Source organism: Planococcus citreus, from assembly GCF_003664125.1.
GTDB classification, from domain to species: Bacteria; Bacillota; Bacilli; order Bacillales_A; family Planococcaceae; genus Planococcus; species Planococcus citreus.
This window is the reverse complement of sequence record NZ_RCCP01000009.1, coordinates 1-57671: the sequence shown is the minus strand read 5'-3', so window position 1 is coordinate 57671 and position 57671 is coordinate 1. Positions and strand designations below refer to the sequence as shown.

The 57671-nt window shown below is 39.6% G+C and carries 56 protein-coding genes and 1 riboswitch (1 of these 57 running past the window's edge); of the genes, 32 read left to right on the top strand and 24 right to left on the bottom strand.

Features of this window, described 5'->3' with window-relative positions:
• Window positions 1-435 carry the 3' portion of a thiol-disulfide oxidoreductase ResA gene (resA, locus tag DFR62_RS16680; protein ID WP_068487668.1) on the top strand. The gene continues 108 nt to the left of window position 1, outside the view, so the window shows 435 of its 543 coding nt (coding positions 109-543); its start codon lies beyond the left edge, outside the window; the stop codon is at window positions 433-435.
• A 282-nt stretch (window positions 436-717) separates the two neighbouring features.
• On the opposite strand, the gene DFR62_RS16675 is transcribed toward resA, so the two are convergent.
• Window positions 718-1209 (bottom strand): GNAT family N-acetyltransferase, encoded by a 492-nt coding sequence (locus DFR62_RS16675; RefSeq protein WP_068487667.1) that lies wholly within the window; start codon window positions 1207-1209, stop codon window positions 718-720.
• Between the two features lie 571 nt (window positions 1210-1780).
• On the opposite strand from DFR62_RS16675, the gene DFR62_RS16670 reads away from it, so the two are divergent.
• Both DFR62_RS16670 and DFR62_RS16665 read left to right on the top strand, forming a co-directional pair.
• Entirely contained in the window at window positions 1781-2176 is a 396-nt protein-coding gene (locus DFR62_RS16670; RefSeq protein ID WP_068870647.1) for a DUF5348 domain-containing protein, read from the top strand.
• A gap of 189 nt (window positions 2177-2365) precedes the next feature.
• Entirely contained in the window at window positions 2366-2728 is a 363-nt protein-coding gene (locus DFR62_RS16665; RefSeq protein ID WP_121301346.1) for a YolD-like family protein, read from the top strand.
• A 217-nt stretch (window positions 2729-2945) separates the two neighbouring features.
• Here DFR62_RS16665 and DFR62_RS16660 read toward each other — a convergent pair whose 3' ends face one another.
• From DFR62_RS16660 to mobQ, 7 genes are all read right to left on the bottom strand, one after another.
• On the bottom strand, window positions 2946-3404 hold the full coding sequence (locus DFR62_RS16660) for a JAB domain-containing protein (protein WP_121301345.1): 459 nt from the start codon (window positions 3402-3404) through the stop codon (window positions 2946-2948).
• A gap of 542 nt (window positions 3405-3946) precedes the next feature.
• Window positions 3947-4198 carry a hypothetical protein gene (locus DFR62_RS16655; protein WP_135449641.1) on the bottom strand — a complete coding sequence of 84 codons (252 nt, stop codon included), beginning with the start codon at window positions 4196-4198 and terminating at the stop codon, window positions 3947-3949.
• 75 nt (window positions 4199-4273) lie between these two features.
• Window positions 4274-4573: a hypothetical protein gene (locus tag DFR62_RS16650; protein WP_121301343.1), complete on the bottom strand. Its 300-nt coding sequence runs from the start codon at window positions 4571-4573 to the stop codon at window positions 4274-4276.
• 329 nt (window positions 4574-4902) lie between these two features.
• Window positions 4903-6522, bottom strand: a complete 1620-nt coding sequence (locus DFR62_RS16645; protein WP_121301342.1) for an ArdC-like ssDNA-binding domain-containing protein — start codon at window positions 6520-6522, stop codon at window positions 4903-4905.
• The gene (locus DFR62_RS16640; protein ID WP_121301341.1) at window positions 6512-6736 is read right to left on the bottom strand and encodes a hypothetical protein; all 225 of its coding nucleotides are present in this window, start codon (window positions 6734-6736) and stop codon (window positions 6512-6514) included. The genes DFR62_RS16645 and DFR62_RS16640 overlap by 11 nt, the downstream gene beginning before the upstream one ends.
• Window positions 6737-6754: 18 nt before the next feature.
• Window positions 6755-8722 carry a VirD4-like conjugal transfer protein, CD1115 family gene (locus DFR62_RS16635; RefSeq protein WP_241663164.1) on the bottom strand — a complete coding sequence of 656 codons (1968 nt, stop codon included), beginning with the start codon at window positions 8720-8722 and terminating at the stop codon, window positions 6755-6757.
• Window positions 8723-8750: 28 nt separating this feature from the next.
• On the bottom strand, window positions 8751-10817 hold the full coding sequence (gene mobQ, locus DFR62_RS16630) for a MobQ family relaxase (RefSeq protein ID WP_121301340.1): 2067 nt from the start codon (window positions 10815-10817) through the stop codon (window positions 8751-8753).
• A gap of 217 nt (window positions 10818-11034) precedes the next feature.
• Here mobQ and DFR62_RS16625 point away from each other — a divergent pair, with 217 nt between their 5' ends.
• Both DFR62_RS16625 and DFR62_RS16620 read left to right on the top strand, forming a co-directional pair.
• Complete coding sequence (locus DFR62_RS16625; protein WP_121301339.1) at window positions 11035-11271, top strand: hypothetical protein; 237 nt, start codon at window positions 11035-11037, stop codon at window positions 11269-11271.
• The gene (locus DFR62_RS16620; RefSeq protein ID WP_121301338.1) at window positions 11252-11515 is read left to right on the top strand and encodes a hypothetical protein; all 264 of its coding nucleotides are present in this window, start codon (window positions 11252-11254) and stop codon (window positions 11513-11515) included. Before DFR62_RS16625 ends, DFR62_RS16620 begins: the two co-directional genes overlap by 20 nt.
• 401 nt (window positions 11516-11916) lie before the next feature.
• Here DFR62_RS16620 and DFR62_RS17595 read toward each other — a convergent pair whose 3' ends face one another.
• Window positions 11917-12039 carry a hypothetical protein gene (locus tag DFR62_RS17595; protein WP_277751609.1) on the bottom strand — a complete coding sequence of 41 codons (123 nt, stop codon included), beginning with the start codon at window positions 12037-12039 and terminating at the stop codon, window positions 11917-11919.
• A 328-nt stretch (window positions 12040-12367) separates the two neighbouring features.
• On the opposite strand from DFR62_RS17595, the gene DFR62_RS16615 reads away from it, so the two are divergent.
• From DFR62_RS16615 to DFR62_RS16595, 3 genes are all read left to right on the top strand, one after another.
• Window positions 12368-13198, top strand: coding sequence for a ParA family protein (locus DFR62_RS16615; protein WP_121301337.1), 831 nt, complete (start codon window positions 12368-12370; stop codon window positions 13196-13198).
• On the top strand, window positions 13199-13543 hold the full coding sequence (locus DFR62_RS16610; protein ID WP_121301336.1) for a hypothetical protein: 345 nt from the start codon (window positions 13199-13201) through the stop codon (window positions 13541-13543).
• Window positions 13544-14029: 486 nt separating this feature from the next.
• Window positions 14030-15538, top strand: a complete 1509-nt coding sequence (locus DFR62_RS16595) for a primase C-terminal domain-containing protein (protein WP_121301333.1) — start codon at window positions 14030-14032, stop codon at window positions 15536-15538.
• 117 nt (window positions 15539-15655) lie between these two features.
• Here DFR62_RS16595 and DFR62_RS16590 read toward each other — a convergent pair whose 3' ends face one another.
• Window positions 15656-15973 (bottom strand): helix-turn-helix domain-containing protein, encoded by a 318-nt coding sequence (locus DFR62_RS16590; RefSeq protein ID WP_121301332.1) that lies wholly within the window; start codon window positions 15971-15973, stop codon window positions 15656-15658.
• Window positions 15974-16265: 292 nt separating this feature from the next.
• Between DFR62_RS16590 and DFR62_RS16585 the strand changes: the two genes are divergently transcribed.
• The 11 genes from DFR62_RS16585 (at window position 16266) to DFR62_RS16535 (ending at window position 26092) form a co-directional block, all read left to right on the top strand.
• Window positions 16266-17207 carry a replication initiator protein A gene (locus DFR62_RS16585; protein ID WP_158290846.1) on the top strand — a complete coding sequence of 314 codons (942 nt, stop codon included), beginning with the start codon at window positions 16266-16268 and terminating at the stop codon, window positions 17205-17207.
• 211 nt (window positions 17208-17418) lie between these two features.
• Window positions 17419-17643, top strand: coding sequence for a hypothetical protein (locus DFR62_RS16580; protein ID WP_121301330.1), 225 nt, complete (start codon window positions 17419-17421; stop codon window positions 17641-17643).
• 27 nt (window positions 17644-17670) lie between these two features.
• Window positions 17671-18705: a TrsD gene (locus DFR62_RS16575; RefSeq protein WP_121301329.1), complete on the top strand. Its 1035-nt coding sequence runs from the start codon at window positions 17671-17673 to the stop codon at window positions 18703-18705.
• A gap of 11 nt (window positions 18706-18716) precedes the next feature.
• Window positions 18717-20591 (top strand): VirB4 family type IV secretion system protein, encoded by a 1875-nt coding sequence (locus DFR62_RS16570; protein WP_167456544.1) that lies wholly within the window; start codon window positions 18717-18719, stop codon window positions 20589-20591.
• Between the two features lie 14 nt (window positions 20592-20605).
• Window positions 20606-21688, top strand: a complete 1083-nt coding sequence (locus DFR62_RS16565) for a M23 family metallopeptidase (RefSeq protein WP_121301328.1) — start codon at window positions 20606-20608, stop codon at window positions 21686-21688.
• Entirely contained in the window at window positions 21685-22236 is a 552-nt protein-coding gene (locus DFR62_RS16560; RefSeq protein ID WP_121301327.1) for a hypothetical protein, read from the top strand. Before DFR62_RS16565 ends, DFR62_RS16560 begins: the two co-directional genes overlap by 4 nt.
• A 21-nt stretch (window positions 22237-22257) precedes the next feature.
• The gene (locus DFR62_RS16555; RefSeq protein ID WP_167456543.1) at window positions 22258-22509 is read left to right on the top strand and encodes a hypothetical protein; all 252 of its coding nucleotides are present in this window, start codon (window positions 22258-22260) and stop codon (window positions 22507-22509) included.
• 2 nt (window positions 22510-22511) lie between these two features.
• Window positions 22512-23537 (top strand): conjugal transfer protein TrbL family protein, encoded by a 1026-nt coding sequence (locus tag DFR62_RS16550; protein ID WP_101189092.1) that lies wholly within the window; start codon window positions 22512-22514, stop codon window positions 23535-23537.
• A 12-nt stretch (window positions 23538-23549) separates the two neighbouring features.
• Entirely contained in the window at window positions 23550-24293 is a 744-nt protein-coding gene (locus DFR62_RS16545; RefSeq protein WP_121301325.1) for a hypothetical protein, read from the top strand.
• Window positions 24294-24317: 24 nt separating this feature from the next.
• Window positions 24318-25829 carry a hypothetical protein gene (locus DFR62_RS16540; RefSeq protein ID WP_121301324.1) on the top strand — a complete coding sequence of 504 codons (1512 nt, stop codon included), beginning with the start codon at window positions 24318-24320 and terminating at the stop codon, window positions 25827-25829.
• A gap of 11 nt (window positions 25830-25840) precedes the next feature.
• Window positions 25841-26092 carry an AbrB/MazE/SpoVT family DNA-binding domain-containing protein gene (locus tag DFR62_RS16535; protein WP_101189089.1) on the top strand — a complete coding sequence of 84 codons (252 nt, stop codon included), beginning with the start codon at window positions 25841-25843 and terminating at the stop codon, window positions 26090-26092.
• Between the two features lie 51 nt (window positions 26093-26143).
• Here DFR62_RS16535 and DFR62_RS16530 read toward each other — a convergent pair whose 3' ends face one another.
• Window positions 26144-26419 (bottom strand): AbrB/MazE/SpoVT family DNA-binding domain-containing protein, encoded by a 276-nt coding sequence (locus tag DFR62_RS16530; protein WP_101189088.1) that lies wholly within the window; start codon window positions 26417-26419, stop codon window positions 26144-26146.
• A gap of 438 nt (window positions 26420-26857) precedes the next feature.
• Between DFR62_RS16530 and DFR62_RS16525 the strand changes: the two genes are divergently transcribed.
• Window positions 26858-27310: a hypothetical protein gene (locus DFR62_RS16525; protein WP_121301322.1), complete on the top strand. Its 453-nt coding sequence runs from the start codon at window positions 26858-26860 to the stop codon at window positions 27308-27310.
• A gap of 5 nt (window positions 27311-27315) precedes the next feature.
• On the top strand, window positions 27316-27606 hold the full coding sequence (locus DFR62_RS16520; RefSeq protein WP_121301321.1) for a helix-turn-helix domain-containing protein: 291 nt from the start codon (window positions 27316-27318) through the stop codon (window positions 27604-27606).
• 349 nt (window positions 27607-27955) lie between these two features.
• Window positions 27956-28139: riboswitch (cobalamin riboswitch) on the bottom strand.
• Window positions 28140-28175: 36 nt separating this feature from the next.
• Here DFR62_RS16520 and DFR62_RS16515 read toward each other — a convergent pair.
• Complete coding sequence (locus DFR62_RS16515; protein ID WP_121301320.1) at window positions 28176-30032, bottom strand: AAA family ATPase; 1857 nt, start codon at window positions 30030-30032, stop codon at window positions 28176-28178.
• Between the two features lie 366 nt (window positions 30033-30398).
• Between DFR62_RS16515 and DFR62_RS16510 the strand changes: the two genes are divergently transcribed.
• Genes DFR62_RS16510 through DFR62_RS16500 form a run of 3 tightly spaced genes read left to right on the top strand, consistent with a single transcriptional unit; the run spans window position 30399 to window position 36421 of the window.
• Window positions 30399-31991, top strand: a complete 1593-nt coding sequence (locus DFR62_RS16510; protein WP_121301347.1) for a type I restriction-modification system subunit M — start codon at window positions 30399-30401, stop codon at window positions 31989-31991.
• Window positions 31981-33231, top strand: a complete 1251-nt coding sequence (locus DFR62_RS16505) for a restriction endonuclease subunit S (protein ID WP_121301319.1) — start codon at window positions 31981-31983, stop codon at window positions 33229-33231. The genes DFR62_RS16510 and DFR62_RS16505 overlap by 11 nt, the downstream gene beginning before the upstream one ends.
• Before the next feature lie 22 nt (window positions 33232-33253).
• On the top strand, window positions 33254-36421 hold the full coding sequence (locus DFR62_RS16500) for a type I restriction endonuclease subunit R (protein WP_121301318.1): 3168 nt from the start codon (window positions 33254-33256) through the stop codon (window positions 36419-36421).
• Window positions 36422-36552: 131 nt separating this feature from the next.
• On the opposite strand, the gene DFR62_RS16495 is transcribed toward DFR62_RS16500, so the two are convergent.
• The 3 genes from DFR62_RS16495 to DFR62_RS16485 form a co-directional block, all read right to left on the bottom strand.
• Window positions 36553-38241, bottom strand: coding sequence for a coiled-coil domain-containing protein (locus DFR62_RS16495; RefSeq protein ID WP_121301317.1), 1689 nt, complete (start codon window positions 38239-38241; stop codon window positions 36553-36555).
• Complete coding sequence (locus DFR62_RS16490) at window positions 38238-39311, bottom strand: dsDNA nuclease domain-containing protein (RefSeq protein ID WP_121301316.1); 1074 nt, start codon at window positions 39309-39311, stop codon at window positions 38238-38240. The genes DFR62_RS16495 and DFR62_RS16490 overlap by 4 nt, the downstream gene beginning before the upstream one ends.
• Window positions 39312-39472: 161 nt before the next feature.
• Entirely contained in the window at window positions 39473-40087 is a 615-nt protein-coding gene (locus tag DFR62_RS16485; protein ID WP_121301315.1) for a recombinase family protein, read from the bottom strand.
• Window positions 40088-40396: 309 nt separating this feature from the next.
• On the opposite strand from DFR62_RS16485, the gene DFR62_RS16480 reads away from it, so the two are divergent.
• Complete coding sequence (locus tag DFR62_RS16480) at window positions 40397-40846, top strand: hypothetical protein (RefSeq protein ID WP_121301314.1); 450 nt, start codon at window positions 40397-40399, stop codon at window positions 40844-40846.
• A gap of 253 nt (window positions 40847-41099) precedes the next feature.
• Window positions 41100-41450, top strand: a complete 351-nt coding sequence (locus DFR62_RS16475) for a hypothetical protein (RefSeq protein WP_121301313.1) — start codon at window positions 41100-41102, stop codon at window positions 41448-41450.
• A gap of 511 nt (window positions 41451-41961) precedes the next feature.
• On the opposite strand, the gene DFR62_RS16465 is transcribed toward DFR62_RS16475, so the two are convergent.
• The gene (locus tag DFR62_RS16465) at window positions 41962-42390 is read right to left on the bottom strand and encodes a DUF4181 domain-containing protein (RefSeq protein WP_121301311.1); all 429 of its coding nucleotides are present in this window, start codon (window positions 42388-42390) and stop codon (window positions 41962-41964) included.
• 905 nt (window positions 42391-43295) lie between these two features.
• Window positions 43296-43667: a hypothetical protein gene (locus DFR62_RS16460; RefSeq protein ID WP_121301310.1), complete on the bottom strand. Its 372-nt coding sequence runs from the start codon at window positions 43665-43667 to the stop codon at window positions 43296-43298.
• 109 nt (window positions 43668-43776) lie between these two features.
• Here DFR62_RS16460 and DFR62_RS16455 point away from each other — a divergent pair, with 109 nt between their 5' ends.
• Window positions 43777-44211, top strand: a complete 435-nt coding sequence (locus DFR62_RS16455; protein WP_121301309.1) for a hypothetical protein — start codon at window positions 43777-43779, stop codon at window positions 44209-44211.
• A 312-nt stretch (window positions 44212-44523) separates the two neighbouring features.
• On the opposite strand, the gene DFR62_RS16450 is transcribed toward DFR62_RS16455, so the two are convergent.
• Window positions 44524-45324 carry an SMI1/KNR4 family protein gene (locus DFR62_RS16450; protein WP_101805609.1) on the bottom strand — a complete coding sequence of 267 codons (801 nt, stop codon included), beginning with the start codon at window positions 45322-45324 and terminating at the stop codon, window positions 44524-44526.
• Window positions 45325-45605: 281 nt separating this feature from the next.
• Window positions 45606-45791: an Ada metal-binding domain-containing protein gene (locus DFR62_RS17660; RefSeq protein WP_374703400.1), complete on the bottom strand. Its 186-nt coding sequence runs from the start codon at window positions 45789-45791 to the stop codon at window positions 45606-45608.
• Between the two features lie 123 nt (window positions 45792-45914).
• Between DFR62_RS17660 and DFR62_RS16440 the strand changes: the two genes are divergently transcribed.
• A complete protein-coding gene (locus DFR62_RS16440; RefSeq protein WP_101189117.1) occupies window positions 45915-46877 on the top strand; it encodes an arsenic resistance protein in 963 nt (320 codons plus the stop codon).
• Between the two features lie 45 nt (window positions 46878-46922).
• Here DFR62_RS16440 and DFR62_RS16435 read toward each other — a convergent pair whose 3' ends face one another.
• From DFR62_RS16435 to DFR62_RS16420, 3 genes are all read right to left on the bottom strand, one after another.
• On the bottom strand, window positions 46923-47738 hold the full coding sequence (locus DFR62_RS16435; protein WP_121301308.1) for a ZIP family metal transporter: 816 nt from the start codon (window positions 47736-47738) through the stop codon (window positions 46923-46925).
• A 1075-nt stretch (window positions 47739-48813) separates the two neighbouring features.
• Window positions 48814-49242, bottom strand: coding sequence for a VanZ family protein (locus DFR62_RS16425; RefSeq protein WP_101805610.1), 429 nt, complete (start codon window positions 49240-49242; stop codon window positions 48814-48816).
• A gap of 88 nt (window positions 49243-49330) precedes the next feature.
• On the bottom strand, window positions 49331-49948 hold the full coding sequence (locus DFR62_RS16420; RefSeq protein WP_101805611.1) for a class I SAM-dependent methyltransferase: 618 nt from the start codon (window positions 49946-49948) through the stop codon (window positions 49331-49333).
• A gap of 302 nt (window positions 49949-50250) precedes the next feature.
• On the opposite strand from DFR62_RS16420, the gene DFR62_RS16415 reads away from it, so the two are divergent.
• Together DFR62_RS16415 and DFR62_RS16410 are read left to right on the top strand one after the other, a co-directional pair.
• Entirely contained in the window at window positions 50251-51099 is an 849-nt protein-coding gene (locus DFR62_RS16415; protein ID WP_121301307.1) for a cation diffusion facilitator family transporter, read from the top strand.
• A gap of 79 nt (window positions 51100-51178) precedes the next feature.
• The gene (locus DFR62_RS16410) at window positions 51179-52108 is read left to right on the top strand and encodes a cation diffusion facilitator family transporter (protein WP_068870655.1); all 930 of its coding nucleotides are present in this window, start codon (window positions 51179-51181) and stop codon (window positions 52106-52108) included.
• A 109-nt stretch (window positions 52109-52217) separates the two neighbouring features.
• On the opposite strand, the gene DFR62_RS16405 is transcribed toward DFR62_RS16410, so the two are convergent.
• Window positions 52218-52448, bottom strand: coding sequence for a hypothetical protein (locus DFR62_RS16405; protein ID WP_101189073.1), 231 nt, complete (start codon window positions 52446-52448; stop codon window positions 52218-52220).
• Between the two features lie 305 nt (window positions 52449-52753).
• On the opposite strand from DFR62_RS16405, the gene DFR62_RS16400 reads away from it, so the two are divergent.
• Together DFR62_RS16400 and DFR62_RS16395 are read left to right on the top strand one after the other, a co-directional pair.
• A complete protein-coding gene (locus DFR62_RS16400) occupies window positions 52754-54199 on the top strand; it encodes an alpha-amylase family glycosyl hydrolase (protein WP_101189072.1) in 1446 nt (481 codons plus the stop codon).
• A gap of 411 nt (window positions 54200-54610) precedes the next feature.
• Complete coding sequence (locus tag DFR62_RS16395) at window positions 54611-56029, top strand: murein hydrolase activator EnvC family protein (protein WP_121301306.1); 1419 nt, start codon at window positions 54611-54613, stop codon at window positions 56027-56029.
• A 120-nt stretch (window positions 56030-56149) separates the two neighbouring features.
• On the opposite strand, the gene DFR62_RS16390 is transcribed toward DFR62_RS16395, so the two are convergent.
• On the bottom strand, window positions 56150-57671 hold a 1522-nt coding region (locus tag DFR62_RS16390; protein WP_121301305.1), incomplete at its 5' end, for a heavy metal translocating P-type ATPase.

Below are 57671 nucleotides of genomic sequence, written 5' to 3'. Positions count from 1 at the left end.
GAGGTATTACAGGTAGGAGACAAGGCACCTGATTTCACCTTAACTGACTTAAATGGGCAGCGCCAGCAACTATCTGAGTATAGAGGACAAGGAGTTTTTGTAAACTTTTGGGGAACTTGGTGCAAACCATGTGAGAAAGAGTTTCCATTGATGGAAAAGCAATACCAGAATTACAAGGATCAAGGCGTGCAAATATTGGCTGTAAATATTGCTCAGTCTGACTATGAAGTGAAACAATATGCAGAACAAAAAAACTTAACCTTCCCAATTGTTATTGATAAAAATAAAAGTGTAATGGAGGCATACAACATTCGCCCACTTCCTACTACCATGTTGATCAATCCAGATGGAGATATCGTAAAAATCATTACCGGTGAAATGTCGGAGGAAGACATAAGAAGGTACATGGAAGAGATTAAACCAAAAGCTTCCTGAAGGGGTTAATAAGAGAACAGCTCTCTGTTTAAATTCCTTTGTTTTAAAGCAAAGGCCTATGGAATTTTTTCCTTGGCCTTTTTTTATTGAAGCGTATTTAAAACAAGCCCGACGTTTTAGTTTAAGAGCTTTAAGAGATCGAGTGACACAATTAAATTTTAGAAGTTGAGGAAGAATTATCTTTTAAAAAACTGAACTGACCCCCGATTGGTAGACACTTTAAGAAAGTGACTACCAGTCGGGGGTTTTTTCTGGTTATATTATTTGAAGCGTGTTTATAAGCTAAACTGTGAAGAATCTTTGAATCGGTCCAGGCCATTGGTCTAGATAAAATTCCGAGTAATTATTGTTAGTATACTCAGAAATTACCTCTCTCCAAAACTTTTGAGCTGGAAGGTTGGTTTCAAGTTCCGCCACTTCCCAAGTATCTTGAAAGAGATTGAAAATATGAAAGGCTGCTCGTTTTCCAACACCTTCTTTTCGATATTTTCTCATTACAAAAAACTCACACATTTTCATATAAGAAGGATTACTTGCATCTTCAACAGTTATCTTACGTACCAAAGCAAATCCTGCATACTTACCGTCCACTTGAAATAAAAATGGATAGTGGTTTGGTTCGTTCCAATAACAATCCAGATATTTATAGCCAAACAATCCATTTTCATCTACATCTTCAGATTCAAACTCTGAAAAATCATATTGGTACAATTCCAATAAATTCTTTAAAATCTCTTTCCGTTCCACGATTGGTTGAATGATTTCAATTTTCATTATTATCCCCCATATAAGTAGTTTATTTATTAGATAATAAACTTTAAATGTGAAAAAAGTGTCGAGTATAGCTAGTAATTTAAATGTTCTGATTGAAATTACGATGGAGAATTAGCAGTTATATAAATAGAAAGGGCTAAGTAAGTCTGGTTAAAGCCTACTTTGTTGCCCTTTTATCTATGACTCTTAAAAGAGAATCCATAAAGATAGAGGAGTAAAGTGAACTTTGGTGTACTCCATATCTAAATATATAGAATAATTACTTAAAAAAGTACAGAGAGGTGCCGGAATAGTGATTCGATTTGATCGATATGAAGAAAATCGGCTATATTGAGGATTTACAGAGAGAGAGCTAGAGGTTATTTTAACGATACTGGAAAAAATTCTGAACAATGAAATCACAAGGCGAATGGATGTATTGACAACGACTTTTCGAAAAAGAAAAATAGAAGAACGCGAATCAAAAGGTAAAGAATGAAAAAGATAGCTTAAAGTTCAGTGTATAAATGCGATATAATAGAAAGAACTTGTTCATCCGAGAAACTGCAACAAACATTGAGGGGGCATTTACTTGAGATTAGAAGAGGCCAATAAAAAGTTGGCGGCTACGTTGCCTGCTTTAAAAGGGATATCAAAAGAAGAAGAGTTTGAGCACGACCATGAAGATCCGGAACAACGCTTTGAAGAGCGAGAAATGCGGAAAGTGGCAGACCATCTGTATAGCTTAATTTATTCGGTTGAGTACCTTCAGAAACCGATTCAAGCCAGTGGAAGAGTTATTAAACGGTCAGACGGACGTTATGAAATCGAAGGCGCTGAAGATTACTTTACGTCGGGCAGTCCCCTTGAAATCTGGGATGAATCACAAGAAATATACGCACGAACACGAATTGAGCATGACGGTGAGGATTACTTTGCGGTAGGCATCAAACAACCTTTGGAGGGTCTACAAGCAAGGTGTCGATAATATAAGAGACTCTTTCTGCACCAACAGCAATAAACTTAATGATTTGATCCGAAAAATAGCGAGAACCCATTTTCTTGGTCTTCAAGAGAATGGGTTTTTGTATGCTTATTTATAAAGGGAGGATTCAGAGCGTTTCTAAAGTGGTATGATAAGAACGTATGTTCTTTTTAATTGAAAGGAGGCGATAGCATGAAAACAACGAAACACACAAAACAAGTAGGGGCTGTCAGCGATCGAGGGTTAATTAAATGGCAAGGGATGCTGCTGACGGAACATGTCCGGTTGATCAAAGCATTCTACGAGGAACAGGACCAGGTGCCGAAACCCGAATTGACCGATTTTGATTTGCAAGCCATCCAGGAAGAAGTGGAAATCGCCATGAGCCGAAGATGTGAGGTCCAACTGAAGACATGGAAAAACGGCGCGTTTTTTACGCATACTGGGGTGATTCAAGAAATCGATTTGAGGAATGGGCAACTGGTTTATGAAGACGAATCCGGACGGCAGCGATTGCCGATTGAGAGCTTGGTAGGCATTCAGTTAGTGGATTGATTCAAATGATCAAAAGAAAATGACCGATGCAACCTATTTTGCATCGGTCATTTTCTTTTTTCCCTGCCATTCTTTTAGCGCAGCTATGAGGTTTGAGGAATTCCCCTTACAAAAGACGAATCCCATGTCTGAGATTCGCCTTCTGAGGGATTTATCTTTTCTGAGACGATGGAAGATGCGATTCATTTCGTCTGAGAATCCCGTAGGGACGGGGTTTTTAAATAACCCCGATTTCCCTCAAGGAAACGCCGTCTTTTTGGCTGACAATCAGTGAATCCAACACTTCAATGCCAATCAGCTCGCCGGCATCCATCAATCGCTTGCTGACAGCTACGTCTTCAGTGGAATATTGGCAGTCGCCGGAAGGATGGTTATGTGCTACTAAAATGCTTCCAGAGTTATTCAAAATGGCAGCTTTGAACACGTCGCGTGGATGAACGACGCTAGCATTCAAGCTTCCGATGTGGCAACGATGAACCACCGAGATTTCATTTTTGATGTTCAAGCAGATGACCAAGAAGACCTCCCGGTCCTCATCTCCTATGAGAGCTTTCGCAAAATTGATGGCATCTGTGGAACTCTGAATGCGTTCAGGAAGGACACTTTTATAGGTTTCTTCGACTTCTTTCACTTCTTGTTTAATGCGTGTGATTTCAATGATTTTTTCGAGTTTCATGGGGTATCGCTCCTTTTTGATTTTGTCCGCCGGGCGGGAATGGTCCCAAAAGGGATTATTTTTTGCCTTTTGGTAAGGAGGACGGCCACACCCCATAGCCGACCAGTCAAGGGTCCCAGCGCCAAAGTTTTTTAGCGAAGCCGATCTAAAAAAGTTTGGCGCCCCTTGACTGAACACGGGCTTTGTCGGCTCCTGTCTTGGCTTGAAATAGGGATAGGGCGAAGCCAAGGAATCTGTCCGTATTTCGAGCTTAGAGAGGCTGGGGCTGTGTACGCTCCGGTGGCCAAAAGCAAAAAATAACGACAAAAGGCAGCCGTTTCGGCTGCCTTCTCATTTGCTCGGTCTTCTGTTGTTCGACTCGTTCACCCATTAAGAAAAGGACAGGAATCTAGGGGCTGTTTCCGACAGGTTACAGCCCCTGATTATCGGCTTTTTTAGGGAGAAGCGACACATAGAGCGCCTTGAAACGACGGTTGCTAGGCGCTCTTGTGCAGTCGCCCGTGAAAATGCTCTGTACTTGAGTTTATCCTATCAATTAAACATCAATCGGTATTTGCTAAAAAGATCAAGGCGAAAAAGATGAGGCCAGAGACCATATTCCAGTACATCGATTTCTTATTTCCTTTTTTAAAATCATCTATACTTCGCAGAAAAAAGATCAGGGACGGAATGATAAAAAAGAAGTGGAAGAGCAACCGCCAATAAAAACTACCGATTAGCAGGGCAAATCCTACAAACATTAGCGGAATTTCTCTTTTTGGTATTTCGGATTCTTTTTCTTCGGGATTTTTCAATAGATTCCTCGTTTCTTTCGCTCCACACAGCGAAGCCTTAATGGATTCAACAGATCATTAAGCGTACGTTCATGTTCAGTACTGTAAATGTCTAATTTTTTGTCTATAGCGAGTGCGAACCATCCGGTGTAATGCATCTGCTGGCTTAGATTGAATGACTTCTTTAGCATAGGCAAGTTCAATGGGGGCTAATCCTTCTTTTGCTCGTTTTTCGTTCAAATGAGCAACGGTTTTGGAAATACTACCGATATAGGCATAATGTTTAATGATTTGTTTTTCAAGAGTTTGTTCACCATAACTCTCGGCGAGAAACACGTATTTTTCTAACCGGGCAATTTCAGACTTAGCTTTGTACACAGTGGGCAAAATTCTCATTTACTAATCTCCGTTCTACAATAGTTTCCATTTGAGTGGTGTCTTTAACATAATATTTTTTCTTTTTATTGTAAATAATACAAAAATTAGAAAGTGGATAAAAATAACTAGTAAAAGGTTTGTTTTTTATAGATATATCACTTTTAATTACTTAAATTCTAAATTTATTAATGAAAAATAACACCAGTTTTAATCTTTTTCCGATTTAAAATGTAATAAAGGGGGATCATTTTACAAAATTAAGCTTAATAGCGTGCGTAACCCAGTAAATTCATGTTCTGACATAGAAAAAGCATTGGAGAAGGAATTCTTCTCCAATGCTTTTTAACTCAACGCTCTAATTCATTTTCTTTTTCTTTCGTTTTTTCACCTTTGTTCAATTGAGCGAAGGCTTCTTTTAATTCAGACGTTTTTCCATGATTCGGATTCAATTCATTCAGGTGTTTTTGTAAATCATCCTTGGACTGGATCTGCGGATTTTTCACCAATTGCCATCCGATGGTGACGCCGTGCTTCGCTTCTGCTTGTAAATTCGGTTGCTTCAGCACTCGGCTCAGTCGTTCATTTAGATGCTTTTCATTGAGTTGCTGAAGACGAGGGGCTTCTTTGTGTTGAGAACGGTTTAAGTACCGATCGGTATTTAACGATTGCGCAAGGGCAGCTTTTCCGATGAATCGCTCCCCTTCAGCTTTTTTATGAAAGGTACGTTGCGAACTTTCGCCGCCTTCTACGGTGACGGCGTATTTCCCTTCGTCCAGTTTTGTCACTTCCAGGACATCTTCAACTTTTTGATACTCCTGGACCAACCGTCCTTTGTTTTCCAACACATTCAACACGGCATATCGATCGTCCAATTCACTTAACGGAAGAATCCGATTTGTATTGGTACGAAGGGTGAAGTGCTGATCCCGTTCGTTCTGTTCCACGGTCGCGAAAACGACGAGTCCATTTTTGGCATCCAACAGCTGCAAGGTCGGTTTATCTTCAAGCGATAGTTTCAACTTGGTTTCGACCGATTCCTTCACCTGTTCAGGATTGATGGATTGATAAAAATCTTGAATCTTTTCGTTCTGCAGCGAGTTCACGTGTTCAATCGTCGCACGGGATACATCTTGTACTTCTTTGATGGCTTGTTTAGCCAAGTTCAAATCTTGTGCCCATGTGGCGATGTAGCCGGTGGAAGAAAGATCCGTATCGAAACCATAGTATTGGGAAACGATATAGGCTGCGCATTCGGCCTGCGCTTCTTTATGTCCTCTCGGCAGGTCTTTGATGTCGCTTTCCTTATGATGGAGCTGACTGTGCGCATGTTCGTGAATCAAGACACGGAATTTTTGCTCAGGGCTCTTGGAAACAGCCGTGTTGATGACAATTTCCTCTTTTTGAGGACTGAAATAACCGCCGTAGGTTTGTCCTTCATGTGCTTCTTCCCGAATGGTTAACTGCTGGGAGTTCTCATTCGTTTGATGGATGAACCGATCATACAGTTCCTTCAAGGAATCTGGTGATGTTAAGTCTTTTTGAATAAAGTCCCGGATGTTCGGAATCTCTTTTCCGTCCGTTTGAGAGACATCGAAGACCTTGCCGATCCGAAAGCCGGTGATACTTTGTCGAACTTCAGATTGAGGATCACCATTCTTATCGCGCAGCACTTCACCTGTCTGTTCGTTCACTTTTTGCACTTCGACTTTCTTAAATGAAGGGACCAAGATATCAATGCTCTTTTCCCCTTTGTTAACGTGACGCCCTAAGGCTTGCCATTGTCTGAATCCACGAACCATCGTCGCTTCAGGGTTTTGTCCGGCAATCATCAGCACGTTATTAAACGAGTATTGGTGGCCACTAGCCATCACATTGAGCATGTCTTGAAATCGGTTGTTTTTGAACATTTCTTCGAGGTTTCGTTCCAGCCGGTCATTGATTTCGGTCAAATCCACCTTAGTCGACATTGTGCATCACGTCCTTTCTGACATACCAAGCTTCATAAAGGGGTTCGACTCGTCCGGGAATTCGAACGGGGCTGTAACAGGTAATCGCATACTCTTGCACGTCTTCTTCAAGGTCAATCAGACCTTCATATGTAAGTGCCTCAAACGGCACAGGATCGTAAAAGCTCAAGATCCGTTTATCACTTGCGAGGATTTCGCTAATCGTGACAAGCATCGGTTTCTCCCCTTTCGCTTATAAGAGCGTACGTAAATCCGTCGCTTCCTTTTCCTTTAACCGGTCCTCGATGGACCGTTCTTCTGTTTCTTCTTCTTGCATGGCTGCCCATTCTTCTTCGAGTCCGTCGTCCGTTAAATCAAACACATCCGATTGATCAATCTCTTCTTCAATCACATGTGTCGTCGCGCCTCCTGAGGCGAAAGTGGATTCCTTCTTGGGTTCAGGAGGTGTCGGAACCGTGAAAGCTGACTCTTGCTTCACAGCCTTTTCTGAAGCGATGGACGTGTGTTGCTGAACGTAGGAGCCGAACACTTCGGATTGCCACACTTTCTGTAGTTTCATCGGATGCAAGCCACTGACAAACAAATAACAATCGTTCTTCGCAATGCTCGCCAAGTCCCCTTCCGGTATCAAGGAACGCTTCACGTACTGTTCAGACTGACTTTGGCTGGCACTCGATTTTCCACTCATGAAGCCCCCACTTTGACTGGACGAACCGGTCTGGATCTTCGCCGTCGTTTCACCGGCGAGTTGTGAAAAGTACTTAATCGTCTCCATATCCTTGCTTCGGAGGAACAATAGCGTGTCGTGGTTGGACAAGATGGAGCGAGCCATTTCTTTGCCGTAGAGTGATTCAATTTGGCCGTTGTCTTGGACGATGGTGTTCATCGATAAGCCCAGTCCCCGGCACGTTGCCAAGACCCGTGCGTATTTCTCAATTTTCCCGATGTTCGCAAATTCATCCAATAAGAAGATGGTCGGGATCTTCAGTTGTCCTCGGTTTTCATCGGCCAGCTTATAAAACTGCGAAATCAATTGATCGAAGAACACGGACGTTAACGCCGTGAACGGGTTTTCATCCATCGGAAGCTTCACATACAGAATGCTTTTCTGTTCCTGAAACTCACGGAAGTTGAAATCGCTCGTGCGGGTCATTTCGCTAATTTTCTTCAGCGTGAAAATGCTGACTTGCGAAGCAAACGACGATGTCACACTCGTTCGGGTGTTCCCACCGAGTGTTGTTAAGCCCTTCAACAGTTGATAAGCCGGATGATGAGGACCGAGTTCTTCATCCACCCACTGGCGGAACGATTCCTCGTCCGGGGAGACTCGTTCATTAAAGACATTCAGCACGTCTTGCATGCTGGCGTTCGGAATTTCGGTTTTGCAGTAGACTATCAAGCCCGCCAGCATTTTCTGCGCACGTTCCATAAAGAAGTCTTCTTTGCCGTCCTTTGTCGAGTTTTTGGCGATCGTGACGGAAACGCTTTGCGCATCCTGATCGTCAAAGACGTAATCGAGCAAGTTGTAATTGTCTTGATTGAAGTTAATGAAATCGATTTGATACACCTTGTAGCCTTGTTTTCGCTTGATGTCAGCTGTTTGCTCAAAGAGCTCACCCTTAGGATCCGTGACAATTAAGGTTTCCTCATGGTTATTGACGAGGTTTGGGATGACGTAAGACTGTCCTTTACCACTCCCACTGGATCCGACGATGTAAACGTTCCGGTTATCAATCTCCGTTGACCGGGGAATGATGAGCACTTGTTTCTTATTCGGTACTCGACCGACAATCAATCCGTTCTCCAATCGTTCCACAGTTTTTTCAGGCTGTTTGGAGTTGTAGGTATTGTGTTTGGAAAAGTACTTGCCGTTCAGGACTTCGGATGGCTTTGTGAATCTGGCCGATCCGTGGACCCCGAAGTCATGGGCGTCTTCATACGTATGTTCCAATAAGCGCATTTTGGACAGGAACCAGCCGAAGAAGACGACTGTGAGAATCGCCACTAAGAGTTGTGATTGCTGATCGGTTTCGGTGAGAAAGGTCAGCGTTCCTTGTACGTCCAGAAGAAGGGCATTCAGCCCTCCCCCTTCTTTCAAGAAGCGTAAGAGTCCTGTTAGGGCATATCCAATCAACAAGGATAGAAGAAACGTAACGGCGATTTTCTTACCGGCGCCTTTTTGTAAGGTTTTTTTCATCATGAAGTTCACGCCTTTCAACATTTCGCTTTTACAGTTCAAACTCCAAGCCGAGTTCACGGCGAAGTTGTTTGTCTTTGGCTTTTCGACGAAGCTTCGTCGGCGAAGGCATCTCGTGTTGTGCCGCCTGGTGCTGGTCGCGTTCAGCTTGGTCAATCAACTGTTCGATCAGTTCGGTACTCGCTCGTCCCGTTGGGAAGTGAGAAAGGGATTTCTGTGAGCAGCCTAAGCGTTCAGCAAATCGTGCATCGGGTTTTGCTTGATAAGCATGATACGCCATTGCCTGTTTGCTTTGGTCTTTCTTTGCCACTTGCAAGCACGCTTTCAAGCTCGGTGCTTTTGTCAGCTTGTTCTGTTGCGTGTAGTGCTTCAGTATAGCCGTTTTCATCTCTAACGGAAGTTGCTCGACGTCTTTTAGCAGCTTCTCTTTCGCTTGTGGGAACGTCTCCCGAATCAAGGCATTGAGTTCCTGATCGATGTGTTTCGCTTTCGCCTCGTAGCGTTCAATCAATTGCTGCGTCGTGTTCAGTTTGACGGACGTTTCATAAATCGCTTTGAGGTCTGTGCCATCTTTTACGAGCTGTTCTTTTTCACTGCCGAGCTTATTGCGAATCAACGCTTGAATCCGGATTTGTTCACTGGCTTTCTCCCCTTGCTCACATGCCTTTTTCAGTTCCTGCAGCTGCAAGCGATGATTCACTTCGTGATGGGATGGAATGACTGTCCGGTCGTTTGTTTGGATTGCTGTCAGGACATTCGCTTTGTACGCCACGGTCCGGTCATTATGCGCAAATCGTTCATTGGTTTCCGGGAATAATTCATTAAAGGCATTATGAACGATTAAGCTTTGCGCCCGGTACGTGCGCTCGGCATGTGCCACGACTTGATCGACCGTTTGTTGGTCTTTCTCGACGGAATCCGTTAACGCTTCAAACGCATCCAAACGCTCGGTGAAGAGCGAACGGAAGTCAGATGAAGTGAAGCCTTGTTGCTTCACGACAGAGAAATTGCGCTCTTGATACGCCTTGTGAGAGGCGTTCAAAATGGCATGCGTGACCTGGGCTTCGACTTGTTTCGGTTCTACTTTTCGTTCTTCCCAGCGATACAATCCTTGCAGCTGATCATGGACCGAATCGAACGAGAAGTTTTCTTTCAGACGCCCTTTCATGAAGTGCCAGCTCTTTTCGTAGTCCTCGTTCAATTGGGCGGTAACTTCGCTTGTGTGACGATGCAGGACGCGCTGAACATCTGTCTGTTTCTGCTTAGCAGACAGAAAGACAATTTTATCATTTAGCTGAGCGATTTCGGCGTTCTTTTTGCGGATTTCTTGATTCAATTGATGATAGAACGTCTGTGCTTCGATTCCTTTCTCTTCTAAGCGCTTCACGTATTGGTATTCATTTCGTTCCAAGCGAACCTCAGCGATTTGGTCGAGCCCTTGTGCTTCAAATGAAAGTGCTGAGACGGTCTTTTCGATGCCGTGTTCTTTAAACGATTCATTGATGGCGTCCGCATAGTGCATGCGCCATTTCACCAAGGTTTCGCGTTCGTTCCAATCGGTAGACGGAACGGTTTGGAAGACTTTCTCGCCTTTTTCGTCGCGAAGGATGTCGCCATTTTGGTCGAATTCGTATTGGCGTGTTTTCTTCTGTCCCCACGTGCCGTCTTCATTGAATGGACGAACCGTCAGCATGATGTGCGCATGCGGATTGTGTTCTTTGTCTCGGTGAATGGCCACATCTGCGACCATCCCCTCTTCCACAAATTCTTCTTGAACGAACGATTGGACGAGTTCTTGTTGAGCATCTTCCGGTAACTCGACTGGCAACGCAATCAGGACTTCACGTGCGAGTTGTGCGTTCCAGGGTTTCTCGACTTTCTCCACTTCGTTCCATAGTTTTTCACGTTCCAATGTCCATTCAGGGGCATGATCCGGTTTGAGGATGAACGAGACCGGAGCCACTTCGCGCTGCTGATAGCTTTTCATTTCTTCATCACGCTCGGAATACAACTCTTCCCCACTTCGGTAACTGGCACTGGCCACGGCGGATTGGGTTTTCTTGCTGACGATATTTGCTTGCAGTCGGAAATAGCTCACGTTCTCTCACCTCTTTTTCTTTTTAAATATCCGAAGGCGACAACCCAAACCCGGAAGGGCTTTGGACCAGGTCACCACCCCGAATTTCGGGTGGTGTATAACTGGGCACTCGCTTGAAAGCTCGGATTTATTATATCATAATTTTTCCTTTTTTCGTGGATTTTATTTATATATATGTTAAATTATTTATATATAAATAAATAAGGAGTGAAGAACAATGGCAAACAACATTGAAAAGATCACTAGCATCGAAGAGCAAATCGAGAGATTAAAGGAAAAGCGAAAAAGTTTGGAGAAGCAAATGCAGCAAAACATCGGGGCTGAAGTCCTGAAGATGTGGAACGTGGAATCGGAACAGGAAGCCATCGAGTGGATTCAAAAGATGGCTGTTCAAGTAAACGGTAGCGAAGAACACCCTGAGGCGTGGAATGGCCATGAATCCGAAATCCGATAACCTGGCCAAGTCTCAGGAGCTCAAGAAACAAATAACCGATCTCCAGAAGAAAAAACATCAGCTTCAAAACGAAACGCAGCGAAGAGCGAGCTGGGAACAACGAAAAGCGAGAACGAAACGATTAATCGAGACAGGAGCGCTGGCTGAAAAGTACTTTGAATTGGATGATTTCACAATCGAACAACGAGAAAAGATCTTCCAAACTTTCTCGGAGTTCGTGAAAAGCAAAATCCAAAAACGATGAGCATGTACTATCTGCCACTCGATTAGCATTTTACAGAGGTAATCAAAAAAAACACCGGAACTAGGAAGCTCTATGTAATGAGAGAGCCCTTCAAGTTTCGGTGTTTTTAATCGTATAATTTTCTCTTTTCGACTCGTTCAGCCGATAAGAAAAAGACAGGAATCTAGAGGCCTTTTTAGGGTGAAGCGAGACGTAGAGCTCTTTGTAACGTAGGTTACTAGGCGCTTTGGTGCAGTCGCCTAATATCGTAATTAGCTTTCTATGTAAGAGCAGTAATTTATCTTTTTAAAGTTTAAATAAATTATGAAGTGATTTATTAATTGAAATCTTAAGTCTCACAAAAGTAGATATATCTACTTTTGTTATTCAGCATTTTAAAAGTAGTTAAATTTAGTAGTAGCTTAAGATTCTTCGTCCTTTAAATGAATGATCGACCATTGTTCATCTGTAGAAGAACTTAGCATTAATAAGAAAGTAAGAGCTTCTCTTTTAGAAGAAAAGACACGCTCTTTATCTTTATCCATAACAACAGTGCCCTTCTCCGATCTCAGTATATAGTTCAATATAAAACCTCCCTTTTTAGTTTTTTAGTAATCACTTTTCTAAAGAAAAATAAAAATTATTATATCAAATTTATTAAAGAGAATCTTATTTTCATTCATATACACATATATTTATATACCTGTATATAAATATATCCATATATGCATATACGTATATACTGAAACAAAATGTTTAGAATTTACAAGAAAATAAAAAAATATTTGTGACTAGTTTTCCGCAATGATATACTTGTATACATAAGTAGAAAACATTAGAAGTTAACTGTTCAGAGACGAGGAGGAAGAAAAGTTGAAAAATGATAACAAAGCAACTGTAGTCACTTTTGGTAACTTCAAAGGTGGGACTGGAAAAACTACTAATAGTACCATGATTGCTTACGCACTATCTGATTTAGGATATAAAGTTCTTTTAAGTGATCAAGATCCACAAGCTAATGCTACAAGTCTTTATTTAAAAACTAAATCTGAAATTTCTGGTGAGATAGTTAGTTTTAAAAAGACATTAATGTCGGCAATCCAAGAAGAGAATTTAGAAGAAATTATCACTGAAGTTAAAGAAAATCTTTATTTACTGCCAAGCTTTAGCGACTTTGCTTTGTATCCTAGATTTCTTGAAAAGAAATTCCCGAATGAAGTAGATCGTGTTCAGTACTTTTCAAAGTTACTTGGTTCAGTAAAAAATGACTTTGATTTTATTTTTATCGACGTTCCTCCTACTAGCTCGATCATTACTGACTCTGCATTATATGCTTCTGACTTTGTTGTAGTAGTGTTACAAACTCAAGAGAGAAGTCTCCAAGGTGCCGAAGTATTTACACAATATCTCCAAGGACTTATTGATGATTATGGTGCAAATTTGGATATCATAGGAATTCTACCTGTTCTACTTAAAAATGGTGCAGCTGTAGATTTAGCTACTTTGGAAAATGCTAAAGAAATATTTGGAGAAGAAAATCTGTTTGATATTGTAGTTAAGAATATGGAACGTTTGAAACGATTTGATATAACAGGCATTACAGATAACGATATGCATGATCGCCGAGTCCATAATAGCTATAAAGCAATTGCTGAAGAATTTATAGAGCGTTTGAATGCTGAATTAGAAGGAGTGAAACGTTAAATGAGTAACCTTTTAAATAAGAATTCGAAGAAAAAGTTGTTAGATAGAGGGCCTCAAATCTCCCCTGCTACTCAGTTTAAGTTAGACGAAGTAGAACCTGTAGCAGAGAAGCCAATCACTAGAGCTGCAGAAAAAAAAGAAATATTACCCAAAAATAAGTTTGGGAGCGTTAGAGTCAAAAAGTCAACTCGAGATAAGCTGAACGCATTAGTAAGCTTAAATAAAGCTGACAACGTTGATGAACTCATTGATTTAATGATTGAAGAGTATTTAGCCGTGCACATAACAAAAGATGAGAAAAAACAGTTAGATATTATTATGGAACTATATAGCTCTCGAAATTAAGAAAAATCCTTAGTGTTTCTTTAAGCACTAAGGATTTTATGTATTCTATAAAAATCATATACAGATATATTTATATATACATATACGCATATATAAATATATTGATATATACGCATATAGATATATATGTATATACGTATACTGATATACGCGTATATACATATATATCTATATGTATATACACGTATACTTGGACTATAAATAATAAAATGTTGTTGTAGCAAGGTTCAGAGAAACAAAAATAGAAGAAACAAGTTTATTTATTTCATATATACATATACACATATATTTATATATAGATATATGTGTATATGTATATATGAGTATATCTATATTTTTATATATAGATATACTCATATATACGTATATGTGTATACGTATATATGATTTAATAAAACAGCTTGAAATGCTATTGTATCAACGTTTTTCCTCTTCTATACTTTAAAGCTAGATTAGAAATTGGCTATAAAGTGAGGAGGGAAAAGATTGCAGAGTCCGAAAAAAGCTATCGAGCTAATTATAAATAATGGAATTTTAAAATATAAAAGAGTTGGTTCCTTAGCTTCTCTTCCTCACTTATATAAAGAAAATAAAAGCGTTACAAGTAAAAAAGGTGCTATTGGTCTCGTTACTTCTAAAGAAGATCTTTCTACACCTTCAGGTGTTAAAGGCTATGTCGTCACGTCCCTAGAAACTCTCTTGGAGGACGTTTCTTTGGTTTCGCATTGGAATCCCAACGTATTCAACTACATAAGGTATTCAGATGAAAAAAGACGGTTCCTCAAGGGACACGAAGAGAAGAATCTTCAACAGATCAATACCTTTGTCGTCGATATCGATACCAAAAAACAGCTGTATACGGAAATCCTGACGGCTGCACTCGATCATAGTGTCGGCGTTCCCACACTTGTCTTAGAAACCCCGAAGGGATTTCAGGTCTATTTCGTCTTGGAAAAACCGTTGTTCATCAGCAACCAAAACGATTTTCGCGGACTGAAGGTCGCAAAACGCATTTCCGAAAACATTAAACAAAGCTTGGCCAAGGTCTTGCAAGGAGTCGATGTCTCCTGTAATGACTTTGGTTTTTTCCGCATGCCCAACGAAGACAACATTCGGTGGTTTTCCGAAGAGATGGTCTATGACTTTGGTTCGTTGATTGCTTGGTCGAAGCGCCAGGACGACGACAAGGGGAGAGGGCTGTTTGTTGTAGCGGATGAATCATCAGAGCACGATCCAACACAGACAGCCTGGTTCCAGGAACTACTGAAGACGCGTCACGTAAAAGGACAGTCGGGACAGTTTGGCCGAGATAACCTGATGTTCACGCTTGCGCTTGCTTGCTACAGTGCCGGAAAGGGGAAAGGGGAAACGCTTGATTTACTCGATGAGTACAATTCAGGGCTTGTTGCGCCTCTCCGGCATAGCGAAGTCGAGAAAATCGTCAGAAGCGCCTACAAGGGGCGTTTTAAAGGCGCTCACCAGGACTATATTCAAGAACTCTTGAATGAGTGGGGGAATAACAAGGAGATTGTCATCGAAAACCCGATGGGTGGTTGGTATAAGTTTAAAAAAGAACGCAAAGACCGGAAACGAAGTCATTACGACGAGTGGGAAGAGGATCTGCTGCAGTTCATTCAGGAAAAGACCTCACTGGATCAACCGATCAATTGGACGACGCAGCGAGAACTCTGCGAAGCCGTCGGCATTCCACGGAGTTCGTTCAATGTGTTAATCCAACAGTCGAAAAAAATCCTCATCAAACGAATCGGACAAGGACGTACAGCAAAGACCGGAATTACCTCCGTAGCTGTGCTTCTTCAGTGTGCGCTCAGTTATCAGCAAACCCATCGGGTTCGATACAAGGAAGCCCTGCAAGTCATGACGTCTGAACGCCTGAATGAGCGTATCGTTCAAGACCTGATCGAAGATGTTGAGTGGTTCCTTGAAAAGCGTTTGTCTGAACCGATAATTGGTAAAAATTTCAATTCTTCTTAATGGTCCAGTCTGCCAATACATATCTGTATACGTGCTGTTTTTATCCGGGTTAGTTATTGGTTATCTATCCATCACTCTTTTGATCGCATTAAAAAAACACCCAGCATGAGCCGAGTGTCAGGAATTTTCATCGTTATCCGATTCCGGGGTATAGGTTCCGAAGCGTTCATACATCTTTTGTAGCTGCATTTCTTGAAAATCGTCTTTAAAGGCACGCAAAAAGATCTCCGTGGGATCGATTTCCAGGATGTTGGCGTAATGAATGAGCCATCCAATCGATACATTCTGTTTTCCACGTTCAATCAGTGAGATGGTGGAGCTGTGAAACTCACTCATCGCATGAATGTCGGTAATGGTTAAGTTTTTCTCTTTGCGAATGCTTTTTAAGGCTTCACCGATTTTTATGTAAAGGTCTTTTTCGTTTTTAGGGGGCATAGGATGATCCTTTCGAAATTAGACGTATCTGTTTGAGAAAAGTATGCTAAACTGATACAAATAATTTATATATATATAAAAAAATCTCTACAAACTCTTTTATTGGTAGTTTGGCGACCGTCAATAAAAGAGTTCCCACGTAGAGAAATTTCAAAGAATGTTTTGTTGTCTTGATTATAGCATAAATTCAAGCCTAGCGAATAGCCTGTTTTCTCTTGCTGGGGCTTGGTTTTGCTGAGACTCCTTTGAAATTTCTCTGACTGAATTTAAGAGAATGGAAGGGGTATGTAAGATGACTGGAAAGTACAACATACGAGAAGAGGCTGCGCAGCGATTCTACCGACTGCCTAAGGTATTTTTTACTAATGAGCGTTACAAGAAACTGAGCAACGACGCGAAGATTGCTTTTGCAATTCTACAAGATCGCTTGGACTTGTCGATTAAAAATGATTGGTTCGATGAGGAAGGGAACATTTACTTCTTGTATGGGAATCAGCAGTTATCCGATATCTTGAATTGCAGTAAACCGACCGTAATCAAAATCAAAAAAGAGCTGCATCAAGTGGAATTGTTAGAAGAGAAACGCATGGGATTATCGCAATCAAATCGGCTGTATTTGCTGAAACCAGTGGCGGAAATCTCCGATGTGAAGCAGATGGAAGAACCTGAAAAAGAGCCTGAAACCCTTGGGACCCAACAGAAGTTAAAATCTTTAACTTCAAGAAATCAACATTCTTTACTTCAAGAAGTTAAAACTTTTAACACTAATGATACTGACCTTAACAAGACTGATCTTAGTGAGACTGAAATAAAGATCAATCAACTGCGAGAGAAAACCGATATTCCGGAAGTGATTGTGCAGGTCTTAATCAAAAACAAAGAACGATTGATGGATGACGCTATTGAGGTTCAAGATGTGGCGAATCATTACTTCGCTCATCAGGAAGTATTGACGCTGCATCAATACGCCGATGCCTTGCAATATTCTCTCGAACGCACACATGGACGAATCAAAAGCATTACCGCACGACTCACAAAAGCTGTCGAAGATAAAAAGAAATGGCTCGGGATTCAAACACAGCCAATTCAAAAGCCTGTTAGAACCGAGTTGGTCCCTGATTGGCTTCACGAACAGAATACGAAGGAAGCATTGAAAGAAACAGTTTCTCCAGAAGAATTGGAAGCTGAAAAAGCGAAATTGCTTCTCAAACTAGCGAAAAGGAAGTCCAAGTGACTTCCTTTTTTATTTATATGTAAATAAAAGTTCTGATAAATTAGATCTTTCTTAGTAGTGATTGAGGAAAAAAGTATTAGAGTGCTTAAGAAACCTTATTTAAAGCCATTTGAAAAAGGTCTTTAAGTACTGCCGGAAATCTGGCAATTTTGATTGCCGAATAAATGGCAATTTGTTACGGTTAAGACAGAGAAGAAAGGTGGTGGCAAATATGTTTGATCGAATCAGTACGTTTTTGAATACATTATTTATGGATATGCAAGGCACATTCATTACGATTTTTATGATTGGTTTGTTAATTTGTGCTGTTGCAGTTTGGGCCGGAGATGAACAATCAACTCCAAAATTTAAAAATGGTATAAAGGTTTGTCTAATCGGCTTAGTTGTATTTATTCTAGCCAAACCAATTGTTGACTACATCAAAATCAACCTGTAAGAAAACGGGAGAAAGTATGTGATACCCATGCGGACAGATTCCTATGTGGAGCGCCAGGAACGGCTGCGTGACCGTGGCAAAGTCGAATTGCCGTTGAACATCGACACGAAGAAGTACCTGTACGGCAACATCTCGTTCCAGGACATGTTCATCGTTTCCCCGTTTCTGATCTTAGGAGCGTTTATCTCGTACTTGCTGTACCGGGCAGGAACTTTCAATCAGCAACTCCTCCTCGTGGCGTTTGTGCCGGCGATGATCGTGACGGTGTTTCAGTTAAACAAGCATCCCGTCCGGAAGAACTTGTCGCTCTTGCAATACAAAGTGATCTGGAAGCTAAAAGCGAAGCACCGGAAGAAAGATTTTCATTACGCGAAAGGAGCCTTACCGATGAGCCGGAACGAACGGGACACCCGAACTGAATTAGGACTCGCGAATATCGCCAACGGCTGTTTGGAGTCTTCGGACCGGCGCTTGATTAAGGTACTGGAAGTGTCTTCGGTCAACCTCTCGCTAATGAACGAGCTGGCGAAAGAGAACGTCTTGTCGGCGTATCAGTCGTTTATCAACGATACGGGCGAGAAACAGATCCAGTTGATGCAAGTCGCGCAGCCAATCAATTTAACGAACTACTTGATGTGGTTCAACGAGCAAGTCGACCAGAACTCATCCTATGCGAAACGCATGCTCAAGCAAGGTTATGCGGATCAGATTGAACGGATCCAAAAGTCGAAGAACATGGTGACCCGGAAACGGTACTTGGTGATTTCCAAACCGATGACGAATTCGCCGAAGGATTACCTGAAACTCGAAACGACGGCGAACATCCTGCAAGCCAAACTCGAACAGATGCTGTCGGGGTACGAGAAGTTGGACGTGAAGATTCTCGAGAACGACGAACTGTTGAAATTCTATTATGCCTGCATCGATTTCGAGAATGCCCAGGCGCAAGGACAGAACATCGTCCATAAAACCAACGCCAAGCTCGATGTGGTCGTTGGGAAGAACACGGCCAAAGCCTTGGTCGAGCAATACAAGACCTTGCTGAATGATCGATTTGAATAGGAGGTGGAGACATGGTGTGGAAACCGAAGTGGCTGCAGCGCAAACAACCAGACGAAACAACTTTTGAAGACACGGTCAGTGGCATGAACGAAACGCTTCTCACGGCCATTGCCCCAGACAACCTCACGGAATACGATTCCTCCGTCAGGGTCGGGGCGAATTACACCCGGACGCTTCTCATCGTGGATTACGACCCGATTCAAGACCAGAACAAGATCCAACAAGTGACGGAGATTCCCGAGAACGTGTCACTGGTCCATTACCTGCAGGAATACAACATGGGCGAAGTACGGACGCAGCTCGTCAAAAGCATTAAGCAGAACCGAATGAAGATGAACACACGCTTCGCCGATGAACAGACCATCATCGAATCCGAAGGACAGATTGAAAGTGCCTCGGAAATGCTGCGGAACTTGTCGTATCGAAACGATAAGATTTACTTGTTCCATACGCTCATCCATTTGGTCGCGAGTTCACAGGAAGAATTGGACCAACTGACGACGACCGTGAAAAGCAAATTCTCCAAAATCGGCATCATCCATAACCCGACGGACCGAGCTGTGGATGCGTTCCGGTCGTTCCTTCCGTTGAATGACAACAAAGTCGACGAGCTCACCTACAAAATGACCAACTCGGAAGCGATCTCGTATTTCTTCCCGTTCCACGAAAACGAAATGTTCTCAGAGACCGGCTTGATCAAAGGACGGAACATGACCACGGGGAATGTCGTGATTGTCGACGATACGAACCTCTTGAACCGGCATGAGTTCGTTATCGGGATTTCCGGTATTGGGAAATCGACGTACTTGTTTGCGAACATGACGAATAAGCACATGCTCGGACGGAAAATCATCACGGTGGATCCAAAAGGCGAATTCGGTCGGAACTACTCGGATCTCGGCGGCGCCTGGGTCAAGTTCCAGTTGAAAGGCGGTAACCGGATCAACCCGATGGACCTGCCGAAAATCAGCGAAAAGATTCAAATGGAAGAAACGGAACTGGGGAACATTTTGCTGACGAAGATTTCGAACCTGTTGGTCATGTTCCAATTGATGTACAACTCCATGAGCGACCTCCAGGAAGACATTTTAAGCCGGTACATCCAGAAGGTTTACGAAGAGAAGGGAATCGATGAGACAACCGATGTGAACCAGTTAACGGCCGATGATTATCCCATTTTGGAAGACTTGTACGAGTTGATTGCTCGGGATAAACAGAACGACCCACCGTTGTACGAACGAATTCGAGATTTCCATACGACCTTGGAAACCTATGTGTACGGTATTTACTCGGAACTGTTTAACGGTGCGACGAACGTCAACATCGACAATGAGTTGGTGTGCTACGACTTGAAGGAAATGAGCAACAACGAAAAGATTCAACGGATTCTCTTCTACAACATCCTCTCGCATACGACCTATGAAATTATGAGTGGCGACCGGCAGCCGAGCGAAATCTTCATTGATGAAGCGCACGTCATCGCCGACCCAAAAGTGCCCAAAGCGATGGAATTCATCTACTTCATGATGAAAGTGCTCCGGTCGTTCAACTGCGGCATTACGACGGCTTCTCAGTCGGTTGAGGACTTCTTGTCGGCACGGGATGAGAACCGAAACTACGGGAAAGCGATCATCACGCAATCCGTTCAACGGCTGTATTTGCCGATGAGCGAGGAAGAGCTGAAGTACTTAGAAGAAGAGCTCGGAAACCAATTTTCGAAAGAAGAACGGTCGACCTTGATTCTGAAAGACGGCAAGAAGAAAGAACAAGCCGGCAAAGGCATTTTCTATACCGGTTCAAAAAAGATCAAACTTGAAGTGCAGCTGAACGAAGTGACTGAGAAGCTGTGGTTTGAACAGAAGAGCATTAACGAATTGACGATGTGAAAAGGGATGAGGGCATGAATCCAAAAGACGCAGCCAAAACGATAGGGTCGATCTTGCTGACGAAGGTCTTGTTCAGTCCCCTCGGATTGATCGCCGTTGGCGTCACGATTTTGCTCATCATCATGCCGGTGTTCATGTCGATGGCGAGTAAAGGCGAAGATTTCAACTTAGATGACCCCGACAGCAATTTAGAAGCTCTCTCAGGCTCTTCAGGCGGCGCATATTGCGCTCCGGAAGGCGAATTGGATAAAGAGTTATGGGAAGCTGGATTTGCCTCTGCGGGCGTTTTTGAAGGGATGGAGGACGTGTTCCTGGAAGTTGCGGAAGAACAGGGCATTGATCCGGTGTTAATGGCTGCGATTGCGCTTCACGAAACCGGTCACGGAACCTCGTCGGCTGTGGTGGAAAAGAACAATCCCGGAGGCTTAATGGGGTCAGGTGGACTGTTTGTCTTTGATTCCTTGGAAGAAGGGATTGCCTCAATGGGCAAGACTTTGCACAACCGCATCATCCAAGACGGCCTCGGCACGATTGCCGACCTTGGTTCCGTTTATGCACCGATAGGAGCTAGTAATGACCCGACCAACCTGAACAGTCATTGGGTTCCGAATGTCACGAAAGTGGTTAGCTCGTTAGGTGGATTAACGATGAACTGCGAAACGCCGACCGGAGAATTCGTGCAACCGATTCCGGATGTCGTCATCAATTCGAATTTTGGCATCCGGGTCCATCCCATCACCGGCATCGTCACGCCACATGAAGGCGTGGATTTGAATTGCAGTCGTCCGGATCCGATCTTCGCAGCAAAAGAAGGAAAAGTAGTCTTTGCCCAATACCCATCGGGTGTTTTAGAAACGTACGGCAATGTCGTCGTTATTGAACATGCGAATCAGCTCTATAGCCTCTATGCCCATCTCAGCAAGATTGACGTCGAAGTGGGCGATCAGATTAGCCAGATGGAGCAACTCGGGCAATGCGGAACGACCGGACGCTCAACGGGCGACCATCTGCATTTTGAAATCCATACGGATCGCATGTTTGGCAATCGGGTCAATCCGATGCCGTATCTCGAAGGAGAGAAGGGGGTGGACGAATGAAACAGATGAATGGACAGACGATTCTACTGGGGGCGCTCGTCTTGGTCTTAGCTCTTGTCAGCTTCAACCTCTACTTCAGCAAACAAGACGCTGAACAAGAGAACCAACGCCTCACCAAACAAGTCGAGCATCTGTCGGCAAAAGAAAAGCAAAGCGAGGCGCTTTATACAGAGACGGAAGCGTTTATCGATGCGACCTTTGAAGGCGATGCTCTTCAATACTTTACGGATTCCTACCGTTTGGAAGTGGAGGACGAAGTCAAAGAAGCCGAAACGATGCACGGACATAGCCGAAGCAACACGGAGAATTTAGAGATCTTCAATATCTCCGTTCGTCCGGTAGAAGAAGGCTTTCAAGTCTATGCCATTTATCGGATTACCTTAACGGGTGTAGACGGAGAATTAGAGTCGCCTGGGAGTCAGCATGTGATGTATCTGATGTCTCAAATGAATTGGATCGAGGAGCAAGGCGAATGGAAAGTCGATGCGCACGATTTGGAACCGTTAACGTCCGGAGAAGAGTTCGAGGAAGCGATAAACAACGGATAATGGAAGGAAAGGATGATCGAGATGAAGGCAAAACTCCACCAGGTGCTCGTCTTCCAACAACGTGTCCAAAAACAGATGGATGGATTGATTGATCGGCTTTCTCGAACAGCCATTGACCAGGAGGAACGCAAGTTTGAATTGATGTATGACAAGCCTTTAAATGAAAAAGAAATATTAGATATAAAGAAAACTGTGGTAATGAAGTATTCGTTATCCATTGTCATTCCTTTGTTGATTCTGATCTTAACTATTATGAATCGGGGAGTGATGTAAAGATGAAAAGAGTTTCTTTGTTTGCTGCACTAAGCCTTGTAATTCTTTTTTTACTTCCTGTGCAAGCCTTTGCTGAAGAAGGGAAGTTTTTAGAAGAAACAGTTGAGGATTATAGAAATGCGGGAAATGTAACGCCTCAACAAGCAGAGAATGTTGAGTCTTATATGAAAAATGTTTTGTATCTTGAGAAATATGATTACGAAACAAATCAATTTGACTGTAAATGGCATGAAATTGGCTGTCATACAAATAGTTTTCTTTTCACTACTGTGAGTGGCTTTGTTTTTGGGGCTATTGATAGCTTTAGTAAGTTTCAGATAAGTTCAGAGTTTATTACGGGAAATGCAGTTTACGAAGGGTACATGTTGAACTTCAAATCACTGGCTTGGACGATTGCTGCGATATTTATTCTATGGCAGACGCTTAAAATTGTTATTTTATATAGCGGAAACGGTGAAGAGGGGATGAATTCCCTTTATGAAAAATTAGTGGCTGTTGTAACAGGAGGTATTTTATTAGGAGTGTATTCACAGTTCTTTGAATGGATTCTTGAATTAACACACCTTTTAACTGAAACTATGCTTACATCACCTGTTACTCATTACGATATCTTGCAAGTAATGGCTGTAAACTCAGTAGGGTATGGCTTGATACTTATGATAGTAGTATCTGCTATTTTATTTGTCTTTTTTCTTTCGATTCTATACCGAACAGTATTGTTTGTTATTCTTTACATTACGGGAGTTTTAGCAATTCCTACTATCGTAAACGACCAATACAATTTCTTTAACTTATGGATGAAAACAGTTGTTAGCAATATCTTAACGCTTACGATTCAATTACTTTGCTTTGTGCTCGGAATTAAAACATTAGTCGATCTTGAAGGTGGAAATATGGTCGTTGGAATGATCTTTTTCATCGTAGGACTTTCAATCCCAACATTATTGAATCAATTCGGAGCATCAACTGGAACGGCAAAGTCAGTTGGCTCATCTGTAAAATATGTCGCTCGTTATGCGAAAAGATAAGGGAGTGTTTAGATGAAAAAGTGGTTATTAATAAGCTTTATCCTCTTAATGGGAGTTATTGTCGTCGGATGTACGAGTGGTGAGGAAAAACAAAAAGCATCTAAAGAAAATAATGAAGTGTTTACTCAAGAGGACTTTGAAGAGGCGGAAGAAATGACAATGTTCCTTGATGAAAAGATGAATGATTTTGAGAAAGAGGCTAATCGATTAATTGAGAATGGAACGATCGATACAGGCAATAATGATAATTTCTCCGAAGCAATTAAAAACCTTGGACAAGAAATCGTTATTGCACCATTTCTAGAGCGCTATCCAGATAGTTTAATAGCAGGAGATGCTTCGACCATTCCACTCACTTTCGAATCTTCCAGTACAGAGCCTTGCGGCTTTGGAAACTGTGCTTATGACAAAGTGGAAGTCTTAGACGTTGAGTACAATTTTGAATCGAGAGATGTCTATACTTCAGAAGAATTCGAGTATAGTCAACTGATCTATAGCGATGTTCAAATGAAATACAAAGAACAATCGGAAGAAGAGAAGCAATCAGCAGTATTGAGCTTTGTGAAAACTGCAGATGGCCATTTGATTTTCTCGCAGGTACCCTTTCTTCATGTCGAAACTCTAAATTTGAAAAAAGCTGATGAAGAGTATGCTGAAATTCAATCAAGTGTGCCAGAAAGTGAAGTAGAGACTGAACAAGAAGCCTATCGCAGCGACGTGGAAGAAACCTTAGCTCCATATCCAGAGCTTCAATAGTCATATAAAGGTGGTGAACGTTACATGGTTATTCGCACAATCGCCAATCGAGTCGGAACCATTGAAATTGATCAGAACGCGTTTTATTTCTTGCAGCCACTGACCGCATTTAAAACGGAGGAAATGGAACAAATCGAACGGGCTTACGAGAAACAGATGCAACAGGTAACAGGAAATCCGACCTTCTTGTCGGCTCAGGAGATCTCATTTCAATCGGGCCAGGTCCGGTTCGAATACGATTTAACGGATTTGCATAGTTTTAATGCTTTGAAAGCGATGGAATTGGAAGACAAACTGACATATTACTTATCGCTCGTCCAACTGGCTCGGCAGTCTGAAATCAATGTCTTGTGGCAAAAAGAGAATTTCGTGCTCAATAAAGAGGAATCTCTCCTTCACGCCATGGTCACGGAAAATGACGTGATGCCACTAAGCAATGAGAAAGACCGACTGATGGCTGTGAAAGAGCTCATCATTATTTCTCTGACACGATTAAATCAAGTGTACGGCAGACCAAGAAGAACCGACTTTTTAGAACAAAGCGATGAAGTGATCCGATTTGCCGAAACGATTTATTTGCGCCTGCAGTCGTTGGAAGAAATGGAATCCTATATTTCAGATGTGTTCAATCAAGTAGAAGAAAAGAAAAAAGCGAAGCAACAAGAACTGGAGTTGGCCAAGCAAAATCAAACGAAGTGGTCCGTCACGATGGCATCGCTTCGTGAGAGTCTTCAACGACTCCCTTCCTTTAACAAAAAGCCCAAAGAAAACCGTACAAAACCGGCAGCTGGTGGGAATAAAAAGTTGTTCGTCGGTGTGGCTGCAGTCCTACTGGCAGCATTCGGACTGAACGTCGTCCTTACGCAAGCCACAGAGAACGCTCAGGAAACGGAATTAGGGGAAGGAACCGATGGCGAACTAAATCTGACAGACGTTTATCGAGATGGGCTTTTAGGAGATACAGAGAGTGTATTGGAAAGCTTAGAATCCGTGGACTACAGTGAGTTGCAACCTGCTGATCAGGAGGTACTCAATCGCTTGTACATCAAGCAAGGCGAGTATGAAAAAGCACTTCGTAACCAACCTGAGCTAATCGGAACCATTGCCGAGCAACTTAGCCGTGATGAGGACGTGGAAGGGCTGGAAAATCTTCAAGAGACGACTGATGAACCTTCCGAAGTCATTGAGTTTGAACTAGCTGCTGTGGAAGAAGAGTGGACGCGAATTGTCGAATTGCGAAACCAAGTGGAATTAACCGATTGGCGGGTTGAAACCGTTTTAGCAGCATTTATTACAGAAAAGGATTTCCAAGGTGCGAAAGGGTTTCTCGAAAAACACCATTTAACCGATGAAAAGTTCATGAGCTCCGTGTTAGAAGCTGAAAAAGAGGCGATTCAGTTAGAGGAATTGCAGGCAGAGAAACAGAAACTAAAAGAAACGATTGAAAAAGAGAACGATAAAAAAGTCTCGAAGAAAGCCGAAGGGCGATTGAAGGAAATCAATCAGGAGATAGAAGAGATTACACAGCAAGAGTAAGGGGGAAGCGTGTGCATACAAAAAGGATTAACAATTTAGGGCGTATTGTGATTCCAAAAGAGATTTTAGAGATGTTTGAGCTGCACGAAGGTGACTTAGTTGATATTACGCATAACGATCGGCAAATTATCGTCGAGCCTCATCGACAACGCTATGTCTGTGCCGTGACGGGGAAAGTGACGGAAGAAGCCATTCGGATTGGCGAAGCCTGGATCAGTAAAGAGGGCCTAAAGCAAATTGTGAAATACATGAGTGACGAATAAAAACGTACCCGGCAATGAGTGAATAGCCGGGTACGTTTTTTGAATGGTCTATTACTTCTTCGTAACGTTCTGTAATTCTTCGAGGAGAATAGCTGCGCCTTTTGGACTCAGATGTAGTCCCTTCGCGTATTCAAAGTTGTCGTCTAAGATTTCTCCTGTAATCGCACATGTTTTCTCCGTCTTATATTTTCGCAAAATGATTCGATCATCTTCCATAAAGATTTCCATCGGATCGCCAACAGAGACGCCAAGTGCTCTTCTTAATTCAATAGGCGTGACGATGCGCCCTAATTGGTCTACTTTTCGTACGATTCCTGTACTTTTCATATCCTATCTCCTTTAACTCAAACTACCATTATTGTATCGAATTTAAACTAGGGATGGAAATAACTTCACAGCATAAGAGGTTGGTTCTTTCTGCCTCAAGTGGTTCTGTTTTTGTCCGAAGTGATTCTAAAATTGGCACAGCTGATTCTAATAGAAGACTGTTTAAATAGGGTTAAGATTTCGGCTAAATGGTAGTATGTTAGTTATAGCAAGAGATGATGGGAATAATCATTTACATCAGGTGAAGGGCCTTACACCGCATCTATAAAGCCGTTCGAGTAGGTTTGAGTGAGTAGCTAATGGATTATAGAATTCTCTCCAGGTTAAGTAAAAGTGCGTACCTAGTAGGATTCAGCCATAACAAGATACTACAGAGAGAAAGGAGTATGAAATGACTTCATTTGTTAGACAATTTAAGTCATTTTAGTTATAATACATATGATAGAAATCTATTTTTCCAAAACAATCGATAAGCAGCAGCAAGTATTGCCTTTCATTGAGAAGCTGGCAAACAAGGATTCAGAACTTGGTATATTGATCTATCAAGGATTCGCGGATCTCGAGGAAGCGCCGGAATCTATGTATCCACTCGGTGAAGCAAAGCCTTATCGGGTAAAACGAACGTTTCGTGGTCGCGAGGTAGATGTGGAGTTGGTCAAGCGTCTTTCAGAGCCGAGGATCTTTGAAATGAAGGCCGATGATGGGGCTGAATTTCATCGATTCATTTACTTTCCGTATTATTACAAGGATGAGCCGTGTTATGTGTTTGTTTACGGATTTACGAAAGTCCATGGAAAACCTGACATGACGAACTTTTATATGGCAAGAGCCAAACAACTATATGAGTATGTAAGACGGACAAAGCGAGAAAAAGACTTTTTTGAGGGGTGAGAGTAATGGCAACTTTGAATGACTTGAAAAGCCGCCTGATGCAGAATGAGGAGATAAAAGAAGCGTTCGAAAGCGTTGAATATAACCGGAGTCGAAACATTTTCAAAAGACGGATGGAGTTAGGTCTTTCCCAAAGAGATCTTGCTGACAAGGCTAGTGTTACGCAGAAAACCATCAGCCGGATTGAAGGTGGAGACCCAGGGATACGCCAAACTACGCTTATCAAGGTGTATACAGCATTGGATCTAAAAGAGGATGGAACTCCTCCTGAAAGAGAATATGTAGTTCATCAGTAAATAAGCGATTAATTTAAAGAAGAGTGGTAGGTAAAGGCTACGAGAGTAGTCTTTTTTCTTTGTTTAGAAAGAGAAATAAGCCTGCGTAAATACAATTAATAGAGGATTGTCTATACTTAATTCGTTATCTTATTTAATCGAGCACATAATAAAAAGAGTTTTGAAAGTAGCTTGCTAGAAGCAGATTTCAAAACTCTTTAATTAAGGTATTTATTTTTTTACAATCTTATAATTTGATATAAAGTGCCAGGCAATATTAGCAACTAAAATAGCGCTAACAGTTTGAGCCATATTTAAGTATAATTCAACTGTTCCCATAAACTGTTCCCTCCTTCCAAAAATACTCATGTTTAAAAATGAGTATCGGACAGGTCTCCTGGCTCGTGCTTCATCCTTGCTGTTTCCTTCCCATCCATTGGATAGTGGATTTAAATAAACAGCTCGTCAGCACTTACAGTTGTGGGAACAGCTCCAGAATTTCACTGGATTCCCTTTTAAGCCTTTTTTTAGGCATCAGATATAGAACTTATTATAGCATATATTTTTTGGGGGGAAATCTTAAAGACTCTTTAATTATTCTTTACTATAAATTCATATAATGTTCTACTTAATTGTTTAGCTTCTTCGGAGAGGTCGTCAAAAGATTCCATTTCTGCAATAGCTCGTTTACAAAATCCTACCTTATCGGTTACAGCCCCTGACGCTGAAGAATAGCTTCCTACTCGTCTTTTATCTAGTAAGACTCTTTCAATAAACCTTCCTAAATATTTATCACTGTAAGTTCTCATACTAAAATCACTACTAAATTTTAAATCAGTAACTTCTACTTTTTCATAACTAGAAATTACTTTCTTCAATACGTCGACTGTAATTATATTTTCAATTTCTTTACAGTCTAAACAATAGTAACGCTCCTCAAGAGCACGAGATAATCTGGACTGTCTAGTTTCTTTTTTTTGGCTATCTTTATCGGTAATTAAAAAGAGAGATCCGCAAACTCTACTTTCTTTGATAGAACTAAAAACACTTTCTTTATCTTTCTCATCATCATCTAAAAATGACCAGTGGGTGATATTATTTCCGCTATATTCTACAAAAGAGTAATGGATATCTTCTTTGTACCTGTGTGCTTTACCTAAAAGCTTTTGATATAAGTTTAAGAAGTGCCTAATATAGTATCTATCTGTAATTCCCTCTACCCAAATTGTACAATTTGATAGTAGTACAGCTGAATTTCTAACTCCCAGCATTTTTAGTACATTATCATCTTCATTACTCACATTCTCGATTACAAAATTTGCATTTCTTTCTCTAGATTCAACTTCTTCTAATTCTTTGCTGAATGAATAAACCGACATTTTTTCCATATCCAAAGTCAGATCAAGGAAATGGTTGGAATGTGTCGTCAAGAAGTATTGGTAACCGTCAAAATCTTGCTGAGTGATTATCTCTAAAAATTTCCTTTGCATTCCTGGATGCAAATACAATTCTGGTTCTTCAATAAAGAACAAAAGCCTATCACCTTTGTATTTAAATAAAGGGAAGGTTAGAATAATCAGCGATTGAATTCCATCTCCTAAACCATAGATTGGACGTTCGTGCTCATTCCCAATTTTGACATATAGCACATCCGAATCTACATTTGGTATTAATGCAATCTCTTGGCCTTCGAAAAAACTCTCCCCAATAAACTTTTGGAAATCCGTAATTCTTTCTCTGTCTTCTAAATTTCCTAATAACAATCGTTTTACCTCTTCATATAGGTTTAGTCCTGTGAAAATTTCTAAATTTTCATCCTTAGAAAAATAATCTTTTTTAGTACGTGTTAGATAATAATCCTCATTAACCTCAAAACCCCTTAGTCCTCGCAATGTTGGTATGTACACACGGCGAAACTCAATCTTCTTTTCTTTGACTACATCATTTAAAGCAGCTTCAGCTTCTAAAGCAATTTCTTGAAACTGTTTTCTACACGACTTCATAGCAGTTTCATTGGTTATATGAGTCCCTGAAGAACTATAGGATGTAACACTCTGCGCCTCTTTGGCATATTGTATCAATGTATGAAAATCAGATAAATAATTATCAGCATCCTTAATAAATCTAAACGGGGGTATATTTTCAATACTGTCCTTTTGAAGTTTTCCAAATCCATCAAAATCATGTTTTTTAAGAATTGCAAGTATTGCTTTTTTAAAGTCATCGAAAACTTCGTTTAATTTCGTTAAATCGAAATTCGCTGGGGTAAATAACAACTCTTTGTCAGAAAGTAAAAGTCTAAGCATTCTACTTTTACCAGAATTATTTGTCCCTACTAGAATATTTATCTTTGAAAGATTGCTCATTACTTTTTCTTCTTTCCTATACATTTCATAGTTATTAAAGCGACTTCCGTTCAACGATATTTCTTTGATGTAATAGCTCATATAACACCTCGAATTTTGATTTTTTATTTTACCTATATCAAATTAGATTGATTTTTAACCTGGGGAACTTACTATATATGGCTTTAATAATAACATTCATTTTCTTTAGCACAGGATAATTAAACTTGATTGTAAGTGAGAAAAAGGGGATTTTAGGCTGTAGTCTGAGTTCAAAATAAAATACTTTAGTAGGATGCTGATATCCAAGAGGATGCAAAGTGGAAGCAAAGATGGAGTGAATAGTGACGATAATATTGATTCCGTCATGGCTATCAACTGATAGAATAGAAGAGAGTGAGTGTGTCCTTCAATCAAACATACAAAATGAATCATTTTATTAATCATAAGAAGAGTGGGGAAAACAACATGAGTAAATTAAACACGATTTTATTTAGTGCTGCCGATAACTTGCGCAGCAAAATGGACGCGTCAGAATACAAGAACTATTTATTAGGTCTAATTTTTTATAAATATCTTTCGGATCGACTACTGGTAAAAGTGGTTGAACTTTCAGAGGAATCGTTAGAAGAATACTACACAGCAAACAAGCAAACAGAATTATATAAGACATTATTAGCTGATGAAGACATCAAGAGCGATTTGATTGAAAGCTTGGTCGACACTTTAGGCTATGATATTGAGCCTGCGTACCTTTTTAACGTTTTGACGGGTCAAGCGAAACAAAACACATTTCAGTTAAATGATCTTAATAAAGCCTTCATTGACTTGTCGACAAAATACGACCAGTTCAATGGTTTATTCGATGACGTAGATTTAACATCCAAAAAACTAGGATCTGATGCACAGCAACGAAACATCACGATTACAGAAGTGATTAAGAAATTAAATCCCATTAACCTCTTAGGGCATGGCGGCGATGTAATTGGGGACGCGTATGAATACTTGATTAGCCAGTTCGCTTCTGAAGCTGGCAAGAAAGCTGGAGAATTCTACACGCCTCATGAAGTGTCGGTCATGATGGCACGTATTGCAGCGATAGGCCAAGAAGACAAGCAGTTATTTAGCGTATACGATCCGACGATGGGATCTGGTTCATTGATGTTAAATGTCCGTAACTACATCCATCATCCAGAGAACGTGAAGTACCACGGACAGGAACTTAATACGACAACGTTTAACCTGGCTAAAATGAACTTGATCTTGCACGGGGTTGATAAAGAAGATATGCGCCTAAGCAATGGCGATACGTTAAATAAGGATTGGCCAACGGATGAGCCGTATACGTTCGATTCTGTTTTGATGAATCCGCCCTATTCGGCGAAATGGTCTGCAGACGATACGTTCTTAGACGATTCAAGATTTAACCGTTTTGGGAAACTAGCACCGAAATCCAAAGCTGATTTTGCGTTTCTCTTGCACGGACTTTACCACTTGAAAGACTCAGGGACGATGGCAATTGTATTGCCGCATGGCGTACTATTCCGCGGTGCTGCAGAAGGTATTATTCGGAAGAAATTGCTAGAAGATGGCAGTATTGATGCGGTAATTGGAATGCCTAGCAACCTGTTCTTTGGCACATCAATTCCAACGACGGTTATCATTTTGAAGAAAAATCGCGAGACACGAGACGTCTTATTTATCGATGCTAGTAACGATTTCATCAAAGGTAAGAATCAGAACAAATTGTCTGTAGCGAATATCGACAAGGCTGTAGAAACGTATCGAAATCGAGAAGGCATTGAAAAATACGCGCATGTAGCAAGCTTCGATGAAATCAAAGAAAATGATTTCAATTTGAATATTCCGAGGTACGTCGATACATTTGAAGAAGATGAAGTTACGGATATGGCCAAAATAGGAATTAATATTAAAGATTTTAGAAAAGAAAGAATAGAACTGGAATCTAATCTGTACGACACTATTTCTACATTACAATATAGCGAAGAAGATGAAGAATGGATTAAGGGAGCTTTAGAGGTGTTTAAGCGTGGAGAATAAAAAACCGAAAATTAGAGTTGCTGGATTTAACGATGAATGGAATCAACTTGAATTGGGTGAAATCTCTGATATAAAAACTGGCCCGTTTGGAAGTACTCTTCATGCTAAGGATTATATAGAAGATGGAATGCCAATTATTACGACTGAGCATTTTAAATCAGGCCAATTGCCGGAAAACAAGTCCAACACACCTCAAGTTTCAGATGAGGATTATTTGAGATTGAAGTCATATAAGTTACAAAAAGGAGATATAGTTTTTTCGAGAGTAGGTTCCATTGATATAAATGCTTTAGTGACAGATGTACAAGATGGATGGCTTTTCTCTGGACGAGTATTAAGAGTTAGACCTAACAAGCAATTTGATAGTGGATATCTTCATTATTTACTTGAAACCACACCTGTCAGAAATGATGTTGTTGCTCGAGCTGTTGGCCAAACAATGCCTTCAATTAATACAGAAATTCTTAAGAAAACAAAAATCACAACATCAAAAAATGTTGATGAACAAAACAAGATTTTTTCTATCCTGAAAAATATAGACAGTATAGCCTCACTTCATCAGCAAGAACTCGATACGCTCAAACAAACCAAAAAAGGCTTCTTGCAAAAAATGTTCCCCAAAGAAGGGCAATTGATACCAGAGCTTCGCTATCCTGGGTTTGATACAAAATGGGAACTGCGAAGCTTAGGGGAAGTCGCGCCCCTAAGAGGAGGATTCGCTTTTCAAAGTAAAAAATTTAAAAAGAATGGAGTTCCAATAGTAAGGATTTCGAATATTAAATCTAACGGAGAAGTAGGCGGAGATTATGCTTACTATGATGCACAGTCAAAAGATGAAAAATTTCTTTTAAAAGATGGGGCAGCATTGTTAGCTATGTCAGGAGCGACTACTGGGAAAGTAGCTATATTAAAAAACTCTGATAATGGAAAAGTATATCAAAACCAGCGAGTGGGACTTTTTACCATCACTGATAAGGTGAATTATGATTTTATTTCTATCATTGTAAGATCTCCAATGTTTACTAACCAGTTAAAATCTGTATTAGTTTCAGGTGCTCAACCAAATGTATCATCTAGAGAGATAGATTCATTTGAATTTCTTTTTCCAAAAACTAAAGAAGAACAAATTCAAATCGGTAAATTCTTTAAACAACTAGACGAGTTAATTGCCCTTCAACAACAAGAAATCGACGCTCTAAAGCAAACTAAAAAAGCCTTTCTGCAAAAAATGTTCGTCTAAGCGAACCGAAAGGAGGAAACCCATGACCACGATTCGACATACCGAAGAAATCGAAGTTGAACGTCGTTTGATTCAAGTCCTCGGCGAAGGGCATAACCAGTGGAACTACCGACCCGACCTCAAGTCCGAAGAAGATCTCTGGCAGAATTTACGATCGAAGATTACACGGAATAACTTGGCGGAAATCGGTGAACATCCTCTGACCGATCAAGAATTCGAGACCATCAAAACTGAACTGCTGTCGAAGACGAAAACGCCATTTGATGCGGCTCGCTGGCTCAAGGGTGAGAATGGCATCGCCCGCATCACTTTAGAACGAGAAGATAGCGCGCTTCCATCGCTGTCGTTGGTTTTGTATTCTAACCAAGATATCGGAGGAGGCATCTCCACGTATGAGATAGTCCATCAAATCGCGAAACAAAAAGTGGACGCCGATGGACGTGATCGCCGGTTTGATGTCACGCTGCTTATCAACGGCTTGCCGATTGTGCAAATCGAATTGAAACAAGCCACCTCCAAAGACGGCGTGTATCAAGCGTACAATCAAATCAAAAAATACGCAGAAGAAGGCATGTTCCGAAATAATATCTTTGCCACGCTCCAGTTGTTCGTCATTTCGAATGAACAGACCACACGCTATTTTGCGAATGCGTTGCCAAAAGATATGCACAAGAAATTTCTCTTTAGCTGGCGCACGAAAGACAACCGAAAGGTAGATAACCTGTATGAGTTCGTCAAGCAAGTGCTAAACATTCCCGATGCGCACCGGTTGATTGCGAATTACACGATTGTGAGTGAAGACCAAGACAACAAAGCGCTCATGGTCTTGCATTCGTATCAAATCCACGCGATTGAAGCATTGTTTGCCTCAGCAGTGAAACATCAATCCGGTTATGTGTGGCATGCTACCGGCTCGGGGAAAACATTAACGAGCTTTGTCTCGACCAAGCTTCTTGCCCGTAAGCCCGGCATCGACCGCACGGTGATGCTGATTGACCGGAAAGACTTGGATAGTCAAACGACCTCGGAATTCACCAAATTTGCTTCTGAATTCAATACCGGCATTTCGTCCGGTACAGCCAAATCGAACAGCTTAATCGTCGGGACGGGAAGTTCCAGAGAGTTGAGCGATACCTTACTATCGAGTGCCAATTCGAATACCGTGATCATCACCACACGGCAAAAGCTAGAAAATGCGTTGCGGTATGCCGAGAAACAAGAAGCCGACAAAGGATCCCAGCGTTTTAACAAGCTGATGAGTCAACACATCGTCTTTGTGGTGGATGAGTGCCACCGGGCGTTAAGTGCTGAAGGCATGGAAGGCATCAAGCAATTCTTCCCCAATTCCACATGGTTCGGCTTTACCGGTACACCGATTTTTGAAGAAAACAAAAAGCAAGCCAAGGGTCGCTTGGCGCGCACGACGCACGACCAATACGGCGAAGTACTACATACGTACACCATTAAAAACGCCCTCGATGACGGTGCGGTCCTCGGCTTTCAAGTGGAACACGAAGACACAATCGAACCGACGTCCCTGAGTAATTACATTTACAAGCAGCTGCGGCCACAAGAGAAGTTCTCAGAGCTCAGCGACAACGAACTGAACGATTACATTGACGAAATGGATGGACTCAAAAAGGAAGCGTATCTGGAAGCTACCTTCTTTGAAGAAGAGGAACACATTGAAAAAGTACTGCACAAAATTTTCCGTCCGGATAATGCCTATACAAAATTCGACTTTCAAAATGGGCGTCCTCAGAAATCAGCGATTCTCACCACCAGTTCGATTGAGATGGCCAAGCGCTATTACCAAGCCATCAAGAAGATGACTGCCGATCCAAATTGGATGACGAAGGAGTTTCAACGGCATCCGATTCGAACAGGACGAACGATTGAAGATCCTGATTTTCCGCGGATTGCGATTACCTATTCGTTGCAAGAAAATGAAGAGGATTCGAAGGAACACCAAGATGAAATGAAGGACATTATTCAGGAGTACAACGACTACTACAACACCTCATGGTCGATTGAAGACATCAATCGCTACAATGGGGACATCAACAACCGGTTAGCACGGAAACGTGCAGAATTCAAACAGGTTGGGAAGCAAGTAGATCTAGTCATCGTCGTGGACAGACTGTTAACGGGCTTTGATGCACCGACGGTTCAAACCTTGTTTGTGGATCGCAACTTGAGTTATGCGAATCTGATTCAAGCTTTTTCTCGCACCAATCGGACGTACCCAGGAAAGACCAAAGGGTTGATTGTGACGTTCCGCAAACCTGTAACGATGGAAGAGAATGTGCGAGCTGCCACGAAGTTGTATTCCGAAGCCCAAGAAGAAAATCAACTGGTGTATCCAACGTATGACGAGTCGAAAAAGCGCTTCAAAAAAGCACACAAATTACTAATTGCGAAAGTGTCAGACCCGTCGAAAATCGATGAACATTCGCCGATTGAAGAGCGTATCCAGTTTATCGGAGCTTTCCAAGAGTTGAGTAACGCCTACGAAGCCCTGGTGACCTACGATGATTATAATGATGATATGGAGAAATCCGCTGCATTACGCGAGCAAGTTGAAACTCTAGAAGCTTATGTCGGAACGTACAATACGGTGAAAGGTTCGTTAATGAAGGACATAGAACCGGGAGACGACGATGAACCCGATCCAGACTTCTCCGAGATTGAGTTTTTTGGGGAGAATGCGAGCACCACGTACGATATCGATTCAGCTTATATCAACTTGTTGCTGGAAACATACGCAGCGAATAACCAAGATGTCCGTGAAGAGATTGAAGCAGCCTTACAAAAACTCAACAAATCAACTGTGGTGAAAGAAGTATACCGTGGGATTTTGAATGCAATCGATACGGGTGAAGTGGATGAAAATGAAGATGTGTTTGTGGTGAAACGACGCTTCTTCACGCAATCGTTTGACCGGGCGATTCAAGAATTTGCGGACACGTGGTTTGTCTCGGAAAGCGAATTGCATTTATCGGCCATTCAATACGTCGTCGGGACACAGCCCATTCCCAATATTCGCGGAATCCTAGAAAGTAAACAGTTTGCTGAATACAAAAAGGCTAACCCAGAGGTCAGCCCATTAAAATACGGTCCAGAAATGAAACGTCAGTGGACGCAGTTGCTGGACGAGGTTATTGTGCCGTTAGGGGACGAATTAAGGTGAGTTTGTAGAGTTTTAAGTTTTACTTTCACAATATATTGTAAGTAGAAATCCGGTTAATTTCATGTTAGTGAAATTAACCGGATTTCGTTTAGGTAGCTGTCTAATATATAGTAATAAACAATATTCTTTTCTCAATTTTTATTGAAAATCACATTTAGTATTTCCTTATTCTCTTCAAAATCTTTTTCATTTAGTAAATGATATTTTCTGGTCTCAAGATTTATTATGTTGTCAAATTCTACATCTGGATGTGTTTTTGGGTCGAAGCCTAAAGTAGAAACAATTAACTGTGTTCCAGTATTTACATTATTAAAAATAAAATCGAACAATGCTTGAAGCTTGTCATCCTCTAACTCCACATTATTGGGACTGTCCAACACTACAGGAAAATGTATGGCATCTGGGTTCAATTCGTATTTCACCTTTAAAAGGTTATAAAACCAAATTATAGTTGTTATTGAAATATTACTTCCTCGAGCATTAAAAGAACCGTCAATTCCTTTTAATTTATCACGCTGTATTTCCTCAAGTCCAAACAAATCGACCGATTCATTCATTAGTTGTTCGTAACGTTCATTCGCAATCTTTTTCAAATCATCATATCTTTTTAATATTTTCTTGTTTTCTGTTATTTGCTTTTTATTAACACTTAATTTTTCTTGAATTTCGCCAAATTCTTGTAGCATGTTATCCCGTGTCTCTAAATATCCCCTATGTTTTAAAGTGTCGGATATTTGATTATTACTTGTATTCATTTCTGCTTCAAACTGGCTTAGTTTAGTCAATAACTGTTCATAATGATTCTCATTCATTTCAAGCTGTCGTTTAATATCAAGCAATAAACTATCTAGTTCATTTTTCATTATGTAAAAATCTTCTAACTGGCTGTTTTGAGTAATTTTAAGTTTGGTATTTTCACTTTCTAACTCCTGAGAACAAGTAGGGCAAAGGTGTTCATTAATAAGTGCCACATCTTTTTCCTTCATTTTTTTCCACTTTTTTAACTCAGTTATATCGATTTCTAGCTGAATACGTTCATTTCTTAAAATCATTAATTTATTTTTGTATTTCTTCAAATCGGAGAAAATTGCTGTGTATTCTTTTTTGCTTTCTTCAATTTCTATTCTTAAGGCATCCATATCAGTTGGCGCATCGAGCCCTTGTAAATAGCTCTTAACTCTTTCTAACATGTTTTCAAAGACTGTATTTTCTGCGTTAAGATTTTTCTCTTCTCTTTTTAGCTTTTCTATTTTTTCAACTGTTTCAAAATATTCTTCAGTAAAAATTCCGAAGTGATTGTAAAGAATTGCTTTTTTGTCGTTCTTATACTGATATAAAGAGCTGAAGGAATTGAATTTTGGTCCGTCCATTTTATCTTGATCCACATAATTTAGTAGATAACTGTATACGGGAGAAGCAATTTCAATTTCTTCAGTATTCTTGTTTGGTAACACTATTGTAAATCCGAATAAATCTTTAAAAAACACTGCCAGGTCTGAACGGTTTATTGTTTCAAATATTTTATTAAAATCATCATCAAATATTTTAAATAGACTTTCACTTCTGTATATATAATAAAAGGCTTGATTGATACTTATATGTAAAATATAAATCTTAGACAATGCTGTCCATTGATGATCAAATATACTGTCGGCCCCTAAGGTGTGATATATACTTTTTAAAAGAATCGATTTTCCTACATCATTACCTGTCCTCTTATCGGATGTGATGACATTTATTCCTTCTTCAAAATCAATCCGTTTTGCCATTTTATTCTTTGGTTCAAATAAATATATCGTTCTAACGATTAATTTATTCATATTTCATACACCTCCTCTTCTAATTTTTTCATCACTATTATAACTAAGGCCTTTATCTCACTGTTACTGACTTCAATGGGTTTATCGGGTATCATTTCTTTGCAAATTTGTTCAATGATCTCAACTTCTTTTTTCGGTAGATTTACGATATTTTCTTCCGAAAAGTAGTTTTTTATTTCTTCCTCTAATAAAGTTAATTGCATGTTATTTCGAGACAGTTGACTCATCATATGGGAGATTGCACGGAGAAGTGACAACTTTACACGGAAATCATCTTTGTAATGATCCTCGACGAACTTTTTAGCTTTTTCAATGGCTATGTCAGCTGTATCTTTATAGTTATGTAAAAAGACATCTAAATAAGTTCTGCTTACTCCTTTTTTTTCCAATATGCTTTCGTAATTATTTTCTGTTAACTCAAAGGAGGCTTTTCTTTCAATTTCACCTTTTAACATTTTGAAAAGCATATTCGCTTTCTTCGGTTCACTTTTAAATGTATCTTCAAAAAATAAAACTATCTCTCCAATCAAATTTTTTTCTGGATATATAAGATCCATACTAGTTTTTTCATAATGAGAATTTTTTAAGTTAATTTCCTTTGTAAGTTTAAGCTCATTTTTCATCTTTTCTTTTATTTTATTCACTGCTTTGGAATCGATGGTAGCCATATTAACAACCTCAATATCGTTAAATGTTTTCTTTCCATCATTTAAAGGAGCATTACAAACCAGAGAGATTTTAATATCATCTTTTTCTTTTTTTCTAGAATCATATTTTAAAATATATAATTTACCGAAAATAGAATCTCCAGTTTTACCTGGCTTTAAAATTTTATCAATTGTATAGGAACTAGGACTATTTTGGGTTTTTAGTTGATAAAACTCTAAATCATCTTTTTTATGGACTTCAATATCACAACTGTAATCAAATACCATGGTAAAGTCATCGCTTTCTTTGTATAACTCAAGCATTTTCTTCAGTCCCCAAAGCAGCTCATTACGAAATCTATTTTTGGCGCGTGAGCCTGATAAATCAAAGGGAAGATTCATATAATGTTCAGTTATTGACACTTAAAGTCCCCCCCAATATTTGTTAATTTTATTTCATTAAATATAACATATGTAAACGGCTTAGCAATCCCCTTTCCTGCCAATGACTTCGAAGTGGCAGTTTTGAGATAAAAAGAAGAATGCTAGTAGATTTGTTTTTTTCTTATGGAGTTTCTTCTATATTATAGTGTAACTGATTCTTCTTCTAATGCTTTCACTAATTTATAAAAGCTTGTCTTTTTAACTCCAGCTTTTTGCATGGCTTCCACTGCTGTTAGCTCTTTAGCTTTCCACCTTTTATAAACCTCTTTGAATTCCTCTGAAACAAAAACAGTTGGTCGGCCAAATTGAATCCCATTTTGCAACGCTAAGTCAATTCCTTCACGTTGCCGTTTCCGGATGCGCTCTCGTTCTTCTTCAGCCATCCACGAAAGAATCTGCAAAACCAAATCCGCAATAAATGTTCCCATACTATCTTTATATTGAGTCGTATCTAATAATGGCATATCCAAGACCACGATATCGGCTTCAATGTTTTTCGTAAGATCATTCCACTCCTGAAGAATCTCTTCTTTATTCCGGCCGAATCGATCTAACGAGTGTATATACAAAATGTCACCTTTTCGAATAACCCGTTTCAATAATTGATAGTTGGCTCGTTCGAAGTTCTTACCACTTTGCTTATCTAAATAGATATCGCGTCCATTGATGCCCATTTTTTTCATGGCGTCCAATTGCCGACCTTCATTTTGATCTTTGCTGCTGACACGTATGTACCCAAATTTACGATGCTCCATAATTCACCTCTAAAAACGATTATTTCCTTCAATTATATCTGAAAACCGTTCGTAAAAGTATATGTAAATTCGCGAACGTTCGTAAAATGTTTTTATACGTTTACGAACGTCTTTTCAGGTCATTTTAAGCCGTTTTCAAAGCGTTCGTAAAAGTGTACTTTTACGAACGCATTGACGGAGTGAAATATAAGTATAAATAACTGAAAGTTTTGATTTTTACATAGTTTAAAATGGATGAAATTGGTATAGTTAAGCTAACTAATAGTTTTGGATTAAATTTTCTAATAATAATATGAGGGAGAGATATATGTGAGTAAAATAGTAAAATTAATTATTAGCTTGGTAATTGTAGGACTTATATTTTTGGGAGGCTTTTTCGTAGGAAATATAAGTAAGGCAGAAATTATGAAAGAAATAAAAATTGGTTATGAGGACGTTGAGAATTCAAGCAAAGTAATTTACGAAAAAGTTTTTACTGATGTAGAAAATTCAACTACTATCGATAATTTCATCATGATTTACTTGAACGCCAAGGAGATTGAGAATCCAAATATAGACTTGGAAAATCCAGATATGTATATTGAGTTAAATAATCCAAATGCTTCTGTCGGTTTAATTGATTCAAAAGTATGGTTTGTCGATGATGGTGCGATTATTGGGAAACGAGCAGGTGAGAGTTGGAATCAGATTGATTTTTATAAAATTGATGAAAGTGATGTTGAGTATATAAAAGAAACCGTTGAATACGAAGGAAAATAATAAGCCCGTACGAGCTTACTAGAGATTTAGAAATCGAGAGTGATACTATGCAAGGATTTTGAGTTGCCTTTTTAGTATGTACGAGTTTATATATACCTGAAATTATCAGCAGTCCGCCAGAGACAGTTTCTCGGTTAAGTGGAAGACGCTAAACTAGGAAAGTGAATGTAACTTAAGTGCAGTTAAGTTACATTCACATCTAGTGAAATATTTAAGAATATTGTTCAAAAAAACTAAATTTAAGGAGTTTGTGATGAAAAAAAACATAAGTTCTATAATCGTGATTTTGGCATTGATCGGCTTATTAGTTGCAACGTTTTTTCTTCAGCATGAATATTTATTTTTAACTCGTATTGCTTCCCTTATCTTCGCAATCGTTTATTTAGTAATTGAAGTAAAGCAAGAGTATTTCTCAAAACGCAAGCCATTATTTATTCTCTTTAGTGTCATTAGCATATTAGTTATAGCTGTAGGCATTATAGTTGATGAGACTTCAGCGACTGATGGATTCCATGCTAGAAGTTTTATGCTCCTGGTATTTGTTTTCATTCTTCTAGTCGTTAGCTATAAAGATTTATACAATAAAAACGAGGGGGGAAAGTAATTTCAGTTCAACTTTAGCTTTTTAAATTCTATGATTTGAATGTAACTTAATGTGAATTAAGTTACATTTAAAAAGGCCAGATGAGAGAGATCCTTTATCTGGCCTTTCTTATTAAGCTGGCTTATTTTCAGACTCTATTCTCTTCTGAGCGCATTTTTTTACTGGGATTTTTTATTCTCCAAAGGAAAAATATAGTCAGCAGAATATAAAATACTGTAGATAGAATAATAAAGATTTTATCTTGGGAATAGGAAAAGGTACCATTCGTAAATATCAGAAAGTAAATGAACCAGATACCAATAATCTTAAGCAATTGATTCGTACGATTGGATTTAAACATGTCACCGTTCCTTTCGCTAGAGACAGCTTGATAATTTCACTAGTAATATATATACCATTTTTCTCCAGTAAAAGTTTCGTATTTTTAAAAAGAAAAAAATGTCGATTTTGAATGTAACTTATTAGCAATTAAGTTACATTCACATTCCAGTAGAGGGGCTAGTTATATTGATTATAAGAAACCAAAAAAATCAGTTGTAAATAATGAAATGAGAAATACAAGTAGAAAAACCAGTTGGCTGATTGTGTAAAGATAGGCATTAGGATTCTTCGCATATTTGCGCTCCATGATTGCTCTTACGATTTCGGTGGCAAAGAGGAATACCAACAACAAAAACCATGGTTCTAGGAGCAAATAAGGTTCTTGAGGAAGCCTCATCACATTAATAAAATATCCTACTACCATCATAGTGATACCGAAAATTCGGATGCTCCAATCGATTTTCTTGTGTTTATCATTTACATGGTTATTAGAGAATGCTTTTGGTTTTTCGACTCTTAACCACTTTCGCATGATGGCATTGAATAATGCTAGCATTATGAGGAAAATGGCAACTATGAGAAGTAAAGCTAACGAAAAAGAAGATTCAACACCATACATGAAGTCGCCTCCCTTACTGTTCAATTAGTTACACTAACTATACTAATCTACTTCCTTTAAAGTTTCATTTTTTCAAAAAAGAGAGATTCAGTGAAAGCTACTTCTTGATTTTGAATGTAACTTAAGTCTAATTAAGTTACATTCAATCTCCCAGTTTCATGAGCTTGATTAGAAAATCCACCGAAACTGATTTTGAACAAAAATAAGATACATTCAAAATGCAATGACAGTAAGTTTGAAAACTCGCTTTTTAAAAGGATTGGGGTTTACCTATCAAACGTTATTGAAAGAAAAAAAGATTATAAATCTGGTGTTGGAATTATTGAATTTGTTATTAACCAGCTTAGCACATGCAGCGAAGTGATCACTGCCTATAAGACAATTCCAGCAATAGCATCTAATTGGAGGTGAAAGGATGTTTATGAATACGGTAATCAACCGATTATTATGAAATTATCCGAGAGAAAAAGTGAGATTTTTCTTTTAACGCTCTCATTTTTTGCCTTTATATATGTCATAGTGGACATCTTTTATCAAATGAAGTCAGGTTATGAAATAAGATGGACTTCATGGATTATATTAATTTATAGCTTAATAATTCCGTTTTTTGTAATAAGAGATTGGAACAAAAAAGAAGAGTAATGAAGAAAGACTTATCTAGTTATGTGTAATCTCTTATAAAAAAAGATAAAGTTTACATATCATGACGTTATCGGAAGTTGCTAATATTACAAAGGAGAAAAGAGGCTGTAGTCAGCACATCTTTTCTCCTTTTCTCTTTAACAAGTATATTTTAGGAACGTTTTCATAAAATAAAAACGTTTTTGAAATTACATTTATGGGTTTTAAAAGGTAGAATTAAGTTACATTTATTTTCATTTACCTATAATAAACAGGAAGTAATTCTATGTGGTTAAATGTTCTTTAAAGACCTGTTTAAAGTAAGGCTTAAAATCAATTTCGATTATTTGTTGGCTATCTTCATTTATTACCGTTAGTAGTACGCTTGCAAGTTCCTTGGTATTTGCAATAATTTCAAACTTCTCTATTCTTTTTAAATCGAGTATTGAAACTAATCGATTTGAATCGGATTTGATGGCTTGAATCTTTACTTCTCCATAGGCGGGAGAAATTTTAACGATGAAGTCCTCATAGCCATTAGAAAATCGATACGTCGCTTCATTGTAGTAAAACGGATAATCTTTCGAGTTATCCAGCATAGTGGGTTCACATTCAAATAAAGAAAGAAAGTCTAATTCCTCTGGGAATTCAGCCATTATATACTCTCCTAACAAATAGGTTATTTTCATAAAGAGTTATTCCAATTTTTCTTTAGAGTGTACATCACTTGTACATTTAAATAGGTTATTTAAAAGGAGAATGACGATGATGAAACAACTGGAAAGCACAAAAGCCGACTCCTTAAAAAAACATATTGAATTTATATGGGATATTACTCAACATTACTGGTACCCTCTCTATAAATGCAAGCGTAATGATGTTCTAGCTTTTAATGATGATTATATTAATAAAAACGAAGAGAAGATAACTGATGTACGAGATATACTTTTAAAACTTAATTATAATTCTGTATATGAGATGAACGAAGATCGACTAATTTGGTTAATTGACACCAATTCACTTGTTCCAACGATGAGCAAATATAACGACGAAAGATTTTGGTTCAGTGAAGATATGAGTTGGATTATTTATGTTTCACATGAAGGGTCAATTACTCTTGGGGGGGAAGAGCTACTCAATCAAGTTAAGGCAAAATGGGATGATTGGCAGTCCAATATATTCGTTACTGAATACGAGTGAGTTATTTTAGATAACTCGGAATAAATGGCTAGCTTATACTCCTCCCTCTTTAAACCGTTTTTAGTATTAGGTTGACATATGACCCCTTATCGGAAGTGGAGAAGCTAAACTAGAGGTTGTCCTTTTTCGGTATTGAAGAATACTTAAAAAAGACTTCCTCTGTTTAGAAGAAGTCTTTTTTTAGTGTAGTATTCATTTAATCTCCTGCTACTTAGCAAATTTACCGGACATTCTCCTACAAGCACTGAGAATCCTTGAGAGAAGGAGTACACATTGGAAATAGGATACCTTTTTCTCAAAAGTGTTTATACTTTATACTTTATACTTTATTCTTTTTCTTATTTCCCTGGCTTCTGAGCTTATGCTTTCGTTCTTGTCTGCGATTAATTTCTCGATTATTTCTTCAAGTAAAAAATGTAAGTTTTTATCCGACTCAATAATGTAAATTTCAAGATTGTTATTTAAGATATTAGTAACAGTTTCCCTAATTAGTACCTCTGAATGAGTAGCGCATTTCAAGAGCTGTTCGAAATACCATTTATGGTTTTCTGGATATTGAAGATTTAATAAAGTCTCTTCGATTAATAGAATATCATTTCCCGAAAAGATCGTTTCAGCTGCTTCTTCAGAAGTACCCCAATCTTCGTCGTTTTCGTTATTTTCGAAAAACACTTCTTCTTTTGAAAGGTTATTTAAGAAATTATCAAATGTATGGGCTACTTCAATAATTTCTTCAGTTTCTGGTTCCAAATAAATCACCGAAGGGTTTACTGAATCCTTTCTGTAATCAAGAGCAAAAAAGCTATTCCCATCTCCGCTGAAAATAAGAATATTTTTCGGAAGATCCCATTCATTAATGAGATAATCTGAATCTAAAATACCACCTTGACCACAACCATATATGTGATTAATCTCAATGTACGCATTGGTTTCAAGATGACTTTTCTTCTTCACTGAATTGTACTGTATAGCACCGCCATTTTGTTCTAAAAGAATCTCTTTATAAGAAGCTGGCAATTCCATATCTAGTTGTTTTTCTGTTTTTTCAATCTCTACTTCTGAAGTTTTTGGTAACTTATAATCATCCTCGACTTCCTTAGCCCATATGTGCATCAAGTAACCTCCTTAGATTCTATTGAATAGTCTTGTTTAATATTGTTACTAACCATAATAAAACAAAATGATTGAAAATATCCGTTTCACCAAAAATAGGAAGTTAAAAAATTTTTAATATCCATACGTTTACATAATGCCGGATTATCGGTAGCTACATTAATAGAAAGGGAAAGAAGAGGTTGCTAACTGCATTCTTCTTTCCCTTTATTTTGAGAATTTGTCTTTTATGAATGATGTGAAACAGCTAATTTAGGATAGAAGAAACTGTGTTTACACTATTAGATCAGTTCGCTCTTGAGGAATGACCTCTGCCACTGTGGAAAAGATCGACACGTTTTAGGGGTTGAGGTACGGGAAGGACAAGAGGGTCGGAATATAGTTTTGGTTGTAGAGAGGGCGTAATAGAATTCTGCGTCATACCCTTTGTTATTGCTAGAATTTAATTGCCACCAATAGCTTTTCAGGGTTTTCTCCTCCGTTCGGATTCACAATCAAAATTAACAAAGCAATCGGATACCACTTCCGTTACCCTGATAGAGAAGAGTAAGTCGCGCACACTTTCTCTCTTTTATAGAAGGAGTGTCGTTATGAACATATTAGAGAAATTTCAAACCGTCATTATTCTAAGCGCAGTTGGACTCGGCCTTTTATTTGGCCAGATCCACTTTTTTGAGCAATACGCCGAATCCTTCATCGTGCCATTTTTATTGCTGATGCTCTATGGATTATTTTTAACCATTCCATTGCAGTACCTGAAGGATGCTTTTGAAAATCGCAAGTTTTTCACTGTCAGTATGCTTATCAATTTTGTCTGGACACCTTTAGTGGCCTGGGGACTTGGGGCGATCTTCCTTGCAGATCATCCAGCCCTGTGGATTGGATTTATCATGCTGATGGTAACGCCTTGTACAGACTGGTACCTCATGTTCACTTCCATTGCCAAAGGGAATGTGCCCTTGTCCACGTCCGTTTTGCCGATTAATTTGATTCTGCAGGTCGTGCTGTTGCCGGTTTACCTATTCATTTTCGCTGGCACAATTGAGCCGATTCCATTGTCGACTATCGGCAAAAGCATTGTCCTCGTACTGGCTATTCCGTTTGCGCTAGCACATTTGACGCGTTATGCCTTGCGGAAGAGAAAAGCCTTCTTGAATGAGAAACTCGTCTCTTTTTTCGCTACCGCACAGATTTTCTTTTTATCTTTGGCGATTATGGCGATATTTGCTTCTCAAGGGAAGTACCTACTTAATAATCTTGAAATCATTTCCATCTTGCTGCTGCCTGTTTTATTGTTCTTTATTATTAATTTTATTTTGGTGCAAACAGCAGGGAAAGCCCTGAAGTTTTCCTATGAAGATACGGTGAGCTTAAGCCTGACGACTATCGCACGTAATTCGCCTGTCTCACTGGCCATTGCAGTTGTCGCCTTTCCGGACCAGCCTCTAATCGCCTTGGCCTTGGTTATCGGCCCGTTGATCGAATTGCCCATTCTAGCACTCGTTTCCCAGTTGTTGCTTTCTCTAAGGAGAGCAAGTATAGGAGAAAGCTAAATATAATATCCGTTTCACAGGCCTAGGTTCGGAGCTTACTTGAAATTAGCCGAGGGCGACATCAAGAATCATCATGATTGTAAACCCAACCATTAAACTCATCGAAGCCAAGTCTGAATTCCCTTTTTCTTGGGAACTTGGAATTACTTCTTCAACGACTACAAAAATCATTGCACCTGCTGCAAAGCTCAATGCATAAGGCAGTAAGGGTTCTATAAACACCACTGCCAGCGCACCGATGATGGCGGCGACCGGTTCAACCATCCCAGAGAATTGACCGTAAAGAAAGCTTTTTCGCCGCGAAAATCCATCGCGTCGAAGAGGCATGGAGACAGCTAGGCCTTCCGGGAAGTTCTGGATACCGATGCCGATTGCCAAAGCAATTGCACCTGCTAGAGAGGCCGACGGAAATCCAGCAGCCACAGCTCCGAATGCCACGCCGATTGCTAGCCCTTCGGGAATGTTGTGTAGTGTAATGGCGAAAACAAGCAAAGAGCTCTTCTTTCTTTTAGCTGAGTGGAATCCCTCAGACTTTTCTAAGGATGCATTTGGATGAAGGTGAGGGAGGATTTTATCTACTGACCATAAAAATATGCCGCCCAGTAAAAAGCCGATGGCCGCAGGCATCCAAGCTGGTAAAGAGCCACCTTCTCCCATATCAATGGCAGGAGCAAGAAGCGACCAATAACTTGCTGCAATCATTACCCCTCCAGCAAACCCGAGCATGCTATCCATGAAACGTTGATTGACGCCTTTTGTAGTAAATACTAACGCTGCGCCCAGTGCCGTCATGCCCCATGTGAATAATGTACCAATAAATGCTTGAACAACTGGATCTAGACCTTTAAACAACTCCATCATATCAATTTTCCTCCTATGAAAAATGTATTTCGAAAAACTTGATGCTATGTTTTGTTTCGAGCAAAAAAAGGTGGGTTCAGTTAATTAAATGCAATAAAAAAAGCTGAGTAAAGCTCACTTCTTCATGAGCTTTACATATCAGCTTCTTTTGAAAACCTGTATGGTAACTTGATTTATAAAGCAGCGAGTTATTTGGTGATATAGTCATTCAGAGTTAGTGTAACTTTATGAATGGGTTACTGAAAAACTCTTTGGCTTGGAATAATGTTGAATGTATTCTCTATAATCCATTTGTAAGAAGAATCGTGTATTCTTTCCTTTTCAATAGATATATTATTGTATATGATTTGCTTATTACTGAGCTCCCAAATTACGTATGTTGCTTATGGCCAACTAACAGTTGAAGCTTGTATATCGGGTGTTTACATAATTAACTTGAAGTCCTAAAATTATTTATACTGTCTAATAAGTAATTACCTATGCCATGGAACAGTTGACTGGAAATATAGAAGTTAACGAAGACAGGAGTCAGACAAGTATAGCATGTATTATTTTCGTTTCCTTGACCCAATCCTCGCTATTCGTCATTTAAATTTTCATGCGGAGGGGATTAATAAATTAACTGCACTAAATGTAAATAAGTTTGTGGATGTTAGCATATCCTATTAATGTAATGGCTTAATCTATTGGTTTTTTAGTTTCGAGATATAAAAGTGAGGAGATTTATTAGTGAAAAGTAAAAATGAGTGTTCTTTTTCGAATTCAGAGACTAAGGTCATAAAAGAAGTCAGAAAATGCTTAGCAGAAGAGAAGAAAGAAACACTGAGAAGTGGACTTAGATTTATAACGTATTTTTTGAGGAATTCTACTTCCTGCGGAGTGCTAGTCAAAAATACTAAAGAGGTAGAGAAGGATTTGAATTTGTCGACTTATCGACTTACTAAGATATTAAAAATTCTTGAATGCCATCAGATTATATACCGTAGAAAAGGCATTATTGGGCTATGGAGAACTTGAGACTTGTTTTATTCTTCTCAGTACGGATTGTTGCGGTTAGCTAGAAAAGCATCGTCTCCTAGTTATTTTTACTGAATTCATTTTTAAAGTTGAGAACTCTGATAATCAGTTGATGGGCTAGAAAAATACCAATTAAATCGATGCCCACATCAAAGAGCCTACCATTTCTATCGAAAAACAACTGAAAAACTTCTGAGAAAAAGGCAAACGATGTGCATAAAAACCAAGAATAGAAAGTTTGCTTTAGCCAAATGAACATTAAAATATACAGAATCCCAAAGGATAACAAATGGCCAGTTTTTTGTGCTAAGTAAAAAGCATCATTGAAAGCAACGTCACTAAATTTCAGTAATTCAAGAAAGTTAGGCTGCAAGTTTATCTGATACTCTACGACTTGATCAACTAAAAAAGCATATGCATCGCTTGTGGACATAACCGCTAAAATCACTGATGCCCATAGAACTACTAAAAAGAGAGGGAATCGCATTGACACTGTCCTTTCTTAGTTTAAGTAGGAAATCCAACTAGATTTTTGAGAAGGTTTTGAGTAAGTCAAAGACAATCTACTAAAGTTTTTATTCTTTTCGGAGGCGAATTTTAGTATAAAAACCGTTAAACATGACAGGGCTTTTGTCTATGAGCTTCAGATACCGTTTGTTTTCTTCGAACAAAGCTTTGAAACTCAAGGCAATATCGGTCCCAAGTAGTTTTACGAAAGGCCTAACTAGTCTTCGTTGAATTGAAGAGCTTGTTTCAGTTGAAGAAAACTTATCAAAAATAATGAGTTCCCCACTATTTTTGAGGACGCGTGCCATTTCTCTCAAACAAGTATTCGGATCAGGTACAACAGAAAGTATCAGGCTGGCAATGACAAAATCAAACTGATTGTCGTCAAAATTCAATTTTTGAGCATCCATTTCTAAAAAATTAATAGCAGACTCCGGATATTTTTTGCGAGCTTTTTCTAACATGTCGGGAGATAAGTCAATAGCGGTAATAGTAAAGTGTTGAGGATTGAATAATTCCAAATCGGCCCCTGTCCCCACTCCTACAAATAATAGATTTGAGTGTTTTTCAAACTTAACATCTTGGAAAACTTTCTTCCTCGCTTCTAAGAAAGGCCCAGTGTTGAAGATCTGGTCATAGATAGGCGACCAAATTCTATACATTATTTTGTTCCATGTATTGTTCACTCTCTCTACCTCCTAGTTAGGATGTCAATATTTGGCATAGGCAAGTATAGAACAGATGAAAAGGAGTATGAAATTCCTTTTTCTCTGTCACATTCTTTAAATCTTACATAATTTCCTGCTGGCCGAAATTCTTCGTCATAAGTAATTGTGGAATTGCACACATCATATACCAAGGTGTATTTCATGAGCTTTGGGGAATATAGTGACTACTCAGCAAAATGGAGTTAGTTAATTAAGCAAGAGTAAGAATCAAAATTTGTACGTCATTTTTATTTAAATGTACTGAGAGAGGAGGATAACAGATGGCAACAGCTCATAAGGATGAAAAAAATATCAAATTGGCTTTTTTCATCAACTTGCTTTTTTCTATAGGCGAATTCATTGGGGGCTTCTTAATTAATAGCGTGGCTATTATGTCTGATGCCGTACATGACTTGGGGGATGCAACAGCATTGGGGCTTTCTTGGTTTCTGCAAAAATTCTCGAAGAAGGAAGGAGACCAAAAGTTCAGTTTCGGTTACAAGCGTTTTTCGCTGCTGGGAGCTTTGATTAATGCACTCATTTTAATTGCGGGTTCTGTTTATATTTTCTTTCAAGCCATACCTCTTCTATTCAACCCCGAGCACTCCAATGCCCAAGGAATGGTTTGGTTTGCAGTTGCAGGTGTGTTGTTAAATGGATTTGCGGCATACAGGCTACATAAAGGCAAGTCAGTAAATGAAGGCGTGCTTACTTGGCATCTATTAGAAGACGTCCTAGGTTGGGTGGCCGTACTAATAGTAGGTATTGTTTTGTTGTTCAAAGACATCCATATACTTGATCCCATTTTATCGATTGCCATTGCTTTATTTATACTGTTCAATGTTTTTCGGAATTTATCGAAAACCATGAAGATTTTGCTTGAAGGTGTACCTCAGGACATCAATTTGGATGAAGTCCATTCAAGAATTGAGAAAATTCCTGGGGTACTTTCAGTAAAGGATCTGCATATATGGTCAATTGATGGGGAGGAGCACGCAATGAATGTGTGCCTCTCGGTCACTGGAGAAAATTTGGCAGAATCAACTGCAACTAAGGAAAAGGTCCGGAGTACAATTTCGGATCTTCACATCATTCATTCCACAATTGAAATGGATTGGAAAACTCAGTGATTGCCAAGATCCTATTATGTGAATAACCAGTTGATCAATTTTACTTTTGCAAAGATATCCAATAAGGGAGGTATCGTAAATGGGGAGTGACCATGACCACGCACATGGACGCAATAAAAAAACTTTATTAATTTCTTTTTTGATTATTACGGTTTATATGGTCGTAGAAGCGATTGGCGGCTTTCTGACAAATAGCCTGGCATTGATTGCGGATGCTGGACATATGTTAAGCGATTCGATTTCCTTAGGTATTGGGTTTTTAGCTTTTACAATTGGGGAAAAGGCAGCGGATCAAGCTAAGACCTATGGTTACAAGAGGTTCGAAATCTTAGCTGCCGTCTTCAATGGAGTAACATTAGTATTAATCTCACTTTACATTTTTTACGAGGCCTACCATCGGTTTTCTGATCCGCCAGAAGTCGCTACAACAGGCATGTTGATTATTGCCATTATCGGTCTATTAGTAAATATATTGGTTGCCTGGATTTTGACCAGAGGCGGAGATACTAAGGACAATTTGAATCTTCGGGCCGCCTTCCTACACGTACTGAGTGATTTGTTGGGTTCTGTAGGAGCCATAACAGCCGCATTGCTAATAATCTTTTTCGGCTGGGCATGGGCCGATCCTTTAGCTAGTGTCGTTGTAGCCATACTTGTTTTAATAAGTGGTTGGCGTGTTACAAAGGAAGCCATTCATGTATTGATGGAAGGAACCCCCACAGATGTAAGTATCGATCGCATAACAGATACGATTGAAAAAATCCCAGGAGTAAATAATATACACGATTTGCATGTCTGGAGCATCACTAGCGGAAAAAATGCATTATCGGGCCATGTGGTGATAGAGAATGGCCTTTCTTTCGAAGAAAGCCAACTCATATTGAGAGAGATAGAGGCTGCAATGATAAAACAACAAATTACCCACATAACAATTCAATTGGAATCACAAGACCATCCCCATATAGAGTCCATTCACGGGGATTTGAAGGATTTAGAAGACTCCCGTTAGCTTTCGCAGAGGATTCATTTGAAAGTGTCTGGAATAGAGTGTTCAAAAATATTTTGATAAAAAAGAGCGACGGAAAGCCCGTCGCTCTTTTTTATTGTCCCCTTATCATTCACTTGAGTTTCAGCTCGGACTCTTTTACTGTCTCTTTTATTTTTCGTTGCTGATAAAATACTTTTGTCCACAGATAGATGGCAAACCCAAGAAATAGAATCGGTACTTGCCATCCAGTAGTACCCGTGACAAAAAAATCATAAATAGACCAGCCGAGCAAGGCCACAAAGTAAAATAGAAATCCAAAAGTTGTCGATTTATCTTGTGGCTTTTTATTTGAAGAGAGCATGATATTCCTCCTTAGGATTAGTGAAATTGCGGTAGTTCATTTTTGGAACATTGTTAATATCCTGTTTAACTGTAATACATGATTAGAGAAAATCAATACCTATTGACTCCTTAATTACAGAATAAAGTTTACTAATAGTTTAACCTACTGAAGCTTTATCCGGGTATGCTTAAATATTCACAGGATCGATAAAACTTTAAGCAGAGTTTATGAAGTATTTAATTTTATATAGAAGAGAAAATTGATATTTGTTACACTGAACCGAATCTGAAAACGAGTTTGGTATTTTTGAGGAGGAAAACTGTGTGAAAAAGAGATGGGTTTCAATCCTGTTGGTGGGATTTTTACTATTCAATTTAGCAAGGCCGATAGAAGCTTCAGAGAATAATGAATTGCAAGATGAAATTATTTATGACCTATTGGTGGATCGATTCTTTAATAAGGGAATTCAAAATGATATCAATGTGAATTCCCTAGACCCTAATTCATTTAGCGGGGGAGATTTTGCAGGACTGACCAGCGAAATGCAGTACATAAAAGATATGGGGTTTACTATGATTTCCGTTGGGCCTGTCTTCTCTGCGACTTCCTATGATGGGACAGCCGTAGTGGATTACGATGAGTTAGAGTCGCGTTTTGGTACCCAGGAGGAATGGGAGGAAGTTATAAACAAAGCCCATGAACTGGATTTAAAGGTAATGATTGATCTGCCGACTCAGGAATTGAGTGAACAACATGTATGGCGGGAAAGCCATCCTGAATGGTTTGTTGAAAATGAAAATGGAACCATCGCTCTGGAGACCGCTAATCGTGAAGTACAAGATCAATTAATTGGACAATTTGAAGGCTTCATCGAAAAATATGCGATTGACGGTATTCGAATAAAAAAGGCAGATAGCTTGGATCCAGCCTTTATCACTCGATTTTCTGAAAGCCTAAAAAGCATTCGGGATCTCTATGTAATAAGCGATGATGTAACACCACCTCAAGACGGCCTTGATGCTGTGGTCATGCCAGGAATTGAGACTGCTTTAAGAGATAGCTATAAGAGTTTTAACCCTAATGAAACAGAGCTTTCCGGTTCTTGGGAAGAAGCAGAGGGCAAGCTGATTCAAGTTGATTCTCTCCTCACTTCCCGGTTCACTGCGGACACAGTCCAAGAAGGCGGCTTCCCGCCAACACGATGGAAGTTGCTTACCTTTCAATTATTAACTATGCCAGGGATTCCTGTCATACAATATGGTTCTGAAATTGCTGTTAATGGGCAAACAGCTCCTGATACCCACCCTATCTTGGACTTAGGGGTAGATGAGGAATTAATCGACCATATAGCCAACTTGACTTCTCTTCGGAATCAATCAGCAGCCTTGCGGACGGGTAGTATGGAAGTATTGCACGAGGAAGACGGCTGGTTTGTATATAAGCGGTCAAACGAAGAAGAAACCTGGATTATCGCAATTAACAATTCTTCCTCTACACAAAGTTTGACTTTGCCAGCCAGTGTAGTTGGCGACGATAAGGAATTGCGTGGATTATTCGAAAACAATATTGCGCGTCAGGATGAAGAGGGAAATTACCGGATCACTTTAGATAGAGAATTAGGAGAAGCTTTCAATATCATCGAACAAAAAGGCTTCAATAAAGCCTATATCGCAGCGTTAGTAGTCTTATACATCTCCTTCTTAACGTTCTTGTTTTTAGCTTGGCGTCGAGGAAGAAAGAAAAAGAAGGCTGCCACTGCTAAAAAATAATTCCTTCTTAAAAATTCAATACGGTCATAGCGGCTTTAGAATGGATAAAGATGCTTGGGTATATCATATATCCAAGCATCTTTATTTGATTCCGCCATCTCCTAATTAGGAGCATCGATTGGTACTTACAGAAAAAATGAATAAAAAAGCTGAGATTCTGCACTGGGAAAAACCTTGAATTAAAAACGAAATTGCAAGGTTCCTGTAACAAATGTAAAAGAGCCCCATGATACACTGATGCAGTTGGATTTTAAAATCGGGTTCCCTGAATAACAAAGTGTTTTGAAACTATTGGTGAGTCCTGGAAGACACCTGATTATAAAACGATATGTTTTAGCGCGAATTTTAAATGATGTAGCACTAACCTATACATAAAGAAATAAGAGTTAAAGTACGAGAGGGGAAGTAACAATGAGAAAGCAGTGGTTAGTAACAGGTTTATCTTCTATTTTGGCATTCTCGATTTTAATGCCTACAGTAAATGCGGATAAATTGAGTGAACTCGAACAAGAGAAACAGGAAATAGAGCAAAAACAGAATGATTTAAACAAAGGAATTAATAATAAAGCAAACGAAATTTCCAAGAATCAATCAGCTCTGGAAAAAATCATGGAAGAAATTCAAAGCTTGGATAAACAAATTCAAGAAACGACATCAAAAGTTGCAGTTGTCGAAGGCGAAATTGAACAAACGACAGCGGAAATAAAGGATTTAAAAGATTCAATCGCTAAGTTAAAGAAAAAAATTGATGAGCGAACAGAATTACTGAAAGAACGGGCACGAGCTATCCAAATGAGTGGCGGATCCGTTGATTATATAGATGTTTTGCTTGGGGCTGAGGATTTTGTTGATTTTATTGATCGATTTTCGGCTGTTAACACGTTAATTGAAGCCGACCGTGAAATCATGCGTACCCAAGAAGAAGATAAAGAATTATTGGCAAATCAAAAGGCCCAGGTGGAAACCAAGCTTGCTAAGCAAGAAGAGCGTAGAGCAGAGCTTGAAAAACTTAGAAATGAGCTCAATGGACAAAAAGCTGAACAAGACGGTCTCGCAAAAGATTTGAAGGCAGAACAGCAGCGATTGGCAGCAGAAAAATCCGATTTAGAGCAACAACGTTCTGAAGCACTTGATGTATCAGCAGATTTAGAAAATCAAATTACCAAAGAGCAAGAACGTCTAGCCGAAGTAGCTAGAAAAGCTGAAGAAGAACGAAAACGTAAGTTAGCTCAGGAACGTAAAGCAGCAGCAGAGCAGGCAGCAAAGAAAAAAGCACAAGCACAAAAAGTACAAGCACAAAAAGCGCAAGAACAAAAAGCCGAAAAATCTGCGGAGTCTGTTGAAAGTTCGTCAAAATCTACAGAATCGGCTGTATTAGCAAGCGAGCCAGAAGCTCAGGCTACCCCAGCTGTATCGTCAGGATCTCCCTTCATTCGGCCGACTACTGGACGAGTGACATCTAACTTTGGATGGCGTGATATTGGTGATGGACCTGAGTTTACTTCAGGCATGGATATTGCAAATGGTGTCGGTACAGCAATAACAGCTGCTGCAGATGGATATGTTTCTCATGCAGGTGTTATGGGGGGATTAGGAAATGCGGTAGTTATCACCCATTCCGTCAACGGACAAACGTTCACTACTGTATATGGCCATATGAGCGCGCTTAACGTATCTGAAGGACAAAAAGTGACTCAGGGACAACGAATCGGCGGAATGGGAAGTACTGGCCGTTCTACAGGGTCACATCTTCATTTTGAAATTCACATTGGTATCTGGAATGGTTCAAGTTCAAATGCAGTAGATCCAAGAAACTACATCGGTTCTTGATAAGCAAATCTTTTCACCATGTTTCTATCCAAAAGAGCCAGCCGTTCAATAAATGAACGGCTGGCTCTTTTTATTAGTTAGGATTCCAGGATAAAACGATCCGGGTTATGCGGGGTTGGCTCAATATTTGGTTTTCATGAGGCGCAGAGAATTCAATACGACAATCAATGTGGCACCCATATCAGCAAATATGGCCATCCATAGTGTTAACCATCCAGGAATGATTAACAGCAAGGCTAGCAATTTAAGCCCTAAAGCAAAAGCTACGTTTTGAAAGATGATTTTCAAAGTTTTTCTGCTTAACCCAATAGTATAAGGGAGTTTATCTAAATCATCTGCCATAAGTGCGATATCTGCCGTTTCTAACGCTGTGTCAGTCCCGGCCCCGCCCATGGCAATTCCGACAGTAGAAGTTGCTAGTGCCGGCGCATCGTTTACTCCATCGCCAATCATTGCAACCTTGCCAAACTGTTTTCGTAAAGATTTAATGGCATCTAATTTATCTTCGGGCATTAAATCTGATCTAACTTCAGTCAAATGAAGTTTATTGCCGATTGAAGTAGCTGCCAGTTTATTATCACCTGTGAGCATAATCGTTTTCTGAATGCCCAAATCGTATAGTTTTTGAATGATAGTAGAGCTAGCGGATCTGACCTGGTCTTCTACTGCTATATATCCTTTGATCCCAGTGTGGGACCCTAACAGCATTACGGTCTTGCCGTCAGCTTGAAGCGCTTCAATACCCGCTGAAATTTCAGGTGACCGTTCTAATTCAGCTGTAAACAGATGAGGACTGCCAATGTAATACAGTTGGCCGTCGACTTCGGCTTTTGCGCCTTTGCCGGTCATGGACTGGAAGTTCTCTACTTCAGCTAAAATAATATTGGAGCTCTGCGCTTTTCGCAAAACAGCAGCCGCCAGCGGATGTTGAGAGAGGTTTTCAATGGATGCAGCTGTTTTAAGGACTTCTTTTTCAGTCATGGTTGACAGGGAAACAATATTCGTTACTTCGGGAGTTCCATGCGTTAGTGTCCCCGTTTTATCAAAAGCAATGACTTTGAGACGGCCAGTTTCTTCTAAGTGGATCCCCCCTTTAATCAATACGCCATTTCTAGCAGCATTGCCGATTGCTGTGACAATAGCGACAGGCGTAGAAATGACGAGAGCACAAGGGCACCCCACAACTAGAACTGCTAAGCCGCGATAAATCCATTCGTTCCATTCCCCATTTATAAGTAAGGGGGGGAGGACGGCGACTAAAAGGGAGATAATTAATATAGCTGGTGTGTAATACTTTGCGAACTTGTCTACGAACTGCTGGGAAGGGGCACGCTCTGCCTGGGCTTCCTCAACTAAGTGAATAATCTTTGCAATCGTAGTGTCTTCAGTTCTCTTGGTGATAAGTACTTCCAATGCACCCTCTTCATTGAGTGTGCCTGCAAATACTTCATCTCCAGCACTTTTATGGACAGGCAAAGATTCGCCTGTAATTGCTGCCTGATTAATTGACGAATTCCCTTTTGCGACAACGCCGTCCATTGCCAATTTTTGTCCTGGTTTAATGATCATGATGTCACCGACCTGAATGTCCTCTACATCTACTTCGAACTCTTGTGTTCCACGTTTGATTGTAGCTGTATTA

Bases quoted from the DNA above. Each gene is read 5' to 3' on its own strand.
- DFR62_RS16675 (WP_068487667.1), bottom strand. From the start codon at position 1,209: ATGAAAATTGAAATCATTCAACCAATCGTGGAACGGAAAGAGATTTTA.
- DFR62_RS16665 (WP_121301346.1), top strand. From the start codon at position 2,366: ATGAAAACAACGAAACACACAAAACAAGTAGGGGCTGTCAGCGATCGA.
- DFR62_RS16660 (WP_121301345.1), bottom strand. From the start codon at position 3,404: ATGAAACTCGAAAAAATCATTGAAATCACACGCATTAAACAAGAAGTG.
- DFR62_RS16650 (WP_121301343.1), bottom strand. From the start codon at position 4,573: ATGAGAATTTTGCCCACTGTGTACAAAGCTAAGTCTGAAATTGCCCGG.
- DFR62_RS16645 (WP_121301342.1), bottom strand. From the start codon at position 6,522: ATGTCGACTAAGGTGGATTTGACCGAAATCAATGACCGGCTGGAACGA.
- DFR62_RS16640 (WP_121301341.1), bottom strand. From the start codon at position 6,736: ATGCTTGTCACGATTAGCGAAATCCTCGCAAGTGATAAACGGATCTTG.
- DFR62_RS16635 (WP_241663164.1), bottom strand. From the start codon at position 8,722: ATGATGAAAAAAACCTTACAAAAAGGCGCCGGTAAGAAAATCGCCGTT.
- DFR62_RS16625 (WP_121301339.1), top strand. From the start codon at position 11,035: ATGGCAAACAACATTGAAAAGATCACTAGCATCGAAGAGCAAATCGAG.
- DFR62_RS16620 (WP_121301338.1), top strand. From the start codon at position 11,252: ATGAATCCGAAATCCGATAACCTGGCCAAGTCTCAGGAGCTCAAGAAA.
- DFR62_RS17595 (WP_277751609.1), bottom strand. From the start codon at position 12,039: ATGGATAAAGATAAAGAGCGTGTCTTTTCTTCTAAAAGAGAAGCTCTT.
- DFR62_RS16610 (WP_121301336.1), top strand. From the start codon at position 13,199: ATGAGTAACCTTTTAAATAAGAATTCGAAGAAAAAGTTGTTAGATAGA.
- DFR62_RS16590 (WP_121301332.1), bottom strand. From the start codon at position 15,973: ATGCCCCCTAAAAACGAAAAAGACCTTTACATAAAAATCGGTGAAGCC.
- DFR62_RS16585 (WP_158290846.1), top strand. From the start codon at position 16,266: ATGACTGGAAAGTACAACATACGAGAAGAGGCTGCGCAGCGATTCTAC.
- DFR62_RS16580 (WP_121301330.1), top strand. From the start codon at position 17,419: ATGTTTGATCGAATCAGTACGTTTTTGAATACATTATTTATGGATATG.
- DFR62_RS16575 (WP_121301329.1), top strand. From the start codon at position 17,671: ATGCGGACAGATTCCTATGTGGAGCGCCAGGAACGGCTGCGTGACCGT.
- DFR62_RS16570 (WP_167456544.1), top strand. From the start codon at position 18,717: ATGGTGTGGAAACCGAAGTGGCTGCAGCGCAAACAACCAGACGAAACA.
- DFR62_RS16565 (WP_121301328.1), top strand. From the start codon at position 20,606: ATGAATCCAAAAGACGCAGCCAAAACGATAGGGTCGATCTTGCTGACG.
- DFR62_RS16560 (WP_121301327.1), top strand. From the start codon at position 21,685: ATGAAACAGATGAATGGACAGACGATTCTACTGGGGGCGCTCGTCTTG.
- DFR62_RS16555 (WP_167456543.1), top strand. From the start codon at position 22,258: ATGAAGGCAAAACTCCACCAGGTGCTCGTCTTCCAACAACGTGTCCAA.
- DFR62_RS16550 (WP_101189092.1), top strand. From the start codon at position 22,512: ATGAAAAGAGTTTCTTTGTTTGCTGCACTAAGCCTTGTAATTCTTTTT.
- DFR62_RS16545 (WP_121301325.1), top strand. From the start codon at position 23,550: ATGAAAAAGTGGTTATTAATAAGCTTTATCCTCTTAATGGGAGTTATT.
- DFR62_RS16540 (WP_121301324.1), top strand. From the start codon at position 24,318: ATGGTTATTCGCACAATCGCCAATCGAGTCGGAACCATTGAAATTGAT.
- DFR62_RS16530 (WP_101189088.1), bottom strand. From the start codon at position 26,419: ATGAAAAGTACAGGAATCGTACGAAAAGTAGACCAATTAGGGCGCATC.
- DFR62_RS16525 (WP_121301322.1), top strand. From the start codon at position 26,858: ATGATAGAAATCTATTTTTCCAAAACAATCGATAAGCAGCAGCAAGTA.
- DFR62_RS16520 (WP_121301321.1), top strand. From the start codon at position 27,316: ATGGCAACTTTGAATGACTTGAAAAGCCGCCTGATGCAGAATGAGGAG.
- DFR62_RS16515 (WP_121301320.1), bottom strand. From the start codon at position 30,032: ATGAGCTATTACATCAAAGAAATATCGTTGAACGGAAGTCGCTTTAAT.
- DFR62_RS16510 (WP_121301347.1), top strand. From the start codon at position 30,399: ATGAGTAAATTAAACACGATTTTATTTAGTGCTGCCGATAACTTGCGC.
- DFR62_RS16500 (WP_121301318.1), top strand. From the start codon at position 33,254: ATGACCACGATTCGACATACCGAAGAAATCGAAGTTGAACGTCGTTTG.
- DFR62_RS16495 (WP_121301317.1), bottom strand. From the start codon at position 38,241: ATGAATAAATTAATCGTTAGAACGATATATTTATTTGAACCAAAGAAT.
- DFR62_RS16485 (WP_121301315.1), bottom strand. From the start codon at position 40,087: ATGGAGCATCGTAAATTTGGGTACATACGTGTCAGCAGCAAAGATCAA.
- DFR62_RS16475 (WP_121301313.1), top strand. From the start codon at position 41,100: ATGAAAAAAAACATAAGTTCTATAATCGTGATTTTGGCATTGATCGGC.
- DFR62_RS16465 (WP_121301311.1), bottom strand. From the start codon at position 42,390: ATGTATGGTGTTGAATCTTCTTTTTCGTTAGCTTTACTTCTCATAGTT.
- DFR62_RS16460 (WP_121301310.1), bottom strand. From the start codon at position 43,667: ATGGCTGAATTCCCAGAGGAATTAGACTTTCTTTCTTTATTTGAATGT.
- DFR62_RS16455 (WP_121301309.1), top strand. From the start codon at position 43,777: ATGATGAAACAACTGGAAAGCACAAAAGCCGACTCCTTAAAAAAACAT.
- DFR62_RS16450 (WP_101805609.1), bottom strand. From the start codon at position 45,324: ATGCACATATGGGCTAAGGAAGTCGAGGATGATTATAAGTTACCAAAA.
- DFR62_RS16440 (WP_101189117.1), top strand. From the start codon at position 45,915: ATGAACATATTAGAGAAATTTCAAACCGTCATTATTCTAAGCGCAGTT.
- DFR62_RS16435 (WP_121301308.1), bottom strand. From the start codon at position 47,738: ATGATGGAGTTGTTTAAAGGTCTAGATCCAGTTGTTCAAGCATTTATT.
- DFR62_RS16425 (WP_101805610.1), bottom strand. From the start codon at position 49,242: ATGCGATTCCCTCTCTTTTTAGTAGTTCTATGGGCATCAGTGATTTTA.
- DFR62_RS16415 (WP_121301307.1), top strand. From the start codon at position 50,251: ATGGCAACAGCTCATAAGGATGAAAAAAATATCAAATTGGCTTTTTTC.
- DFR62_RS16410 (WP_068870655.1), top strand. From the start codon at position 51,179: ATGGGGAGTGACCATGACCACGCACATGGACGCAATAAAAAAACTTTA.
- DFR62_RS16405 (WP_101189073.1), bottom strand. From the start codon at position 52,448: ATGCTCTCTTCAAATAAAAAGCCACAAGATAAATCGACAACTTTTGGA.
- DFR62_RS16395 (WP_121301306.1), top strand. From the start codon at position 54,611: ATGAGAAAGCAGTGGTTAGTAACAGGTTTATCTTCTATTTTGGCATTC.